Below are 57,671 nucleotides of genomic sequence, written 5' to 3'. Positions count from 1 at the left end.
GATATGAGCCTTTGAGCAAACGCAGCTTAAGGTCAGCGATAGTGGCATCAAGCGGTGAAAAGACAGGGGAAAAAAGAAGGCTATCTAATGCGGCAGGGGGAAGCGGTCTGAAGTGGGGCGGCAGAAGGTGGTGCTCAAGGGCTGTTTGCAGGAAAATTTTGCCCATTAGTTGGTAACCGTGCACGGTGGGATGCAAGTGGTCGCACATTAAAGAATTGCCAACGATGCCAAAAGGTGAGGCACGCTCAAAACCTTGCTGAATTTCAGCTACCGTGGCGTGGTGCTTGATTGCTAAGTTGCGGATAATTTCATTCATCGCCTCAGGAGCACGAAATCGCAGAGCATCTAAGTCCTTTGCTTGGAGAAAAAGTGATTTTGCGGAAAGTGAATCACCAGCCTGAAGTGCAGCACGTGCCTGCTGAAAAAGCATTTGCGCATTCGGTGATTCATCAAGCGACACAAAGGGCGGCTGGTCACGGTAATTGGAAACCAGTGTGCCGACAAGCGTCGGCACACCCGCCTTCTCAAGTTGTCCAAGCATTTCGTCCAGATGAGCTTCAAACTGTTCCAGACCCTTACGGTAAGTATCTGAGTTGTAGGCAATCGCACTTTCACCAATTACTCTTGCCATCAAAGTGCCTGAGTCTTCACTGGAGCGAGAAGAAAGGGCGCGGGCTGCGCTGGAAAAAAGATTTTGAAGAAGCTGATAGAGCCGCAAGTCTCTGAGAGCCAACCTCAGGTTGGTCAGCCAGCGAGAACTGCCAAGACGCATTGAAGAGCCAACGCCTAAGACGCCGTAATATTCATTGTGCCCGTTGTAGAAGATGACAAGGTCAGGTTGGTGCTCCAGCACCGCCGGTAGAAAGTCTTTAAGAGTGTAGGTGCAGATAGCGGCAATGCCTAAGTTTATCACTTCAATTTTGCGCTCAGGGTAAAGTGCCTGCAGAGCGCGTCGAAGCGTGCTTGAGAAGGCAACGGCCGGCGGATAAGGCCAGCCAGCCGCACTGCTTTCGCCCAAGATAAACACACGTAGGGCATTCGGCGCTTTAACCTTATCGAATACGTCAAGAATGGTAGAGGGCGTAACAGCTGACTTGCCAAAATACTTTTCGGGAATACGAGGATTTAGCCGCAATTGACTTGGGTTATGCTCAAAGGGCACGAAAATCGGATAAGAATCACCGTAGCCGAAGAGCCGCAAGCCACCTTCGAGTGCAGCAAAGAACAAAATCGGCAGAAGCCATAGCACGCCGTAGAACCAAACAGGATAGCTTTTTCTTTTCGAAGAAAGCGATGAACTCGCAGAGAGCACCTTGGATTTTGCCATACTGCCTACTGGTAAATTTCTGCAAAGCCGTTTATACTTACAGAACTTCAGAGCTTGAGAATTTACTGTGAAAATACTCGGAATTTCTGCGTTTTATCACGACTCGGCGGCAGCACTGATTAAAGATGGTGAGATTGTAGCAGCCGCTCAAGAAGAGCGTTTTACAAGAAAGAAAAACGATGCGGCGTTCCCAGCTAACGCAGTGAGGTTCTGCTTAGACTATGCAGGCACAACGCTAAGTGAGCTGGATGCAATTGTTTTTTACGATAAACCGCTGCTGAAATTTGAACGCTTGCTTGAAACCTACTACGCCTTTGCCCCTAAGGGAGTGCGCTCCTTCATTGCAGCAATGCCAGTGTGGCTGCGTGAAAAGCTGTTTCTCAAAAGACTTTTGCGAGAAGAGCTGCAGAAAATAAACGGCGACGATACTCAAAGTGTAAAGCTCCTTTTTTCAGAGCATCATCTCTCGCATGCAGCAAGTGCATTTTACCCATCACGATTTGAGCGCGCCGCAATTCTCACGATTGACGGCGTAGGAGAGTGGGCAACGGCCTCTATCGCACTGGGAGAGGGCAGTCAGATTACCGTGTTAAGGGAACTGCATTTTCCGCATTCACTCGGACTGCTTTACTCTGCTTTCACCTACTTTTTAGGCTTTAAGGTAAATTCGGGTGAGTATAAGCTAATGGGGTTAGCGCCTTATGGTCAGCCAAATTCTGCGGAGGTCAAGCGGTTTATTGAGCTTATCAAAACGCATTTGGTGAGAATCTATGACGATGGCTCGATCTGGCTAAACCAGAAGTATTTCAAGTATGCCACAGGGCTTGAGATGATTGATGAGAAAAAGTGGGAGCGGCTCTTCGGTGTGTCCAAACGCAAGCCCGAAGATGAGCCAACTCAAGCGCAGTGCAACCTTGCGATGGCAATTCAGTGTGTAACGGAAGAGATTGTCCTGAAAATGGCAGCCGAAGCAAAGCGTCTCACGAAAGCAGAGTATCTATGCTTGGCGGGTGGCGTGGCTCTCAACTGTGTAGCGAATGGAAAAGTGCTAAACACGGGCTGGTTTCGTGATGTGTTCATTCAGCCAGCAGCAGGCGATGCAGGTGGGGCACTGGGTGCAGCCCTTGCCGCCTACTACCTTTATTTTGAACAAGCGCGAGTGTTGCCCGCAAGCCGTGATGCAATGAAGGGAGCGTTTTTGGGACCTGAATTTTCTGACTTGGACATAGAGCGCATGATACGCAAATACGAGGCATCGGCACGCTACTACGATGACTTTGAGGCCCTGTGTCAAGATGTGGCAAAGTGGCTGGATGAGGGCAAAGTTATCGGCTGGGTGCAAGGCCGAATGGAATTTGGTCCGAGAGCCTTGGGAGCACGCAGCATTTTAGCCGATGCACGCAGCCCTGACATGCAGAAGAAACTAAATCTCAAAATTAAGTATCGGGAGGGATTTCGGCCGTTTGCACCATCGGTGCGGGCAGAGCGTGCCAGCGATTACTTTGAGCTGCAGCACGATTCACCGTATATGCTTTTGGTGCAAGCTGTGCGCACGCATCTTCGGAAAACTTTGCCTGAAAACTATCACGACTTGCCGCTGAAAGAAAAGCTCTACACAGTACGCTCTGTACTCCCTGCAATTACGCACATTGATTTTTCCGCACGCATTCAAACCGTGCATCGTGATACTAACCCACGATACTGGCAACTGCTGAAAACCTTTGAAGACCTGACGGGCTGTGGAGTGGTGGTCAACACAAGCTTTAATGTGCGAGGTGAGCCAATCATCTGCACACCAGACGATGCTTATCGCTGCTTTATGCGCACCGAGATGGACTGTTTGGTGATAGGCAATTATGTGTTTGAAAAAGCGGCTCAGCGTCAAGTCCAAGCCAAAGCTCGCTTCGAGGAAACTTTTGCACCAGATTGAGGCACGCCCAATCAGGCTTTCCTACTTGATTTCCACAATGATGCCTTCGCTGTGACTGCTAAATTCAGGCGCATACATTGATTGAATGCTCGCAACGCCGTTCTGGAACTTGCCACGATGCGTAGCGCGTAGCGCATACTCGAACACATAAACGCCCTTTCGCACATAATCCATAAAGAAATGCGTTGCCACATCGCGCGTGGATTCGTAGTAGCCTAAGCCGTCTTGAAACTTGTAGCCTGAAATCACGTTTAGTGGCTCAAAGCCAGCAGCCCGCATATCTTTGAGATGAAGAAACTCCATGTCTCTATCCACACGCAGTTCGAGGCGAACTTTCACCACGTCGCCAACTTTAATTGGTGTTTTCTCTGTGATAGGCTCGAGCACTTTGCCTTTGTCGGTCGAGCGTTCAATGAAAAGTTGTTTCCTAAGTTTCAGGGGTGTTTCTGCCGCCGTGATGTTATCCATTCGCTCAAAGTATTGCCAATAGAGCGCGCCCCATGCTACGACATCATTCGGATTCTTCACCGTAACCTTGCCGTATTCAGGTTTCACCGCCTCTTTTGTCCACGCCGTCTTGAAGTAACCCGTGCCTGCTTCCATTTTCACGTCAGGCATCGCTTTTGGGTTAAGGGCAAGCGACCCTAAGGTGATTTCCGCAAGTTTATCGCTTGCGAGCAAATCCGCGCCGCGCAGAAGCAAAGCATAACATGCTTCGGCAGTGGCTTTCGTGGTGCGCCAATTATGGGTTTGCTTGTGCTTCAAGAGCCATGTCTTCATTGCCTCAATCGATGCTCTATCGTCCAGAATTTCGTCAAAGCACTCTATCAGCAAGGCCTGCGTTTCAATCGGGGCTTGGTGCCAATAGTAACCGCCCGTATTTTCTTTCCAATACATTCCAAGTTCATCGGACGTGAGCGCATATTCCTTGATAGAATGCATGATTTTCTTGGAAAGGGCTTTTGCCTCAGGCGCGCCAAAGCGGTGAAACGCCAGCGCAAGCATTCCTTTGAGCATCACGTGGCGCGTTGTCCAATATTTTTCGGCTTGGCGTTTCCAGTAGTCTAACGCTTTGAGTTGACGCTCGCCGCCGTCAATGGGAATGTCAGGGAAGTAACTCCGCGCATAGAGGTAATGGATCGCAAGGTAACTGAGGTGGTCGTCTTCGGGCTTCTGCGCATGTTTCATAATCCATTCGTATTCGCGCGTCATTTCTTCGTCCAGATATTCGATGGCACGATTCATTGCAGTGCCCAGCGATGCGGGCAGCGCGCTAATCAGTTGCACACTTTTGGGACGCTTGTAAATGCCGAGTTTATCCAAATGCCCAACGCCCGCAACGATGTGCTGCGTAACCCAGCGGCTTTCAGACATTCCAGAAAACCAAGGGAATCCGCCGCTTGGAAGTTGCATCGCCACAAGTTTCTGCTCCGTTTGTTTTAGCTGCTGCGCAAGCAAGTTAAGTTCAAAGAGCAACGCGATGCGACGCTTGCGCTCCGATTCGCTCTTGCCGTCCAAAACCCATGGCGTTTCTTCCAGCAACGCTTGCTTCAATTCTTCATTTTTCTCCAAGTTGGAAAGAAGCGCAGAAGGCTCTGCGTTTTTCCACTGCTCAAAGACCTGCCGAATCTTCGGCGAAGAATTTGCCACAAACGACGCGATGCTATTGGCATAGTAGCGTGAGAACAGTTGCTCAGCACACTCATATGGAAATTCCATTAGATACGGCAAGGCTTGCACGGCATACCACGCAGGGTTTGAAGTAAATTCCAGTGTAAGTCGCTCATGGCGCAGCGTGTTGGAACTTTGCGATTGGAGAAGTTTCGTCAGCTCAAACGACCGCGTTTGCTTGGCGCGCACAGGTAACGGCAGGGTTTCGGTAACGAGCATTTTGTCCGTGAGCGTGGGCAGCACGTTTTCTTCGCCGTCTGAAAAATTGCCCGCTTTGGCAACGGCCCGATACATCATTGCCGAGATGCCTTCGGGAATTTTGACACGCCAGAAAAGTGCCACGTTGCTGCCCGCCTTTACGCTAAAAGGCTTCTCGCCTAAGCCTGTTAGGGGAAGCGGTTTCATCGTGGTGGCGTCAAGCAGTGAGAGCATTGCTACGCCGCTCTGGTCTTTGTCGGAAAGGTTGGTGATTTTGACGGGGAATTCAATCTCGTCGTTTTCGCGCAGGAAGCGTGGTGGATTGGGCTGCACCATCACATCTTTTTGCGTGATGCTCTCAGCCGAAATCTGACCGATGCGTGCATCCTTCGTATGTGCAAGACCTAAGAATTTCCATCTGGTCAAGGCTTCAGGGACTTTGAAGCGAAAGATGATGTCACCGTTTTCGTTGGTCGTAAGCGTCGGGAAAAAGAATGCAGTTTCGCTAAGATTCCTTCTCACCTTCACACTCTGGAAATCCGTTGCAGGCTTTTGTGCAGCGCTGGGTGCAGATTTTGTCTCAGTGCCAATCGCTACAACTTCACTTGTAGCTGCAGCTTGCTTGGCAGGGGCAGCCATTAGAGCTTCGGTGCTTTCCTCACCGTTCATTACCCCATTGCGCGTCCGATTGCGGGCGGTTGCACGCAGTGCCGCACTGCCAAGACCGCCAGCTCTGGCATCGCCCAAACCAGTGCGCCCAGTGCCAACGAAGCCCATACCGCCGAACTCGGATACAGCGAAAAACAGTCCGTAATCTTTCAGCGCATCGTAATTCTGGTAGTAAGGCTGTTCGTAGCGATTCCAGTTTGATTCTGCGCTTTCGGCTTGAACAGCGCGAAATGCATTGCCTGCGCTTACATGGCCTTGTGTAGAAAAATAAGGATAGAGCGAAAGCGACCAACTATGTGGCAAGAATGCATCAAGCGAGGCATCGTAGAGCGCCGCGACCATTTCTGCTGATACTTTCTCACCCTTCAAGCCAGAGAGTTTCAGTGACCATTCTTCCTCTGCACCGGGCAGCAGTTTATTGCGGAACGATGACCACTCCACTCGTAACTCTTTGTTCGTCCAAGGCACTACAATAGTATGCTGCACCTGATAGAAGCGATAGCGATGCACAAAATAGATGCGAAACGAAAGATTGCCGCGATGCTCTTCCTTGATGGGGATGTCATAGACTTTTTGCGAGTTGCTGACTTTGAGGATTTCTGACCGAATGATTTTGCCCTGATGCTCGATTTCGTAATAAGCCTCCACATCAGGATAGGCAGAACCCCAAATGAATCGGAAAGTTTCGCCCGGCTCATAATTTCTTGCTTCGGGAATTACAAAAAATGAAGGCAGAGTGGCAGCAGGCTTTGCGTCGCTGGGCGAGTAGAGCGTAAGTCGCCGTTCAAGTTTGATGGGCTTGCCGAAGCGGTCTTTGGTCTCCACGACGGCAAGGTATCTGCCCGATTCCATTGAGGCAAATGGAATTTCAATCAGTTCAGCCGCCGCGCGGTTATTGAACGAAAAGCTGCGTGGTGTTGTGCCGACCGTTTCGCTGGTGAGGCGGTCTTCGTCAGCGTAGTAATCGTCGGGGAAAAGTGCGCCGTATTCGGCTTTTGTCAGAGTAAATTGGTCGGGCGCTTGCCAGAGCCGCTCACGCAAGGGACGCGAAGGCTCAGGAATCTTATAAAGTTTCAGTGTGCCTTGCGCAGGTTCAAACGTGCCGCTGAGATTCTCCGTCTGCACGCTCGCTTTGATGGGCTTGGTTTTATCAATCATCTCAGGAAGATTGAGCGAAACACGCAGTGCAAGGTAGCCCACTTGCACCGAAGTTTGCCCCGTGCGCGTCTCGCCGCTAAGGTCTGTTACATCGGCATAGACCGTGTAGGTAAATTCAGGCGCGTCGCTTTCTGGAATGCTCCTATCGGGCAAGGCGGGGAACTCAAGCACAAATTCGCCATGGGCATCAGTTGTGAGCGTGCCATGCGCAATTTCGCGGTCAGGCACGGTGGGACGCGGAATCCACCAACGCCACCACATCGGAAATGCGGTATTGCGCACCACACGGAATTTGACCATTGCGTCTGTAACAGCCGCGCCTGCGTAAGACTTTGCAACACCCGTAACTTTCACCGTCTCGCCTAAGCGATAAGCACCTTGAATCGGTTTGAACGAGACCTCAAACTTTGGGCGCTTGTATTCCTCGACTTGCACAAACGCGCGACCCGTGCCTTTGCTTTTGGCTTCAATCTGCATTCTGCCAGTCAGCACGCCAGTTGGCGCGGCGAAACTGCCGTGAAAGGTGCCGTATTCGTTTGTGCGCAATGAAAGCGTAGAGACGACTTGATAATTCACATCGTAGAAAGTAACCTTTACAGGCTCATTCGGCACGACATCATACTTTGTGCGGTTGGAATTGTGGTGCAAGAGAATCCCTTTGAAGTAAATCGTTTGCGAGGGACGATAAAGGCTGCGGTCGGTGAAAAGCGCAACGAAGTAAGGCTCACGTTCAGGTTGGTCGTAACGACGCGAAACATAGAATTGGTCAGGCACAATAAAGCGGTCATCTTGATGACGCAAGTCAATTTGGAACGCATATTTCGTCTCACGCACGGTGAATTTGCCCGCCTTGTCACTTATATATTTGCCGATTTTGACCGTGCGGTAGCGCTGGCTCTTGTAGTCATACTCTTCACGGAAAAGTTCAGCGGTTGCCCCCGCAATCGGCTTGCCTGTTTGTGCATCAAGCACAAGGAAAGTCTTTGTCGCATCTTCATCGCTTGACTGACTGATGGTAACGAGCGAAAGCGAAGTCGACCAGAACTCGAGCAATTCAAGAATATTCGCTTCGCGCTTGAAGTCTTTGCGGGCGCTCATCAGCAGCGCATAATGCCCTGTGGGTAAGCCATCGACTTTAAACTCAGCAGAGTGTTCCAGCAAATCATTTGGCAAAGGAAATTCTTGCACAAACTCACGAATCGGGTTTAGCTGTAAGGCTTGCGATAGTCGGTCAGTGCGATAGGCATAGCGCCACTCATCTGTATCAGGCAGGCGCACGATTCGGAAGTATGCCTTGTTAAAGTTTTGATACTGCGCCAGCGCGCGAAAAGGTTGATTTGGCGCAACGCATTGCTCACCTGTGAGACGGAATTGCTTCTGGAGAATCTGGCTTTTGAGACTTCTGCAATTAATCGCCCCACGCGAATTGGGCGCGCGCTGAAGCGCTTCCTCGCAGAGTTTCAAGGCGCGCTGACGTCCGTTTAGTCCCTCCTTGTCTTTTGCCGCGCCCAGCGTGAAGTAGTAATTCGCAAGCTCATAAAGCACATCGGTCGAAGCGGCTCGATGGCGATACTGTGCATCAAGTTGCTTTAAGGCTTGCTCGAAAGCCGCATCTTTCTCCTCGTGAAAGGTAATCTGGCGCACATATGCTAAGCGTGCAAGGTCAATGTCAATCAGAGCGTCGGGTTCTTTGTCGTCAAGGTGAAACTTGATGAGGTCTTGATAGAGCCGCAGCGCGCGATATTTGAGCGACGAGGTATCTTGCGTCTCGAACCGGAGGCGCGCAAAGGCTTTTGCAGGCTTAAAGCCATCGAGCGACGTGAGTTCAAATTCGTAGGTCGGCTTGGGTAGCGACGATTCTTCATTTTTGTAGAACATCAGCGCTTGATGCGCAAGAAAGTCAAAGAGCGTGGGGCGATACTTCTTGGAATCTTTAGCAGTGTCGAGAATGGAATCGTAAAGCGAGAGCGGCGTTTTTTGCAGCGCAGTTTGGTTTGAGAGCGCAAGTTCGTGCGTTGCGATGACGCGCTCGAGGAGTCTCTGCAAATCCCATGTGCGAATGTCGCTATCAAGTATTTGTGCCGTTGCAGTGCGGTTAAGAAAGCGGTAGCGATTTTGCTGGTAGTATTGCCAGTAGAAATCAGCAAGGAGCGAGTAGAGCACTGGCTGAACAGGAAAAAGTGCACCTTTTGCTTCCGCTTCAAAGAGTAGAATTGCCTTGACCAAGCCCTCCTCTTCTACTTGTGCTGTGTATTTGGCAAGATGAATCAAAGCTTTGACTTGTTCAGGTGCATTGCGCTCGGCTTTGGCTCTCTGATAGATTTTCGCTACGAGTTCGAGTGCAGATTTCGGCAGGCCCTCGCGTTCCTTTTTCTCGACGGCTTCCCACTCTTTTTGGTAGCCGTCTTTCGGTTTGGGTTTTGGCACCGGTTGCGCAGAAAGCGATTGAGTTAGAAGAGAGAGAAGCAAAAGAAGCAAGATAATGCGAGGCATAGTGCAAGCAAATTTGGTCGTTTCGGCATTTCTTCGCTAAATGCCGCTCAAAAGATACACCAGAGTAGTGATATAAGGCAGAAGAGTTGTAGCCAGAGAAATCGGTTCGCGCGTCTTTTGCACTAAGCAAAAAGAGGGCACGAAAGCATGGCAAAGTGCGCAGAGGATACCGACGGCTTCTTAGGTTTCAGTAGCTTGTAAGTAGATGGCGCACCTGAAAGGAAATGCGTAGGGGGTGGCTACGACTCTTTCTGAGGTAAGTCAAGTTTAATGTGTAGCTCACGAAGCTGTTTTTCTGAAACTTCTGACGGAGCGCCGGTCATCAGGTCTTGAGCTTTCTGGTTCATCGGGAAGGCAATCACTTCACGGATGTTGTGCTCGTCGCGGTAGAGCATAACGATGCGGTCAATGCCGGGCGCAATACCGCCGTGCGGGGGTGCACCGTGCTGGAAGGCACGAATCATGTGACCGAAGCGCCTATCGACCTCTTCCTTTGTGTAGCCTGCAATTTCAAATGCCTTATACATAATCTCTGGCTTGTGATTGCGAATTGCGCCGCTGGAAAGTTCAATGCCATTGCACACAATGTCGTATTGGTAAGCAAGCACTTCGAGGGGGTCTTTGGTCAGAAGAGCGTCTAAGCCGCCTTGTGGCATTGAGAACGGATTATGCGAGAAGTCGATCTTCTTTTGCTCCTCGTTATACTCAAACATCGGAAAATCAACAATCCAGCAGTAGGCTAAAAGGTCTTTATCAAGCGGGTAGTGCTTCCCAAAGTAGTTTCGCATAGCGCCCATGGCTTTGCAAGTTTTTTCCCATGTGCCAGCAGCAAAGAAAACGACATCACCAGTTTCAATGCCGAGCCGCTCGACAAGACGTTCTTTTTCCGTGTCGGAGAGAAACTTGTAAATCGGGCTTTGCACTTCGCTGTCGCGGTAGCGAATGTAAGCAAGTCCAGGCAAGCCTAGTTCGGTTTTGGCGTAGTCTTCAGCTTTGTCGTAAAAAAGGCGAGGCTCATTAGCTTTTCCTTTAAGCACGAGTGCCTTAACACAGCGCCCTTTGCCCGTGTTTTGCGAAAAGACTTTAAACGATGAGCCAACGAAAATGTCCGTAACGTCTTCAATGACCAGTGGATTGCGTAGGTCAGGCTTATCAGAGCCATATCGGTTCATTGCTTCGTGATAAGTGAGACGGGGGAAGGGCAACTTCCAAATGCGCTTGTGAGAAAGCGTTTTGGTCAGATGTGCAAAAAGTCCTTCCAGCACTTCAAACAACTCATCTTGGGTGATAAATGCCATCTCCATATCAAGCTGATAGAACTCGCCGGGGCTACGGTCAGCACGGGCATCTTCATCGCGAAAGCAAGGAGCGATTTGAAAGTATTTGTCAAAGCCAGCGACCATCAAGAGCTGCTTAAATTGTTGCGGTGCTTGCGGCAAAGCATAAAATTTTCCGGGGTGCAGGCGACTGGGCACAAGGTAGTCTCGAGCGCCCTCTGGTGAGCTGCAGGTCAAAATCGGCGTCTGGATTTCGTTAAAGCCCAGCCCAACAAGATACTTCCGAATCTCAAAAATCAGCTTTGAACGAAAGAGGATATTTTGATGCAGGTGCTCACGGCGTAAGTCAAGAAAGCGATACTTCAAACGAAGGTCCTCAGAGGTTGGCACTTCATCGGCGATAGGGAAAGGCATCGGTTCAGCAGCATTTTCCACTGAAAGCGCATGCACACGCACTTCAATTTCGCCAGTCGGCAAGTTAGCGTTGATGGTGTCTTCTGAACGCAGAACAACGGTGCCTTGCACCACAATCACCGATTCTACGCGCAAATGTTCAACTTGATGAAAAATCTCGCCGCTTTGAGGTTCAAAGACAAGCTGGCAAATCCCTGTGTGGTCGCGCATATCCACGAAGATAAGACCGCCATGGTCGCGCTTGCGGTGAATCCAGCCAGCTAATTTGACGCTCTGGGAAAGATGCTCTCGGCGAAGTTCGCCGCAGAAGTGCGTGCGGTATTTCATTTGGTCGTTCTAACGCTTTGAAAAAATAGAACTGCGAATATAGCCAATTTGAAATGCTGAAAAAATGATGGGATTGCTTTTTAGGGCGCTTTACGCAAGCGTTTGGATTGCAGAGTAAAGTCCCGTAACTTGCCGTAACCCACGCAAATTCCAATTAACTTAAACAAAGGAGAAAGCGATATGGCAAAGAAAATCTTGATGCTGGTCGGCGACTATGTCGAGGACTATGAGGTGATGGTGCCCTTCCAGACCCTCTTAACCGTCGGGCACCAAGTTCACGCCGTTTGCCCCGACAAAAAAGCAGGTGATGTGGTGCGCACATCTATCCACGATTTCGAGGGAGACCAAACCTACAGCGAAAAACGCGGGCATAACTTTAAACTCAACGCCACATTTGCTGATGTCAAGCCAGAAGATTACGACGGGCTGTTCATTTGTGGCGGACGAGCGCCCGAATATATTCGCCTCAACTCGAAAGTGATTGAAATTGTCCAACACTTCGCAAAGCACAACAAGCCAATTGCCTCCATTTGCCACGGTGTGCAAGTCCTGACAGCTGCAAATGTCATTGCAGGAAAGAAAATCTCGGCGTATCCAGCTTGTGCGCCAGAAGTCAATATGGCAGGCGGACACTATGAGCAAATTCCAATGGATGAAGCTATTGTCGATGGCAACATTGTTTCATCACCAGCTTGGCCGTCGCACCCCGCTCTACTTTCCAAGTTCCTTGAGCTTTTAGGCACAAAGATTCTGCACGAAGAAAGCGCTGTAGCCTAAGCGCAGAGGAAATAGACTTGATGCGAGCAGCCAAGAAAAGGTTGCTCGCATTTTTTTATGCTTGTTTGGAAGGCTGCGAATCCAAATAGGCTTGCAAAAGCAAGGCGGCAGCCGCTTGGTCAATGCGACCCTTCACTTGACGGGCTTTTCGGCGCACACCACTTTCAATGAGCACCTTCATGGCTGCTTTAGAAGAGCCAAATTCATCAACACGCTCTATGGGCACCAAAGGAAAACGCGTTTTCAGACGCTCAATGAAAGCATCAACCACCGTCTTCATTGGGTGAGGTGAGCCATCGTGATGAGTGGGGTAGCCAACAAGAATTTTCTCAATGCCGTCTTGTGCAAGGAAAGTGTGAAGAGTGTGATAGAGTTCAGGTTCGCTAAATGTGCCAACAGGTTGTGCAAAAAGCCAGAAGGGGTCACTTTTGGCTAAGCCAATGCGACGCGTGCCATAGTCAATTGCCAGAATGCGCTTCTTGATGGTCGTCATCAGGTTTGCGTATGATGGAAATGTCTTTCTGAAAAAATCGTTTAATGAGCTTACTTGGGCGGAAGTGCACTTTACGCCGCCGACCAGAGTAAGAGACGCTCTCTCCTGTGCGTGGGTCGCGCACGGCAGCGGCAGGTTTCATATACTTTACTTCAAAGACGCCTAAGCCCCGCAGCTCAATACGAATTTCTGGATTTGCGCTACGAATCAGCTTCGAAAGAGAATCTAAGGTGGCATCAACGATTTCCGATACTTCCGATTCAGGGCGGCGAGTGCGGCGAGCCACATCAGCCACTAAGTCACGGCGGGTGAGCGTGTGCTCAATCTTGCGGGCGTTAGACGGCTTGCTTTGCTGACTCATCAGGATTGCACAAGGGAATTAAAAGTCACTGCAAATCTCGCACAAAGATAGCAAAACAAAATGAAAACCGCCTGAATTTTCTCGGGAATCGCTGCTGCTGCCCCAGCGACTCAACCTATCAAAACCCAGGCGGTAACTGTCAAAACTGGCGTGATGACCACTTGCAAACAGCTTGCATCACAACCGTCTAAACGCAAGATGCACGGAAAGGTTAATTAGAGGCGTGATGAATATCACAGGTAGTGAGATATGCCAATGAGGGGGAAGGCTTAGGCGCGCTCCCCAAAGAGCGTAGCAGACGTTGCACCTAAGATTTTCACGCTAACAAAATCGCCAATTGACTCATTGCGCTTTGGAAATACCACCACACGGTTGGTATCCGTGCGCCCCATCCAGTGCGCTGAAGAACGTTTGCTATCGCCTTCAATCAGCACTTCATAGACTTGACCCACAGAGGCTTGATAAAGTTCCAGAGAAATTTGGCGCTGCACATCGAGGATTTCTGCTAAGCGGCGCTGCTTGACTTCGAGCGGCACATCATCGACCATTTTCTTGGCAGCAGGCGTATTAGGGCGCTCTGAGTAAATGAAGGTAAAGGCATAGTCGTAGCGCACTTCCTTTAAGAGTGAGAGCGTTTCTTGATGCTCCGCTTCAGTTTCGCCGCAAAAGCCCGTGATGATGTCAGTCGAAAGAGAGCACTCTGGAAGATGGCGGCGAATCATCTCAATTTTTCTAAGGTAATCCTCGCGGGTATGGTTGCGGTTCATTCTGGCAAGGACAGTCGTTGCGCCAGATTGAACAGGCAAGTGAATGAACTTGCAGAGATTAGGTCGCTCTGCCATGACGTGCACCAGCTCTTCTGAAATATCCTTTGGGTGGGACGTGGTAAAACGAATGCGCATGTTGGGGTTGATGAGACTGGCGCGATACATTAGCTCAGCAAAATTGACGCCGCTTTGCTCGTCACGATAGGAATTGACATTCTGACCTAAAAGCGTAACTTCCTTGAAGCCTTCGTCAGAGAGCTGCTTGATTTCATCCAAGATAGACTGCACAGGGCGACTGCGTTCACGCCCGCGCGTGAAAGGCACAACGCAAAACGAGCACATATTGTCGCACCCACGCATAATGGAGACAAAAGCACTGATGCCCGCACGGCGCACGGGTGTAATGTCGGCGTAGGTTTCCTCAAGTGACAGAAAAACATTTGCGGCTTTTTGCCCTGTCTCAGCCAGCTCAATGAGCTGCGGCAGCGAGCGATATGCGTCAGGACCAGCAATCAAGTCAACGATTTTCTCTTCCTCAAAGAGCTTGGCTTTCATTCGCTCAGCCATACAGCCCAAAACCCCAATGACCAGCTTTGGCTTACGGCGCTTGTAAGGTTTTAGCGATTCTAAACGGTGGTGAATTTTAAGCTCCGCATGTTCGCGGATTGCGCAGGTGTTAAGAAGAATCACATCGGCTTCTTCGGGACGGTCGGTAGTGCTGTAGCCGTCTTTATGCAAAATAGACGCTACAATTTCCGAGTCGGAGACATTCATCTGGCAGCCATATGTCTCAATGTAAACCTTGCCTTTTGCGCCTTCAGTGGCAGCGCAGGTGGAAACAGCCGCAAAGGTTTCTTGTCCGTCAGCCGATACTTCACGCGAGCCTTCAAGAATCTGAATCGTTGGCAGTTCTAATTGAGCCATAGAGAAAGTTCCCCGAAAATTGAGTTAGAGCGCAAAAATACGATGCAAAGCGCCTTTTTCAAGCCTAAACCAGCCGCTTTTTGGTAACTGTACCAGTAGCCTGTTGCCAGAGCTATGCTGCATTTTGGCTTTGCTGAACGCGCAGTACCCAGACATTTTGAACAAAGACAGCAACAATAATAATTGCACCGCCAATGAAAGCATACATTGAAGGCACTTCTCCTACGATGAGAAATGCCCAGACTGGGTTTAGGACTGGCTCTAACATTCCAATAAGGGCAGCGTCTACGGCGCGCAGTGCACGAATGCCACGCGTGAAAAGAAGGTATGGAATGCCAATCTGAAAAATGCCCAAGAAGGCAACAATAATACTGTCGGCAGTGGAGATAGCAAAGCCAAGATACACATCAGGGTGAAGCGCTCCTTTGGGGTGCGAAAGCGATTGCGTGATGAGAATAAAGGCGGTAATAAGCACAATCCAGAGATTGCCCAGAAAAATAGATTGAGTGGGGTCGGCGTGACGCTGTTTGCGAAGCATCACGGTCATTACGGCAAAAGCAACGCCAGAGAGCGCCGCAAAGATATTGCCCAAGTAACCCTGTGGTGAAAGCTGGTCAAGGAAGAAGATCGCCATGCCAATCACGCAGAAAAAGACGGTAATGACCTGTGCTCGGTTCATTGACTCTTTGAGCAAAAAGTGCGCAAGCAAAAGAATGTAAATCGGAGCAGCGTATTGCAAGAGAATGGCATTGGCAGCAGTGGTCAGTTTTGTGCCTGCAACGAAGAACATGAGCGTGGCAGAGTAAGCAAGCGAGGTGAGCAGCGTGTCGGTATTGAGCGTAAGGTGTCGGGGTTTCGTGATAGCTGCAATCGTGAGGGTAGCAAAAAGTGAGCGCCAGAACGAAGTTTGAAAGGCGTCAAGCTCAACTGACTTGATGAATGCCCCACCTGTGCTCCAAAGAAGTGCAGCAAGCGCCACGTAGAAAATGCCTCGCAGCCTATCTTCATCGCTGGCGTAAATCGTGCAGCGGCTCATAGCGTAAAAAGGTAATTTGCAAAGCCCAAATCTACGAAATGCATAGGGAAAGGAGAGTTTTTAGCGGCAAAAATAAAAGTGGGCTACCCCCCTAACTAGGCAGCCCACTGCGGCTGGAGAGAAGCTGTAAGAAGGAACACTGCAAATAAAACGCACAAATACCGTGCCAAGAAAGCGCGGAAACAGAAAAAAGCAAGCCGAAGCGTAAAAATGAGCGATTTTTGAAGAAACTGGTCGCTGAAAGCCAGTCGCAGTGGGGAAGAAAGCGGAAAAATCGTAATGCTGGGTGCAGATTTTTTTACGCCTGATGTGTGTATTTTTCTTGATGAAAAATTTTGAACAACACTTTTCAATTTTGAACTGTGTCGAGCAAAAAAACATCCAAACCTGCGTTTGTTAGAACCATTCACAATCGAAAGGCGCGCTTTGAGTATGATGTGCTTGAGACATTTGAAGCAGGAATTGCGCTCAAAGGCACGGAGGTAAAGTCTATTCGGCAAGGCAAAGCCAGCTTGGACGATAGTTTTGCCCTTGTGCGCAATGACGAACTCACGCTTGAAAATATGCAAATTACTCCATATGAACTGGGCACGACAGAAAACCACGACCCAAAGCGCAGTCGCAAACTGCTGATGCACAAGGAGGAGATTTTGAGACTCAAGCAAAAGGTTGCAGAAAAAGGATTGACGCTGGTGCCACTGAAACTGTATTTCAACGAGAGAGGCAAAGCTAAATTAGAGCTGGCGCTTGCACGCGGTAAAAAGCTGCACGACAAGCGTGAAGCAATTAAGCAACGCGACTTGGAGCGAGAAATGCGGCGTGGAGAGTAAAAACACCATGTATCAAGAGATGCAAAAAAACATATCAACTATGACAACAAGTGTCAAGCACTTTCCTCCGAAGAACGAGCAACTGGACTGGATTTTGCGCAACACAGTCGAGGTGATTCCAGTGGAAGACTTGGAACGCAAAATTGAGCGCAGTTTGCAAACGGGTGAGCCCTTGAAAGTCAAACTGGGTGCCGACCCATCACGCCCAGATTTGCACTTGGGGCATGCCGTTGTGCTGCGCAAGCTGCGTGATTTTCAAGACCTTGGACATCTGGCGATTCTCATCATCGGTGATTTTACCGCAATGATTGGTGATCCATCAGGCAGAAACAAAACACGCCCACAGCTCAGCCGAGAAGAAACTGTGCGAAACGGACAAACTTACCTTGAACAAGCCACGAAAATTTTGGACAAAGACAAAACCACTATCCGATACAACTCTGAGTGGCTCGGCAAAATGTCGTTTGAAGATGTCATTCGCCTTGCCAGCCGATATACCGTCGCACGTATGCTGGAGCGAGACGATTTTGCCAACCGCTACAGAGCAGGTGAGCCAATTGCCATTCACGAGCTGCTCTATCCACTGGCTCAAGCAATGGATTCCGTTGAACTAAGAAACGATGTAGAGCTGGGGGGCACAGATCAAAAGTTTAACTTGCTGGTCGGGCGCGATATGCAGCGTGAATACGGCATTGCAGAGCCGCAAGTCTGCATCACATTGCCACTTCTGGAAGGCACAGACGGCGTGCAAAAAATGTCTAAATCGCTAGACAATTACATTGGCTTTAACGATCCACCACGAGAGATGTATCAAAAACTGCTCAATGTGCCAGATAGCCTTGTGATGAAGTATGCACAATACACAGGGATTCTCAGCCAAGATGACCTCCACACGCTCGAGCGCCTAATGCAAGAAAACCAAAGAGAAGCCAAACACTTTTTCAGCGAAAAAACCGTTTCATTTTTCCATAACCCCGAAGCAGGGCGGCGTGAAAGAGAGGCAGCCGAGCGCATTGCAAAAGGCGAAGCGCCCGAGGATATTGAGGAGGTGATCGTGTCCACAAGTGAAATTGGCTTGCTTGATGCATTAGTGGTTGCAAAAGCAGCATCTTCAAAAAGCGAAGCGCGCCGATTGGTCGAGCAAGGAGGGGTCATGGTCGATAGCATGCGAGCCAGTGATGCAAAGCAGATGCTCTCGCTGGAAACGGAAAAAATTATCAAGGTGGGAAAGCGAAAGTTTTTCCGCTTGCGGAAAGCAGAGGCATAAGACAAAGGCGGCTACACACCTAAAATCGCTTGCCCAATGCGGCATTCTAAGCAGCGCAAAGCATTGCAGTATTCTTGTTTCAGCTCCAAAAGCCCTTGCTCAAAGGCTGCAGATTTAACTTGGTAGCTGTCGCCCAGCAGTTCTTGCATAGTCTTCTCTGAAAGTCGATTGGTCAGCCCTTTCGGATAAGATGCATAAAGCGAGGAGACAGTATCCGCAAGCGAGTGATTGTGAGTGCGAGTTGCATAAAGCGACAGTACGGGCAAAAGTGTATTGATGACGATTTCTGAGGCGCGGTGTTTCCCGACCAGTGTGCGGATAACGACCTGACTGCGTTCCCCAAAGCGATAGTGATGCTGCCAGTAACCTGATGCATCGGCAATGAAAAGATGCTCGAGCTGAGTGATTTTTCGGCGCAACGGCAAAGCGCTTTGAGCAATCTCAAGAGCCTTGTGGAGAAAACCGCTACTCAGGTTTTTGGAAAGAATCTCTGCAAGCGCCGCCAAACGAAGCGTAGGAAAGTTTGAGGGACGCAGGCGAAAGAAAATCCAATCAGTGAGACTGAGCGGTGGCAGGTGCACAAACGGTGTCGTCTGGAAGGTCTGTCGCAAGATGTCCGTATACGCCTGCGTTTCAGGGGTGCTGGATTGTTCAGGCAACAGTCCAGAGAGTGAAAAGAAGATGGCTTCAAGCGTGATGCGCCGTTCTGAAAAGCTTAGCGATACAAGAAACTGCAAATCTTGAAAGCGAACCAAAGCCGCTAGCTGCTCAAAGCCTGTGATGTTTTCGCTGTAACCTAGCGCACGCATCAGACCTTGATAGATGAGCTCATCATAGTTATCGGCGGTCAGTCGCTCAGCAAAGCGCTGCACTTTGCGCGTAAAGCGAGCTTCCGAGAGCTGCTGGAGCCAATTGAGCTTGAGATCATCGGCTACGGACAGCACGGCCGGTGAGCAAGGCAGCGCATATCTTGCGGAGAGTGCCGCTTCATCACGAATGCACTGAGCCAGTGTGCAATGAAGGTCGTTATGAAGAAACGGGCGAAGTTCCAAGACGGGTGCAGAACTGCTCTCAGGTGCATCGTGCTCGAAGACGACGTGCAGGATAACTGAATCATAGCGCGGGTTGCGATGGTGCTGGTGCCGCAGCCAGTCCGAAGAACGCGAATGAATCTCGACATTGCCTGTGTGTAGCACTCCGTCAATCAGAAGCCGAGCGTTTAGAAAGTCTGCACCTTCGTTGGGGTTCAGCGTGCCGGTGGAGAGCACTTGCAGCGACCGACCATCGCAAAGTGTTAGTTCATTGAGCCGAAGGTAAAGATTCTTCCAAATGTGGCGCACATACCGCTCAGGGATTCGCATATCAAAGATGAAAAGGTTGACAGAGCCACTTCCCAGAAAGAAGGAACAGGGGGACAGGGTAGCGTGTATGGGATTCGAACCCATGATTTCCGCCTTGAGAGGGCGGCGTCCTAGGCCTCTAGACGAACACGCCAACTGTAGCACAAAATTACATCACTCTATCTTCTTACGCAAGTGAAGGAAAATGGCAACTGCTCTGCGGGAGTATACAGAAACTGCATCAGGTGGCAAACGTAGCAAGTACCTGCGCAGCTTAAAGACGCACCGCAATCCCACGATGTTGCAAATACCGCTTGGCTTCAATAATGGAGTATTGACGATAGTGAAAAATTGAGGCAGCAAGCACTGCATCAGCTTGACCACTGGAGAAAGCCTCGTAGAGGTGCATAAGATTGCCTGCCCCGCCTGAAGCGATAACAGGGATTGGAACAGAAGTGGAAACTTGGCGCAAAAGCTCAAGGTCGTAGCCTTGCTGCGTGCCATCACGGTCCATACTGGTAAGCAAGATTTCACCTGCGCCCAGCGTAGCCACTTTGGCAGCCCATTCAATGGCGTCAAGTCCTGTCGGAGTGCGACCAGAGTGCGTAAAAACTTCCCAGTGCGAGCCGACTTTCTTTGCGTCAATAGCAACCACTACAGCTTGTGAGCCGTAACGCTCAGCAAGCTCTGAAATGAGAGATGGATTCTGAACGGCAGCGGTGTTGAGCGAGATTTTATCTGCACCGTGAAGAAAAGCTTCACGAGCGGTCTCCATAGAGCGAATGCCGCCACCCACCGTAAGTGGAATGAAAACTTGCTCTGAGACCTTACGCACCTCTTCGAGTGTGGTTTTGCGCGACTCTACGGAAGCAGAAATGTCTAAGAAAACAATCTCATCGGCAAGTTCGGAATTGTAGAACTTCGATTGCTCGACGATGGAGCCCGCATCGCGCAGAGCTTGAAACTGGACACCTTTGACCACACGTCCGTCTTTGACGTCTAAACACGGAATGATTCGCTTGGCTAACATCGCTATTGCAGGGCTATGATTCAATCGGGTCGGTCAAAAAAGCTGGCAAATGCGCGGGTATTGTATCGGTTGGGTTCATACTGACCGCGCAAAACTTTAAGGTGAGCAAGCATAGCAATCATGGCTGCATTGTCGGTTGAAAAAATTGGTTTAGGAATGTGGAGCGAAAGACCTCTTTGGGCGCATTCTGCCTTGAATTTTGCACGCAAGGCAGAGTTGGCACTGACGCCACCAGCGATGCTGAGGGTGCGAATGCCAAAAGTTTCGGCGGCTGCCAGTGTTTTTTCAACCAGCACATCAACAATTGCCGCTTGAATGGAGGCGCAAATGTCAGCAAGGTGTGTCTGCAGAAACTCTGTGCTTTTGCTACGCAGAAAAGTTTGCACCGATGTTTTGAGACCAGAGAAACTAAAGTGAAAGTTTTCAAGCTGCGATTTATTGCTGGGGAGCTTGGTCATCATTGCGCGCGGAAAGCGATGAAAGTGCGGGTCGCCTTGCTGAGCCAGTTTGTCCATTGCAGCGCCAGCAGGGTAACCCAGTCCCAGCATTTTGCCTGTTTTGTCGAAGGCTTCTCCAGCTGCATCGTCAATGGTGTGCCCAACCACTTCGTAGCTAAGGTCTTCTTGCACAATGGCAAGCAGTGTGTGCCCGCCAGAGACGATAAGCGAAAGAAATGGAAAATGTGGGGGTGAGAAGTCTGGCGTGCCATCGTCAATAAAGGTGGAGAAGATATGAGCTTCAATGTGATTGATAGGCACAAAAGGTTTTCTTAGTGCAAAGGCAAGGGCTTGCGCAAAATTTAGGCCGACCATCACAGCGCCAATTAAGCCAGGGCCAGCTGTGGCAGCTATGAAATCGAGCTCAGACTTCTGTATATTTGCTGCTTCAAGCGCTTGCTGCGTGATTGGGACAATCAGGCGCTCGTGCTCACGTGAAGCCAGCTCAGGCACAACCCCACCAAAGAGCTGATGCAGCGCTTGCGAACTAATGAGGTTCGATACCACCTTGCCGCCAATGAGCACTGCGGCAGAGGTTTCGTCGCAACTGGTTTCGAGACCAAGAATTTTCATCAATCAAACATTTTTTTTGCAGTATGGAAAAGCCGCGCAAAGATAAAAAGAAGACTTATTCAATGGTGCGCTTTTCACGAATGTTTTTGTTTCTGTTCGGCGCCAGCTTGATTTTTCTTTTTTTACCGCGCATCGGGCAAATTCATTTGGTCTATCATGTCAATCCACTGCTGTCGTTTTTTCTCACCATTGCAGGCCTTGTGATTTGCATTTATGCCTTCATCGGCGGCGAAGGGCTTTATTACTACTACAGCAGTGAAAAATCCTCTGAGGCTGGCTCAGAGAAATCAAATGAACCGCCGCAGCCATCATCGTAGTATTAAAAAACCACTTACACCTCTATGCTTGCAGCCGCATCAATTGAAGAACTGAATGCAAAAATTCGGCAAGAATCGGAATTCGTGCATCGCTTGCGTGCCGAAATTGCCAAAGTCGTCGTTGGGCAGAACTATGTGATTAATCGTTTGCTGATTGGCTTGCTAACCAATGGGCATATCTTGTTAGAGGGAGTGCCTGGGCTGGCAAAAACTCTGACGGTTAGCTCCTTAGCTAAAGCGCTCAACTTGAAGTTTCAGCGCATTCAATTTACGCCTGACCTCCTGCCAGCAGACCTCATCGGCACAATGATTTACAACCAGAAAGATATGCGCTTTTACACCAAAAAAGGCCCAATTTTTGCCAACATCATTTTAGCCGATGAAATCAATCGCTCACCTGCAAAGGTGCAATCAGCGTTGCTGGAAGCGATGCAAGAGAGGCAAGTTACAATTGGCGAGGAGACTTACAAGCTGGATTCACCGTTTCTCGTCTTGGCAACCCAGAACCCTGTCGAGCAAGAAGGCACTTACCCTCTACCAGAAGCACAGGTCGATCGCTTTATGATGAAACTCAAAGTGGGCTATCCGACGCGCGACGAAGAGTTGGAAATTATGCGTCGAATGGCACGCACCGAGCCGCCAGAGCCAATTCAACCGGTCGTGATGCCCGATGACATTCTAAGGGCACGCAAGGTAGTAAATGAAGTCTATATTGACCCAAAAGTGGAGCAGTATATCGTAGATGTGGTCTTTGCTACCCGTGAGCCTGAAAAAGTAGGACTAAGTGATTTGAAAAATTTGATTGCCTACGGTGCATCACCACGAGCCACGATTTATCTGAATCTGGCGGCACGTGCGCACGCTTTTCTCAATCAGCGCGGATACACAACGCCAGAAGATGTCAAAACCGTTGCCTACGATGTGATGCGGCATCGAATTATTCTCACATATGAGGCTGAAGCGGAGGAAATTCAGCCTGAGGAGATTATCCGAAAGGTGCTGAACGCTGTGCCTGTGCCATAACATTTCCAACTGTAGCGTGTGCCAAAAAAGCAAGACGCAGCAAAGCAGAAAAAATCCGACACACTTCGCTCTGAGCAAGGACTGACGCGCGTCGATAGCCACGATACGCACGGCTGGATAATGCGCCTCTATCATCAAGGCACGACTTACAGTAAACTCTTCAGTGATGGTGTCTATGGCAGTGCCAAAAAAGCACTGAAAGCGGCGCGAAAATATCGCAAGCAACTTGCCAAAAAGTTAGGTATTGAATCACTGGCGGCACGTCGGCGCACTCGGCGCATCAGTAGCAAGCGCATAGAAACAGGCGTTGTAGGCGTCTATCGTGGCGTAAGCAAGACCAAAGATGGTAAAGAACGACACTATTACGCCGCAAGTTGGAACCCAGAACCGAATGTGATTCGCACAAAGTCGTTCTCAATTGCCAAATATGGCGAAGCCATGGCGTTTCAGCTAGCCGTACGCTACCGCCAAAAGATGCTAAAAAAAATTTTGGGATACGTGCCCAGTGAGACGCCAGAGCTGGAAGCAGAAAACCGACGCTATGTGCCAGCTGATGCGGTAATGAGTAAGAGCGGCAAGAAGAAGTCAGTCAAGAAGGTGTCCAAGAAAGAAGGTAAGAAAGTCAAGAAATCCGAGAAAAAGAAGAAAAAGCGTAAGAAGAATTAGAGAGGACTGCGCAGGCGAAAAGTGCCACAGCGCTGTAAAAAAGCAGAGTTTGAAGTGGTGAAAATGCTGTCTATGAAGGAGAAAATAAAACGCTATGCACTCTCTTTGGGATTTTCAGCAGTTGGAATTAGCAAAGCAGAGGAGCTAAGCGAAGAAGCTCGGCGACTGGAAAGCTGGCTCGAGAAGGGAATGCACGGCGAGATGCACTATATGGAGGAGAACTTCGACAAGCGAATCGACCCAAGAAAAATCTTGCCGAATTGCCAAACTGTTATTTCTGTTATTGCAAATTATTTTACCCCGCAAAATGAAATGAAGGGCGAAGTGGTTAGGGAAGACGAGGCAGTGGAATTGGAAAATTTAAGGGGGAAAATTTCCATTTATGCGCAGCGGAAAGATTACCACCAAGTCATAAAGGAAAAGCTGTATCAGCTGTTTGAGTTTGTATGCGAATGCGTCGGTGAAGTGAACGGGCGTGCGTTTGTAGATTCTGCGCCAATGCTAGACAAGGCGTGGGCGGCGCGTGCAGGACTAGGTTGGATGGGCAAGCACTCTAACCTAATTAACCGCTCAATAGGTTCATACTTTTTCATTGGAAATCTGCTCTTAGATTGCAGGCTGGAGCCCGATGCTCCGCTACTGAAGGACTACTGCGGCACTTGCACGGCCTGCATAGATAGCTGCCCGACCAAAGCAATCATTGCACCCTATCAAGTCGATGCGCGTCGGTGCATTTCATACCTGACCATTGAGCTGAAGCGAGAGTTCACAGATGAGGAAAAAGCAATGCTTGGCGAGTGGCTCTTTGGGTGCGATATTTGCCAAGAGGTATGTCCTTGGACACGCTTCTCAAAGCCAACTGTGCTGTTAGAGTTTGCGCCAAAACCAGAAGTGGAGCATATCACAGAGAAAGAAATTTTGGAAATGACCAAGTCAAGCTTTAAGCGCATCTTTGGCGACACGCCTGTATTTCGCACAGGACTACGGCGGCTGAAGCGGAATGCAAAAGCCGTACAAGAAAATTTGAACAGCGAGTTGATGGCAAAGAACACAGTGCAAGGAGCAGAACATGCTGAGTGAGTGGAATACGAAACTCTTTTTCTTCATCAATAGTGACCTCAAGCACCCCATAAATGACCTTTGGCTGGGCTACTCTACGCACTTGGGCAATGCCGCCGTGCTTTTCCCAATAGCTGTATTAGTGCTCTTGCTGTATGACCGCAAGGCTTTCTGGCGCAACTTTGGCTACCTTGCGCTGGCAGGCCTCTTGGGAGGCATTGTAGTTACGGAAGCAAAGCTTTTCTTCAATGCACCGCGTCCGCTGGCTCTATTTCAAGAAGCGATTGCGAGTGGAAATGTGGTCGTAAATGTGATGTTTGAGCCGCTGTATGCTCATTCGTTTCCGTCAGGGCATTCACAGGTGGCTTTTACGGTGGCGCATTCGCTGGCTTACCTCTGTGTGCGCTGGCACAGAGCCGCAAAAGGCGCGCTCTACGCTATGGCGACGGTAATTGCACTCTCGCGTGTCTATGTGGGAGCGCACTTTCCAGCCGATGTTCTGGCAGGCGCGTGCTTGGGAGTGGCAACGGCAAGCGGTGCATTTTGGCTGCTGAATAAAGTGCAGGCTTGGCATGCGGCAAGAGCGCTGCACACCGTTGAAACAGTTTCCGAAAACTCGCTTCACTTGTAGAAACAATGTTGGCTCGGATTCAGACGCTTTACCTACTTTTAGCAACACTTTGTGCGGTGATGAACTTTGGCATTGTGCCGTTTTGGCAATACAGTTTTCCAGACAACCCAGCGGCAGCGCAAATGACGCTCTATGGCTTCGGCAGTTTTGGTAAAGGACTGTCAATGGGCATTTTTTTCTGGCTGTTTAATGCAGCGATTTTACTTTCTGCGGCGCTGCCTTTCATCACGATTTTTCTTTTTAGCAAGCGACTATTACAGGCAAAGTTAGCGTTGGCGTCAGCAAGTGCCGAAATCTTAGCTGTGCTGTTTGGCACACTGTCGGCAATAGCCTTACAGGCAAAGCTGGGTTCAGGAAGTGTGGTGCACACGCCACAGCTGGGGTTTGTGCTTCTACTGATTGCACCAGTTTTCTCATTTCTTGCACGGCGCGGTATCCTGAAAGACGAGGAAATTGCAACAGCTTACAAGCGGCTCTAACAGTATGCGCATTCTTTGGACGCACGGCGATGCCAACGGCATTGGTCCGGAGATTCTTCTCAAAGCGTTTAAGGCACGGCGTCAAAGTGAGCATTGCTACATTGTGGTTGGCTCTTACTGTGTGATGAAGTTCTATGCAAAAGAGCTGGGCTTTCAAGTGCCGATTGAAGAAATCCATTCGCTGGATGGGCTGCCGCTCTCCAATGAACGGCTTTATGTGCTAAGTCTGTCGTGCCCTATCAAGATGAAAGTGGGCACGGTGCAAGCGGATGCAGGCGCGCTGTCCATGCAAGCAATCGAAACTGCTGCAAAGCTCTGTCTTGCAGGCAAGGCCGATGCGATGGTCACTGCACCGATTCACAAAGAGGCAATTCAGGCGGCTGGATATGCGTTTCAAGGGCATACGGACTTTCTGGAATTTCTTTGCAGAAAAGAAGGCTACAATGCCAAAGCACAGATGATACTGGCTGATAGGCACACAAAACTGCGAGTTGCGCTGGCAACGGTGCATGTGCCACTTAGAGAGGTCTCCGAAACGCTGAGAGCCTCAGGAGGATTGCGACCACATATCGCTTCACTGGTGCAAGCCTTACGACGTGACTTTGGCATTCGGTCGCCAAAGATTGCCGTCTTGGGACTCAATCCTCATTCATCGGATAACGGCGTAATTGGGCGAGAAGAAGTTGAGTGGATTCAGCCTGAGCTGGATGCGTTGAAGAAAGAGTTTGAAGTCAGTGGAGTCTTTGCGGCTGATGGTTTCTTTGGGGCGAAGCACTACAAGCACTTCGATGCCGTGCTAGCGCTGTATCACGACCAAGGCTTAATTCCTTTCAAAATGCTGGCATTTGAAACCGGCGTCAATGTAACAGCAGGACTGCCGATTGTGCGCACCTCGCCTGACCATGGCACGGCATTCGACATTGCAGGCAAAGGCATTGCAAATCCAAAGAGTGTGATTGAAGCCACGTATTTGGCAGAGGAAATCGCAGAAGCGCGTCGGCAAATGCTCACGCAATCCCACTCCTATTGTGAAGCGGGTCAGCATTCACGATGAAGGGTAAGACCCTTTAGCTGAACGCTGGCATTGAAGAGCAATGTGGTAGCTCTTAAAGTGCGCAAATAATCCTTGTGAAAGCTCTGCAGAAAGACCTATCGTGCTATGCGGTGGTAGGTAACAAGCTGAAGGGTATCGGTTTGGGTAAGGACAAGGTGGTGAATGCTTTGGAGCGGAATGATGTATTCGAAAATCCCAGTTTTGTCTTCTGACCACTGCAAGGCAATGTAATCCTCTTGGACAGCTTTGAGTTTGAAGACACTATTGCGCAATCCGGCGCCGTCCCACATCACCCACTTACCTTGATGCGAAAGAAGCAAGGAGTGGAAGGTATGAGGTCTTTGGCTACTTTGTGCCCGCAGTTCAGCAGGTAGGAGTAAAAGCCAAGCAAGCAAAATATACAGCCAAATCCGCAGCACAACTGGTGGACGGTTTAGGCAAAATAGCGCGCTATTAAGCGTCATAGCAAAGTAGGTTTAGGTGACCTTGTGTCCGCTTTTCGACTAAAAATTTGTAATCAGGCTTTGAGACAAACAGGTTATCTTCCACAGCATCAAGTTTTCGAGTAATTGCCTTAATTGCTGCATCGGATTGGTCAATGCCAATCCATTTCCGCCCATTAATTTGGGCGGCTTTCAAAGTTGTGCCTGAGCCAGCAAAGCAGTCTAATACAATGCTATTTTCGTTAGAGGAAGTGCGTACAATTAAGTTAAGCAAGTCAAAATTCTTTTCAGTTGGGTAGGTGGGGTACTGTGGGTCTTTGAACTCCCAGATATCTTGCACGCGCTTTCCATCTTGCTCATCAAGGTAAATTTTTTTTCGCGGAGTGCCGCTCTCGCTCCATTCGATCAGGCCTGCTTTGTCCCATTGTTCCAAAGTCTGTATGTCGCTACGCCAATGTCGGCCAGATGGCGGTAAAATACCCTTGAAGGCTTGTGCAGTTTTCCCGTTTTGGGTTTCTCCAGGCGCGTGAAGTGGAATTGTCGTGTATCGCCGACCGTCTTTATCAACTTTGGGAAAAAGCTTGACCTTGTCTGCTTCGGTGTATGGAAGTTTGGGTTCATTCCAAATTAAATTGTCTGACTTTGAGTAGAACAAGATGAGGTCTTTGATGTTTCCATAGCCCTTTCGGGCAAAGTTTTTAGGATTGCATTTGATTCTAGTAATGTCGTTTCTGAAATTTTCAATGCCGAAAATTTCGTCCATTGCGACTTTTACATAATGCCCAATTTTGTAGTCAGTATGCAGGTAGATTGAGCCTCTGTCAGACAGCAGAATTTTCAGCAGCACAAGTCGCTCACGAAGAAACTCAATAAATTCAGCGCCTTTGAGATGGTCGGTATATGCAACGGCGCCGGCAGAACTATTGCTAATTGTGTTGGCGCGGCTGCCTGTTATTTTGAAAACATTGCTGGTTGCAAACGGTGGGTCTATGTAAATCAAATCAATTTTTCCAGCAAGGTTATGCTTCGTAATGAGACATTTTAGCGCAACTAAGTTCTCAGAGTGAATGAGCAGGTTCGGACTGCTGCTTTCGTTTACTTGCTCAAGCTCAATGTCAGGAATGCTGTCGAAGATTTCCTGTTCAGTCTTTTTGTTTGGGTAAGAAAGCTGCATAGTCATAAGTGGTATAGAAATTCACGAAGCACGAGGCTACTCATAATGTTCAAATTCTTGTATTCAGTAGTAATCTGCTTATACATTTTGGTCTTTCCCCTAATGTAAAGCACGCCATCAAGAATAGCAATTTTTATAGCCTTTACATTTCTAACCTTTAAGACGCTAATTGCATCATTAAACTGTGCATTTTGATGACCACCAAAATCAGTTAGGAACTTGGCTTCTCCAATCACATACTTGCCGTTAAAGCGACCAATAAAATCAAGACCTTTATGATGTTTATAGTTTAACTCTTGATGAGCAAAATCCATTAGTTGCTTGTCACTTCCGTCTAAGATAGCGTCTTTCTTGCTCTTTGTGAATTCATCGAGTGTTACAGGTGTGATACCTAACGCTTTAGAGTTGAGCCAGCGTCGGAAAAACGGACCAATTTGACGATTGGTTTCCTTTGGCTGATTAACGGTCGTAGGATTACGCTCAATTGCAGAAAGATCACGCTTAAGATAAGCAATGTAACTGTCTTTTGAAGTTACAAGAGTTCTCGAATAAAGCATTATTATTTTTATGCTTGAACGCTTTTTCTACCTTGTCCCACTGTTCTGGACTGATATCTCTAATGCCCTCTGGGATTGTCGGATAAACTTGGAAAAGATCATCAAGATAAGAGCGCTGATTGGCATACTCTATGCTTAGCGCTAGCCAGTGGTTCATTTTAAGGCGTTTTATTCACTTAGTTTTAGCCGATGAAATCAAGTTGGGCAACCTCACCCCCCAGCCCCTCTCCTTTGTAAGGAGAGGGGAGGAAAGGTGACTTCACCCCTGACCTCTCGTGGAGAGGGGAGCTGACCGTTCCCCTTTGTAAGAGGAGAGAAAATTCTGTTATTGCAAAAGAAACATATTAAAATCAAGCTGCAAAATGTCGCTGAGCGAAACGCGTTCGGTTGCAAAGCCTTTCCTCTTGATATACTTGTGCCAATGTGCCAACGCTTGTTTTTGTAATCGTAAATGAAGGCTTCACGGATGCCGTAGAAATTGCTTGCTACCAGCTCCTTCACTTTGATTTGGTCGGATTTGACACCCGTGCCGTGCGCAATTTCAATGATAATAGGCGTTTCATCGCGCTCGTTATCAAATAGCATAATATCAGTCACAGGACTGGTTTGTCCCTCGTTGAGCATCGTTTCGGGAAGTGGCTCTAACTGGATTTTCCCTGAGCGATATAGATTGCCAAGCGCAATGATAAGCGTTGCAATCAAACGCTGATACTCTTTCGGCGCGTGGATGCCTATTCGCTTGATTTCGTCTACCGTGAGCATAAGGTTTCCTCATTTCCTTTCATTTTTATGCTCCCGTCAGAGCCCGCAAGTTATAAAAGCAAGGCGTTTCAGCTCTAAAATGCTTTTGGGCATAAGAATAAGGCTGGTTAGTCGTTGAACTCAACATGGTTTTAGCCGATGAAATCAAGTTGGGCTGACCTCACCCCGGCTCCTCTCCTTTGTAAGGAGAGGGGAGGCGACCTGCTAAGGTTATGCTTACTGTAACCCGTAGGTCTCTCTCCTTTGCAAGGAGAGAGGAATTGACTCACCCACCTATTCCTCTCTTTTTTGTAAGGAGAGGAGGTGTGTTTAAGGCACGGTTAGCGTATCGGGAGCACGCTCTTGCGAATCACATTTTCCTTAGGCATTGGTGATGAGATTTTCGGTTGAAACACGGGGGAACGGTAGGGTTTGACAGCGTTGTGTATCGGCGTAAATTTCGCAAAAACAGTCAAGTCAGAGTGGCCGGGTGTGTGCAAAAAGTGAGTAGCTGCATTCCGCTAAATGTTTCCGAATAAGCCGCAGTAATAAGAAAGCGTTGTGTTAAAAGGGTCGAGATTTTGATAAGCCTTTGCAGCGTGTTAACTTTGCGGAGCAAAACAGTTCTTTCAAAAGCTGGTTCGGTGCCCCAAAGAAGGGGAGAATAGGGAATCCCGTGAAGTCGCTATGGTGAGCGATGTAGTCGGGAACTGTGCCCGCAACTGTAACTCGCATCAGAGCGAAGCGGTCACTGGAAGCGCCCCAAAACGCTTTTGGGAAGACGGCTTCACAAAGCACGCGAGAAGTCAGGAGACCTGCCGAACCATACTTGCCAGTACAACGACGGGACCATCGTTGGGCAACGTATCTCAGTGAAAACCTGTCTGCAAAAGCTTTCGTGGGCAATCCGTGAGCAAAGAAGTAGCTGATTTCGCTTGAAAGAGTATTCCCGAAGCGCCTTTGCGACGACTCACATCACGAAGGGAAAAAAGCGTTAGAAATAGCTGAGCGACCAGACTCAGATTGCACCCAAGCGAGAAGAAAGATAGCCGCCTGCTCTAAGCCGTCCTGCGAAGGCAAAGCAGAAAAAACCCAGTGGTGAAAATGCATGTCTTACCTAAAAAGCCATTCGTGGCAGGGGTAACTGTGGGTCTATTATCGCTTGTCTTAGCGACTTGCCGACCTATGCCGACTGAACCTGCGCCGTCTGCACCTGCCATCACACGCGGCATCTATGTGCTGAATGAAGGACTCTTCCAACGCAATAATTCCACGCTCACGTTTTACTCACTGGATTCTAACAAAGCGACCACCGACTTTTTTGAGCTAATTAATCGCCGCACGCTGGGTGACACGGGCAACGACCTTCTTATGCTGCGCGATAAGCTCTATGTGCTGGTGAATGTCTCCAGCAAGATTGAAGTCTTAGATGCACGCAGCGGTCGCGCCCTTGCAACAATTCCACTCTTCAATAGCAATGTAGCCCGTCAGCCCCGTGAAATGCTGCTGGTTGGCGGAAGGCTCTTTGTAACATGCTTTGATGGCACGGTTTGTGTGATTGACACCGCGCGGCTTGTGGTAACCAGTGTGATTCGCGTAGGGCGGCACCCCGAAGGTCTTGCGTTTCAAAATGGCAAAATCTATGTCGCCAACTCAGGGGGCTTGGATTTTCCAAATTACGACAGCACAGTTTCCGTCATTGACCCAATTTCGCTACGAGAAATAAAGCGTATTCCGTTGCGTATCAATCCGGGCGCAGTGGTCGCCGATAAAGAAGGCGATGTGTATGTGATTTCACGTGGCAACTACCAAGATGTGCCCTCCCGCCTAATGATTATTGATAGTCGCACAGACCAAGTCAAAGCAACCTTACCCTTTGAAATTGACCGCATCTGTCTCAAAGGCGATACAGCCTACATTGCGCGGCGCAATACGATTTCGCTCTTCGACACACGCTTAGAGCGCATTGTTCGGGAAAACTTCATAGATGCATCCAACTTCCGCCTGCTCTATGCGATTGAAGTCGACGAGAGCACAGGCGACCTCTACGGCTGCGATGCGATTAACTACGTCGTGCGTGGCGAAGTCATCTGCTTTGACCGTGAAGGGCGGCGCAAGTTTTCATTTCAAGCAGGGATTAACCCATCAAGCATCGCGTTTTTGCGATGAAACACTGAACCAATCAAAAGGAGGACAAAATGAACAAACGAGTAATGCTCACGCTGCTGCTCATCGTCACCTTAGTCAGCCATCTTTGGGCACAGGCACAACCGCAGCGGCTACTTTTTGCGATTCGTGGCTTTGGTAGCTCAACAAGTCCGCAGCCTACGCAAGCGCTTACGTTGATTAACCTCACGACAGGTGTCGTGCGCGATAGCATTGCAGCTATCGGTCCAATTGCAAATGTGATTAGGGTGCGCAACAATCGGCTCTACATTGTCAACTCTGGCGCAAACTTCAACGGCACAGCAAACTCCATTCAAATCATCAACATTCCAGACATCATCAACAATGTTACGCCGCTGCCAATCACAACGGTACGAATTCCAGACGGTCGCAACCCATATGACCTTGTATTTCTGAACGATAGCAAAGCTTACATCACCAACTTTTTAGATAGTGCTGTAACTATTTTCAACGCAGCAAACAATACGCTCAGTGGTTTAATACGAATTATTCCCGGGCAGCAAAATGCGTTCATTGTTGGAAGTAAGCTCTATGTGGCGCGCTCAGTAGACTCACGCACCTTTGCGCCTGATAGCACGGTGTTTGTCATCAATACGGTGGCAGATACGGTGTTAGGGCGGATTCGTGTGCGTCCTAATCCGCAAGGCATCACGCCCGATAGACTGGGGCGCTTGCACGTGGTGTGCACAGGCTTTTTTGGGGCACGCAGCCCTGATAGTCTGGGCTTTGTAACCGTCATTAATCCAGCAAACGACCAAGTGGTCGGCACACTGGCAGTGGGTGGAAATCCCAGCAGCGTGGTGATTAACTCTGAAAATGTGGGCATTTTAAGTACGGGCACGCTGTACAATGCTTCGCTTCTCTCCACGCTAACACGCACCGCACCGGCGGGCACACTGGGCTTTGGCGATACGCTGTTTGTCGTAAGAACCACCCCGGGCGGAAACCGCAGGCTGGTGCTTTTTAATGCGCGCACCTTAGATAGCCTCACGCAATTTACCTTAGGTTCAACGCAACCGTATCTCTCGCTGACGCCTGTAACGCTTCGACCAGATGGCGTGGCTTCAGCGGACCGCAATGCAGCGCGCCCAATGAAGTTTGAGCTTTTCCAGAACTATCCAAACCCATTTAACCCAACGACAATGATTGGCTACAGCCTGCCTGTGGCAAGTGAGGTCAGTCTCAAGGTCTATGATATGTTAGGCAGAGAAGTGGCCACACTGGTCAGTGGTCGGCAAGCTGCAGGGGAGTATCAAGTGTCCTTCACGGCGACAGGTCTCTCAAGCGGCATCTACTTCTACCGCTTGCAAGCAGGCAACTTTGTGGAGACAAAGAAGATGATGCTAGTGAAATAAGGACAACCTTATTCGCAACCCCCTCTCCTTTTCAAAGGAGAGGGGAGCAATGATGAGGGTACACAGGGCGTTTTTTACCGTTATTGCAATAAACCAATGAAAGGCATAGCAAAAACCATAGTCGCCTTGGGGCTTGCAAGTCTTTGGCTGGTAAATGTGGCAGTAGGACAGTTTGCTGATAGTGTGGTGTCGGTGCGGTTTGGACCAAATTTCAATGCGGGGTTCGGCCCAGACAATCCGCATTTTCCACGATGCGTGCTTGGGCGGCCAGATTCTACTGCAAGACCCTGCGCCCCAACCGCAGACCCACGCGAGTTGCTGTCTCTGGGCGATGGCGGCGAGATTACGCTGTTTTTCCGCCGACCGATTGTCAATCGTGAAGGACCTGATTTCACCGTGTTTGAAAATGCGTTTTATGTTGGCTGCGATACGAATCGGGTCTTTGCGGAAACTGCCATCGTCAGCGTGAGCCGCGATGGGGTGAATTTTGTGGAGTTTCCGTTCAGCGTGGTGGATACCTTGCCGATTAATTCGCCACGCCGATATCGAGGCTTAGCGGGCGTAACGCCAACCAACGGCGCTGCAAGTCCATTCCGCCCGGGACCGCCGCTCGTTTCGGGGCAACTTTCACCTTTCAGCGGCGGTGATTCGTTTGATTTGTCGGTGGTGGGGCTGGATACCGTCCACTTTGTGCGCATTACTGACGCAGGCAGTCGCGTAAATGATGGCGGCATTTTGGCGCAATCCTTTGACCTTGATGCGGTGGTTGCCATTCACCAAGCGGGAGCAAGTTCAGTAGCAGAACGAGTGGCACAAGTAAAGTCGTTTGAATTGTTCCAGAACTATCCGAATCCGTTCAATCCGACAACGACGATTGCCTATCAGTTGCCTGTGGCAAGCGAAGTGAGTTTGAAGGTGTTTGACGCATTGGGCAGAGAAGTGGCGACGCTGGCGAGCGGTCGGCAAGAGGCAGGGCGGTATGCGGTTGCGTTCAACGCCAGCGGATTGGCATCAGGACTTTACTTCTACCGTTTGCAAGCAGGCAGGTTTGTAGAGACCAAGAAAATGACGCTGGTGAAGTAAGAATTGAGAGGCAAGAAGCGAGAATTGGGAAGTAAATAGAGGAAGGGGTAGGCAGAAACTTGCCCTTCATTTTTCGGAGTTACGAGCGAAAGACCTCTTCCACATTGATTTCAATACCAGTGGCATTGTCTCTGATGATGCCTTTCGTATAGGCTTCAATTTTCGCATTCGGCTTCAGCACAAAAATCGTTTGCGTCGAGGGCACCACGACCCAAGCAGCCTTCGTGCCCGCTGCCAGATAGGCTTCTGCACGACGGATAAGCTCATCAATGGTTTGACTTTGGGAAATAATTTCAATAGAAAGCAGAGGGGGTTCGGTCATTGGGCCTTCTTCGGCTGTCCAATTCACTGTGCGTTTTGGATAGACGCAGATATCGGGCACAAAGGGCTTGCCATTTAGCTCAAGATCCAATTCTGGCAAGATGCTATAACGGTCTCTATGCGAAGAGAGCGCGGCGATTAAGTTACCTTGAACGAGCGCGTGTTTGAAGCGTGGCACAGGTTTTCCTCTTTCCAATTCATATTGCGAAATCGTTTGCGTCTCCATAAGCCAGCGTTTGTTTAGTGAGCAGCGCAAGATACACTGCACTCGTTTGCATTTCAAAAAGGCAGCTAACTCAGTTCAGCCAAAGCCTGTGAGGAAAATACTTGGACAAAGCAGGTCTTTCAGCTCTTTGTCCGGCGCAGTTAGGCGTCTCTTGTGCCTCAGAGATAGTGGTAGCAAACACACCCATTTCAAGCACAAGGCACTTTGTGCAGCGCTTGCAACATTTGAAGCGCACTGTGAAAGCTATGTGATGGCATCAATTTGTGCAGCGAGCTTAAAGTCCTTTTCCGTTAGTCCCCCAGAGTCATGTGTGGTAAGTTGCACAGTTACGGCTGGATAGGTGAGCGTAATGTCAGGGTGATGGTCTGCTGCTTCGGCAAGCGCAGCAATGCGCTCCACTAAGAGTAAGCCTTTCATAAATGGGCTAAGCTCACCCTTTTGATAGGGAAAGGAAAATTTCTTTTCAAGCACTTTTCCATTGACCGTCCAGCCTTTGAGCGTAGCAAGACGTGCTTGAATTTCGGCGTCCGAGAGAAGTGGCGTTTTCATCGGTTGTGGTTGTTTGCGATTTGGGAAAAAGTGGCTGCAACACTGTAAAGATACACGCTCTGCTCAAAACTTTTAGATGGCGCAAGCGATGGGCGCTGCAATCATAAAATTCTGTTATTGCAAGTTGACGCATAAAACAAGAAACGAAGAATGGTGCAGATGGCGCAAGCGTTTTGTGAAACTTTTTTTGAAGAAAGGAAATTTTATGCGCTGAAAGTGAAGTTTGCATCATAAATTCGCAAACGAAAACAAACGCTCATAATGGACGCACAGCTCTCAGAGTTTGGAAAGGTGTTCCTCTTCCTTCTGGTTGGGGTAGTCTTTGTGGTCTTGGGCTTCTTTACCTCTCGCCTAATTCGCCCACACCGACCAAATCCCGAGAAACTGACTTCCTACGAGTGTGGCGAAGAGCCAGTAGGAACGGCGTGGGTGCAGTTTAACATTCGTTTCTACGTAGTGGCGCTCATCTTTATCATCTTTGATGTAGAGCTGCTGTTTCTCTTCCCGTGGGCGACAGTTTTCAAGAATATCGGGGCCTTAGCGCTGATTGAAGCTTTGATTTTCGTGGGAGTATTGGCAATAGGCTTAGCCTTTGCATGGGCTAAAGGCGACCTTGAATGGGTGGTACCAAAGCCTTACACGCCCGAGATGCCAAAGAAGAAGTTCGAGATGCCACCCAAAAAAGCTACGCCGAAAGCCGAAGCTGAAACGGTTTAACTGTCACAACCTTACACCAATCCGAAAGGAGCGAAAGATGGGTCTCTTAGATGCGAAGTTTGAAAAAGGAGGCGTCGTGATTAGCAAGGTAGAAGACTTGCTCAATTGGTCGCGCCTCTCATCCATGTGGCCGATGTCATTTGGTTTAGCGTGCTGTGCAATTGAGATGATGGCAACCAATGCGTCGAACTATGACCTTGAGCGGTTTGGCATCTTTCCACGCTCATCGCCACGGCAGTCCGATGTGATGATTGTGGCTGGAACGGTTACCTTCAAGATGGCAGAGCGTGTCAAGCGACTCTATGAGCAGATGACTGAGCCACGCTATGTGCTTTCAATGGGCAGTTGCGCCAACTGCGGCGGTCCATACTGGGAGCATGGCTACCATGTCGTAAAGGGAGTCGATCGCATCATTCCAGTCGATGTGTATGTGCCTGGCTGCCCGCCTCGCCCAGAAGCCTTGATTGGTGGGCTGATGAAAATTCAAGAGCTGATTCGTGAGGAGGAATTCGGCGGCAAGCGTGAAGATGCAAAGAAGCGCCTTGCTGCAAAGTCAGCACCTGCTGAAGAGGTGATTATGATGCAGCACCCCTACTTAGCAGGCTCAGCAGGGCAAGCAAAGAAAGAAAAAGAGGTGGAAGAAGCCGAGACAGCCGCGTAGCTGGGCATGTGGGGTGCGTAGCCTGCAAAGACAAGAAAAATGACCAGAACGAAAAGCGTGTGAAAGAGCACTATGCAACCAAAACCCTTGACGATAGACGAGATTGCAGCCATCGTGCGTGACAAGTTTGGCGATGTCATCTCCGACCCCGTCAAAACACCGACAGCTGAATTTTTCACTATCACGGACCTCGAATACCTGCAAGCCGTAATGTATTTCCTCCGAGAAGACGATCGCCTAAAATTTAACTACCTATACTGCCTCTCAGGCGTGGATAATGCAGATGGCACGCTCTCTGTTGTCTATCATCTTGAATCGTTGGGTATTCACGGGCACCGTCTTGAAGTGAAAGCCCACTGCACTGTTGAGAAGCCAGAGATTCCATCGGTATCTGAAATCTGGCGCACAGCAGATTGGCATGAGCGAGAAGCCTACGACCTTTTAGGCATTAAATTCATTGGGCACAACGATCTGCGTCGCATTCTTTGCCCAGAGGATTGGGAAGGGCATCCACTGCGCAAAGACTACAAGGTTGCAGAGTACTATCACGGCATTCGAGTGCCTTACTAAGTCCCCATGAATGCTGCTTGCTGCAAGGTTGGAGTGAAAAACTGCTCAGAGTAGGAAGCAAGCAACGGAGACCCAAAGCAGTTCTAAGTAGTTTCAAAGGTAGTTCAAGTAGTAGAATCTGTGCTGCGAGGTAAAATGCATTGCGGTGCAGAGTGCAAGGGAATTTTATTTCAATAACTTAATGCTAAATGCAGAGCTATGGCAGAAGTCATTGAGCCAAAAAGTGCGGAGTTAAAAAAGCTGAGCAGCTACGCCGAAGTCGGTGCAACGCAGTATGTATTGGAGCGAGGGCTTGACACAGATGTAATGGTGCTGAATATGGGGCCGCAGCATCCCTCAACGCACGGCGTGTTGCGCGTAGAGTTGATTACCGACGGTGAGATTGTCGTTAAAGCCACGCCCTACATCGGGTATCTGCATCGCTGCTTTGAAAAACACGCTGAAGCACTGGAATACCAAATGACCATACCTTACACCGACCGAATGGACTACCTGTCGGCGATGAATAACGAGTGGGTGTATTGTATGGCAGTGGAAAAGCTCCTCAAAATTGAGGTGCCACGCCGCATTGAATTTATGCGCGTAATCGTAGCTGAGCTCAATCGAATCGCCTCACATATCGTTGCTATTGGCACCTACGGATTGGACATCGGCGCCTTTACGCCCTTCCTACATACCTTCCATGACCGAGAGCACATTATGAACCTTTTGGAATGGCTCTGCGGTGCACGGATGCTCTATAACTACATCTGGATTGGAGGAGTGTCGCATGACTTTCCACCAAAGTTCAAAGAGCGAGTGGCTGAATTTCTCAAATACTACAAGCCACGCGTCGATGAGATGAATAAGCTCCTGACGGAAAACGAGCTGTTTGTGCAACGCACACGCGGCATTGGTGTGTTGCCAGCAGATGTAGCGATTAACTACGGTTGCTCCGGCCCGATGCTACGTGGCTCGGGCGTCAAGTGGGACTTGCGTAAAAATGTGCCTTACTCGATTTACCCAGAGCTGGAGTTTGATGTAGTGGTGCCAAAGGGTGACCGAAGCGTCATCGGCGACTGCCTCTCACGTCACCTTGTGCGCTGCTATGAAATTTATGAGAGTATCAAAATTATTGAGCAGTGCCTTGATATGATGCCTGAAGAGCCGGGCTTCGACCCTCACAAGGCTGTGCCGAAGCGCATTAAACCACCAGCGGGCGAAGTCATTGCACGTGGAGAAAACCCACGCGGAGAGCTGGCTTACTACATCATCTCCGATGGCAAGGGCGTCAAGCCTTTCCGTGTCAAGGTGCGTGCCCCATCATTCAGTAACCTTTCCGTGCTGCCTGAGCTGGCGAAGGGAAACCTGATTTCTGATGTGGTAGCCATCTTGGGAAGTATTGACATTGTGCTTGGAGATGTGGATCGATAAAAAATCAATTGATTGCAAACCAATACCTTATCTATGCTAAGCTTTCTTATTGCTTCGTCAAATCTGATAGCAGAGCCTGCAGTGGCGGCATCGCCTCCAGTAGCATCGGTGGAGTTGAACCAGTGGAGCAACGCTTTAGCTGAACTGGGATTGCCGGGCTTGCTGCTCATTCCCGCAATTCCACTGGTTTTCATTGCTGTCTATGCGCTGTATGCGGGCGTGTATGGCGAGCGGAAAGTGTCAGCGTTTATTCAAGACCGTATCGGCCCCAATGAGACAGGCAAGTGGGGACTGCTGCAGACGATTGCCGATATCTTGAAGCTAATCCAGAAAGAAGATGTGGTGCCGGCTGCAGCCGACAAAGTGCTGTATGTGCTGGGGCCAATCATTGTCTTCGTAGGGGCATTTGCTGCCTATGCGGTGCTACCATTTGGACCTGCATTTATTGGTGCAGATTTGAATGTCGGTGTGTTTTATGCAGTGTCCATAGTCTCTGTAGAAGCGGTTGGAATCCTGATGTGTGGTTGGGGCTCTAACAACAAGTGGTCGCTGTTCGGAGCAGTGCGCAGCGTAGCGCAAATTGTAAGCTATGAAATCCCAGCAGGACTAGCCATCCTTACGGGCGTGATGATGGCTGGCACGCTCTCTATGCACGGCATCACGCTGGCACAAAGCGGCATTCAGCCTGACGGCACAAACAACGGCTTGGGCTTCTTAAACTTCTTCATTTTCCAATCGCCAGTAGCGTGGATTGCGTTCATTGTGTATTTCATTGCGTCGCTGGCAGAATGTAACCGCGCCCCCTTTGACATTCCTGAAGCTGAATCAGAGCTGGTCTCCGGCTACTTTACCGAATATGGGGGAATGAAATTCGCAATGATTTTCCTTGCCGAATACGCCAGTATGTTTATGGTCAGCGTGATTATCTCCACGCTCTTTCTGGGCGGCTGGAATTCACCGCTGCCAAACATCGGCCCTGTGTTGCTCAATGAGTGGACAAATGGACCGATTTGGGGTGTCTTTTGGATTATGCTCAAGGGCTTGTTCTTCATCTTCGTGCAGATGTGGGTGCGTTGGACGCTACCACGCTTCCGAGTTGACCAACTGATGTATCTCTGCTGGAAAGTGCTCACGCCATTTGCCATGGCAGCGCTCGTCATTACAGCGTTCTGGGAGATGTATGTGCGTAACCCTGTAAAGTTCTAAGAAGGCTGAAAAGTGACTGTGTGCGGAATTTGGGTGGGCTTCAGGTGTGGATAGGAGGACAAGTGTATTTCTGCAATTTCAATCTTTAACCGACTATGAGCAGTTACTTCGGAACGATAAAACGCGGGGCAGAAACAGTTTTAGGAGGGCTCAAAATTACGATTGAGCACTTTGCACGCGCAACGAAGCGTCGCGACCGCCTGTCGGCGCAAGACGACAACTACTTCAAGCAGCCACTGGGTCTTGTGACGATTCAGTATCCTAGCGAGGCAATTCCAACGCCACCGTTCTCACGCTATCGCTTGCACAACGACTCAGCAGATTGCATCGCTTGCGACCAGTGCGCCCGTGCTTGCCCTGTGCAATGTATTACTATCAAATCGTTCAAAGCGACGCCAGACGACCTTGAAGAGTTGGGCACGACGTCGGACGGGAGCAAAAAAAAGCTCTGGCTGGAGCAATTTGACATTGATATGGCAAAGTGTATGTATTGTGGCTACTGCACTTACCCGTGCCCAACAGAGTGCCTCACCATGACACCTGTGCACGACTTCTCAGAATTTGACCGCAGCAACTTCATCTACCACTTCGGGGTGCTGACCAAAGCCAAAGCTGCAGAAAAGCGTGCAAAGCTGGCAAAGTATGAAGAAGAGGAGAAGGCGAAGAAAGCCGCTGCGCCGAAAGCAGCGGGAGCAAGTGCCGCCAGAACACCGCTGGCTGCTAGAGCTGCTGCAGCAAAAGCAGAGTCGGGCACTGAAAGCGCAGCGCCAGCAGCAGAAACACCAGCAGCCGACGCACCAAAGCCTGCACCGAAACTTTCACCAATGATGGCTGCCAAATTAGCGGCAAAGAAAGCCGAAGCAGGTGAAACTGCAGCACCAGCTGCCCCTGAAGCAAAAGCAGCCGAGAGCGCAACTTCGCCTGCACCGGATGCGCCGAAACCAGCACCAAAGCTGTCGCCAATGATGCAGAAAAAATTGGCAGAAGCTGAGGCGAAGCGCAAAGCAAGTGAAGGTGGCGAAAGCAATGCGCAGTAAAACTTGTGCTTGGCATCTCTCTCAGCAAAGAGATGCCAAGCAGTTGGCAAGAAGCGAACACAAGTGAAAGAAAAACTTTACCTCTGTCAACGCATAAAACTGGAAGACGATGCAAGACTTAACCTATCAAGTGATTTTTTACCTCTTTGCGACAATCATAGTGGTATCAGGTGTGTTTGTAGTGTTCTCAAAAAATATCATTTACTCAGCGTTTTCCTTGCTCTTTACACTCTTTGGCGTAGCGGCGATGTATGTGTTTCTGAATGCGGATTTCATTGCTGTTACGCAAGTGGTGGTGTATGTGGGCGGCATTTTGGTGCTACTGCTCTTTGGCGTGATGCTGACAAATAAAATCACGCAGGAGAAGTTGCGTACTGATGTGCTCAACTTTGTGCCCGGGCTGGTGGTCATGCTCAGCATCTTGGCAGCGATTCTTTATGCCTTTCTCTATCGTGCAAAATGGGTGGAAACCACACCGCGTACAGGTTCAGTCGTCGAGCTAATTGGCTACGAGACAATGTCAAACTATGTCTTGCCCTTTGAAATTGTCTCTATTCTTTTGCTAGTGGCACTAATGGGAGCAGCCTACATTGCGCGTCCCGACCGCACAAAGATTACCGAAATGATCCGTCGTTTGGAAAATTAACTTGAAACCCAATCTGCACTATAAGATGCCTGAAATTGGACTCAGTCACTATCTCGTGCTCTCGGCGATTCTGTTTTCACTGGGACTATTCGGCGTAATGACACGCAAGAATGCAGTGGTCGCCTTGATGGGCGTGGAGCTGATTTTAAACGCTGCAAACTTGAATCTCATCGCTTTCTCTAAATACACTGGCACGATGAATGGCATTATGTTCAGCATTTTTGTCATCGTGCTGGCAGCGGCGGAAGCTGCAATTGCGCTCGCAATTGTGCTGAATATCTATGCAACCTTCCGCACTGTGGATTTAAGTGAAATTGACACAATGCGCGAGTAGGAGTTGAAGGGAAACAGAGGGAAAACCTAACACCAAATCTTGAACGCAATGGATCCGCTGATTCAACTTTGCATTTACATCTTGCTTTTGCCGCTCCTTTCATTTGCGGTGCAGATTTTCTTTTCGGGTAGGTTGCCACGTCAGGGTGATTTCATAGCCTCTGGCGTGGTAGGTCTGTCACTGGTGCTGTCGCTGTATGTGGCAGCACAGGTCATCGGACAATGGAATCCGAACTATCGCCTCGAGTGGCACTTTACTTGGGTGGATTTCGGCAATGTGCCCGGCTTAGGCGAACTGAAATTCAAACTGGGCATCTTGCTCGATAACCTCACCGCAATTATGCTGGTGGTCGTTACGGGCATTAGCTTCCTTGTCCATGTCTTTTCCATGGGTTATATGGAAGGTGAGCCACGCTACGGGCGATACTTCGGCTATCTGGGCATCTTTACCTTCTCAATGCTGGGCATTGTGCTGGTCGATAACTTCTATGCGATTTACTGTTTCTGGGAACTGGTTGGACTCTCGTCATACCTGCTAATTGGCTTTTATTTTGAGCGCGATTCGGCGACGAATGCACAGAATAAAGCCTTCTTTCTCAACCGCGTAGGGGACATTGGTTTCTGGCTCGGAATTCTGATTCTCTACTCGCAGTTTAAGACATTCAATTACACTGAGATTTACAGTGCCGTAGAGGCAGGGAAGTGGACACTCTCAGAAGGCTGGCTGACCGCCGCAGGGATACTGCTCTTTATGGGCTGTGTAGGCAAGTCCGCGCAGTTTCCACTGCACACATGGCTGCCAGATGCGATGGAAGGTCCGACACCTGTTTCAGCTCTCATTCATGCTGCAACAATGGTGGCTGCAGGCGTTTATCTACTGGCGCGTGTCTTTGTCATTCTCACTGTGGATGCGCTCCATGTTATTGCGATTATCGGTGCGGTCACGGCGTTCTTTGCTGCCACAATTGCCATCACACAAAATGACATTAAGCGCGTGCTAGCCTACTCAACACTCTCGCAGCTTGGCTACATGGTGATGGGAATGGGCGTAGGGGCATTTGCAGCGGCCTTTTTCCACCTCGTTACGCACGCTTTCTTCAAGGCAGGTCTCTTTCTTGGGTCAGGCTCTGTGATTCATGCTGCACATCATGAACAAGATATGCGCTATATGGGAGGCTTGCGGCAAAAAATGCCAATTACATTTGCAACCTTTACAATTTGCCTCTTTGCGCTTTCTGGTATTCCCCTTTTCACTGGCTTTCTGAGCAAAGATGCAATCTTGGCAGGCGCGCTAGGCTTTGCAAGTGTGGAAGGCGGAGCCTGGGCAATTGTGCCGATTTTGGGGTTCGGTGCTGCTCTGTTGACTCCATTTTACATGGGGCGTCAGTGGTTTATGGTCTTTTTCGGTGAAAATCGTGCACATAAGAAGCCCGCTTCGGCGCACGATGAGCATCACCATGGACATAGCGAGCATCAGGGCGAAATTCATGAGTCCTCTTGGGTGATGACTGCGCCGCTGGTGGTGCTAGCGTTGTTTTCACTCTGGTTTGTCTTCTCACCGAATCCTTTTTCTGCCGAAAATGGCTGGTTTTTGAGCCTCATTAAGACGCCAGAGACGCTAGTTAAGTTCGAGAAAACCACTCAGCCAGAAGCACAGCGAGTAAGTGAGTCAGTCTTCAAGGCAGTTAGCTTCAATGAAGGCACGCCGCAGCAAAGTGCTGACCATTCAGAGTCGCATAAGGCTGCGCACGGTGAGTCGCGTCAGGCGAAGCTCGAGCACGCTGCGCACGAGGCACACAGCACAGCGGTAACGCTCTCCATTTCACTGGCTCTCATCGGCTTGCTGCTGGCAACGCTGGTCTATCACAAAGGGATGGAGGCAGTTGGCGCGCCATTTGAGTTCCTAAGCAAAGCTATGACATGGTTCAACAACCTAGTGCCCGAAGGTGTGATTGTAAGCGGTGGTGCCAGTTTCGGCAAGTCATTCTCCAACTTGAATGGATTGCTGGATAAGAATGTGGTGGATGGTATAGTGAATCTTGCAGGAATGATGGTGCAGATCTTCGGTATCGTGCTGCGCAAACTGCAAACTGGAAGAGTGCAGACCTACATCGTAATTGCTTTGCTGGCAATGATGACCTATTTCGTCTTTGCACTAAGGCAGTAAACGAAGTTCAGAAACGCCATAAACGCATTCAGAAGATATGGAACTGACGCTCATTACCTTTTTGCCAATGGTGGCGGCGACAATTATCCTCTTTCTGCCCGCCACGCAAAAACAGCTCATTCGCATTATTACGCTGGTTGCGGCACTGGGGCAGGTTGCGCTGTCGCTCTGGATTTGGAAAAATTACGATTACTCCAAAGCAGGCATCAACGACCCGCAGGCATTCCAGTTTGTCGAGAAAGTGAAGTGGATTGACCTGCAACTTGGCAATTTCTCATTCCATGTGGATTATTTCTTGGGTGTCGATGGGCTTTCCATCACGATGGTGATTTTGACCGTAGTGGTCTCAGCTATTGGCGTCATTTCAAGCTGGACGATAGAGAAATCCGTCAAAGGCTACTTTCTGCTCTACAATGTGCTGTCAACGGCGATGGTGGGCAGCTTTGTGGCGCTGGATTTCTTTCTCTTCTACATCTTCTGGGAGATGCTGCTGGTGCCAATGTATTTCCTCATTGGCATCTGGGGCGGACCAAATCGTGAATATGCGGCTATTAAATTCTTCCTCTACACGCTCTTTGGCTCGGTCTTTATGCTGCTTGTCGGAATTGGGCTTTACTTTAGTGTGATTGACCCTGAGACAGGCAAGCATACCTTTAACATGGTTGCTATGTCTAACCCAAACAACTTCCTCCCAGATAGCATCTTTGGTGGCAGCGGCACAACGATGCGATATCTGGCGTTTATTGGTCTATTTCTGGCGTTTGCGATAAAAGTGCCGGTGTTCCCATTCCATACATGGCTACCTGATGCACACGTGGAGGCACCTACACCGATGTCAGTCATTCTGGGTGGAATTTTGCTGAAACTGGGCGGCTACGGTTTTCTGCGTGTTAACTTTCCCATCTTCCCTGAAATCTTTGGAGCATTGGCGTATTCAATCGCCGTGCTGGGGGCAATTAACATCATCTATGGGGCACTGTGTGCGATTGCGCAGAAGGACTTAAAGAAAATGGTGGCGTATTCATCCGTGTCGCACATGGGCTTTGTGCTTTTGGGTATTGCATCAGTCACCACAGAAGGAATGACGGGGGCAATGATGCAGATGTTTAGTCACGGCATTCTGACACCGCTCCTGTTCTTGCTGGTAGGCGTGATTTACGACCGTGCACACACACGCGATATTGATCGCTTTGGTGGACTGGCAAGCTATATGCCTGTCTACACTGGTTTTGTGATTACGACGTTTATGGCGTCGCTAGGTATGCCGGGACTGTCAGGGTTTATTGCTGAATCGTTTGTCTTCTTGGGCGCGTTCCGTGCGGAGCTAACGCGCCCAGTGGCGGTGGTCTCGACGCTGGGTATTTTGCTTAGTGCAGGTTATCTACTCTGGGCGCTGCAGCGTGTCTATTTCGGTAAGCGCAAGCCTGATGCTGCCTACGAAGTAAAAGGGGAGCATGGACATGAACACGCCCATTTCCACGACTGGGCAGGGAAAGTGGATTTAGACGGTAGGGAAGTGGCAATGATGGCGCCACTGACTGCTATTGTGGTCATCTTGGGGGTTTATCCCTCGCTGCTGACTGACCTAATGATGCCGAGTATGAATAAAATTGTGGAGATTTTAGCACCGACCGTGCAGAGCGTGGGCACTGCGCTATTGAAGTAGTGTAGGGTGTGAGGAGCAGTTTGCTAAAAGTGAAATTCAAACTTTAACGCAACCAAAATATGTCGTTTGACATCAAGACCATATCCGAAGCACTGCAAGCAAGCGTATCGGCTTTTGTGCCTGAGCTTGTACTCTCAATTCTCTTTCTTTTGCTGGTGCTGGTAGATGTGATAACCAAAGGCAATCGCTTGTTGATTCCAGCTCTGGCTATAGCAGGAATGCTCATTACGGGATTCTTCGTCTATCAGCAGCAGGCTTTTCCAGCAGAGCAAAAGTTCTTCGGAATGATTGCAATTGACCCATTTGCGATTTTCTTTAAGTATCTCTTCTTAGGTGCAGGCATTTTAGCCGTGCTCATCTCAATGGACTCTGAAGAACTCAATGAGCCAAAAACACGAAGCTTAGGCGAATACTACGCGATTTTGGTCGCAATGGTGTTGGGAATGTTCCTGATGGCGTCAGCCACTGATATGCTGATGATGTTCCTGTCGCTGGAATTGGTCAGCATTTCTTCCTACATTCTGACAGGCTACCTCAAAGGACAAGTGCGCTCCTCAGAAGCCTCGCTGAAATACATCATCTACGGTGCGGTGTCGTCAGGCGTAATGATTTATGGTATTTCAATTCTCTACGGCTTAACGGGGCATACGAACATTTTCAAAATCAACGAGTTCTTGGTGAACAATCCTGTCGACGGTGTCACGCTGCTGCTGGCGGCGCTGCTAATTATGGCGGGCTTTGGCTACAAAATCGGTGCAGTGCCGTTCCACTTCTGGTCACCTGATGTGTATGAAGGAGCGCCGACGCCCGTAACCGCATTTCTCTCCGTCGGTTCGAAGGCAGCTGGCTTTGCGATGCTGATTCGCTTTTTCCGCGTAACCGTACCAACTGGGACAGGGGAGGGCATGATTGGCATAGATTGGGTCACCATGCTCTCCATCTTTGCGCTGGTCTCAATGATTCTGGGAAATGTGGTTGCAATCTGGCAAACCAGCGTGAAACGGCTACTGGCGTATTCCTCCGTAGCGCACGCAGGTTACCTGCTACTGGGGGTCTTGGTCGCTGACGACCTTGGCACGCAAGCCGTAATGTTCTACCTTGTTGCTTACACGGTGATGAATGTCGGCGCGTTTTTTGTAACGGTGCTTATCTCAAACAAAATTGGGAGTGACGATGTCAATGACTACAAAGGGCTGGCGAAGCGAATGCCACTGGCAGCAGCGGCACTGACCATTTTCCTCGTCTCGCTGACGGGATTGCCGCCAACTGTGGGGTTTGTAGGGAAGTTTATGATTTTTGCTGCGCTCTTGGAAAAGGGGACGCTTTATTTGGGCTTGGCACTGGTTGGCATTTTGACTAGCGTGATTTCGCTCTATTACTACTTCAAGATTCCGCTCAATATGTACTTGCGCGAGTCAGAGAGCGGCAATACATCGGAGTTAAGCGTAGGGGCGTGGTCAAATGCAATGGTCGCCCTGCTGGCAGTCTTGACCGTAGTACTGGGGCTTTTCTTTACGCCGCTTGCAAACTTGGCGAAAAACTCAGTCGGTATTTTGGGAGCAATGCTACTGCGCTAATAGGAAGTGCCGAAAAGGTAGAACGCAAGGCGGACCTCAGTCCGCCTTCTTTTTTGGGCTTATTCTAATTTCACAAACGCAAAGTTCGGTTACTAAATTCTGTTATTGCAATTTAAATACCAAAAAAAATGAAACTACTACTCACAGCAACTCTTTCACTTCTTATCACCTACCCTGCATTCGCACAAGCTGAGAAGCCGAAATCGAAGGGAAAGCCACCAAAGAAGAGCAGGCTCATTGACGCACCGATGACTGCTACTGCGCAGGATGGGCGCATCGTGATTTTGTATCCGAATGGTCGCTGGGAGTTTTCGGCAAATCCGCCTACTCCAAAGCGTGACTCTATTGTGCCGCCAAAGAAGCTACCAGAAAGCGTGCTTATAGCAATGAAAGAGCTGCGCAAAATGCAAGCGGCAACTGAGGTCGGAATCACCTTTCAGGCATACAGCACGCGTATGATTGACTTGAAAGCAAGTGTAGACGAGGCATTGCGTCAAGACATTAGCTCAGAGCTGAAGCGCGAGCTGCAATTTGCAGTAGAAGCCTACGCTGATGCTTTAGATCTTTGGAATCGCCAAATGCATACGAAGTATCCGTCTAAGGACAAGGAAGAAATGCTTCGTGAGGAAGCTAAAGACATCTGCGAAAAGTATGGTATCAAGGAGTTTTCACCCTCCACTAGTGGTGCCGAAATCTTAAACAGCAGAAAAGCCATAGCGTTCATCTGGACATTTGCTAAAGCTGCTATTGAAAAAGCAGAGCTGATGGTGTCAAGGTTTTAAAGCCCCTTTTGCTTCCGCTGGTGACTGGACTTACAGGCGTAAGCTTCCCCCTGTCTTAGGGCATAGTGCCTAAGAAACGCTTACTGATTTTTCGTCAGAGTTCATATTTTCCCCTTACTCAAAGCTTAACACAGGAGGCAAATTAAATATGAGTCGAATTACTTTTCCTGCACTTCTCTTGTGGCTGGGTATCGCCGCAAGTAGCTGGGGACAACAGGCAACACAGACGCAGCCTGCACCAAGCACTTGGTCGGTCGAGCTGCAGATGAAAGTAAAAGCAGTTAGCTCACCGCAAGTCTCACCTGACGGCAAGCTTGTAGTTTATACCGTCACCGATGCCGTCATGACGTCAGACAAAAGTGAATACCTTACGCAAATTTGGCTGTCCACCAGCGATGGCAAAGAGGTACGGCAACTGACGTTTAGCGATAAGTCTTCTACTAATCCAAAGTGGTCACCTGACGGGAAAGCGATTGCTTTTCTCTCAAACCGAAAGGATAACAAAAACAACCTTTACCTCTTACGCCTGAGCGGCGGGGAAGCCGAGCCTCTCACCGATGTCAAGGGAAGCATTGCTGACTTCGAGTGGTCACCAGACGGTCGCTACATTGCCTTCACGATGCCAGACCCCAAGACCGAAGAGGAGGAGAAGAATGAGAAAGGCAAAAATGACTACCGCTGGGTTGACGAGAATGTCAAGCTCTCACGGCTTTATCTCCTGCCGGTTCAGCCCGATGCAAGTGGCAAGCGAGAGCCTAAGAAACTCACCACAGAAGAGCGCTCGGTGAGCGGCTTCGACTGGTCGCCTGATAGCAAGCGAATTGTCTTCTCGCACACCAAGTCGCCAAGTCCCAACGACTGGGTGACAGCTGACTTGTCTGTGGTGGAAATCGAAACAGGCAAGGTTACTGTATTTGCCAACACGCCTGCTGCGGAAACTGCCCCTTTGTTCTCGCCCGATGGTCGTTCAGTTGCCTTCTTAGCCAGTGATGTGCCGCCTCGCTGGGCGCAAGACCGCACAATTCTCATCGCCCCTGCTACTGGCGGTGAACCCAAGCGCATGCCAGCCTCATTTGATGGGCAGCCGAATCTGATTGGTTGGTCAGCCGACAGCAAGCGGCTCTACTTTAGCGAAGCCAAAGGTACGCTCTCACAGGTGTATGCGGTCGACGTCAGTGCAAGCAAAATTGAAGAAGTTAAGCTGCCAGCAGCAGTTTACACCTCGCCAAGCATCGGCGCAGCTGGCAAGATGATAGCACTGGTGCGCCAGACTTCTGATGCGCCGCAGGAAGTGTGGGTGGCTTCCTTGAGTTCACCCGCTAACGGGCAGCAAGTTTCTCGGGCAAATGCCGACCTGAAACTGCCATCAGTGGGCAAAACTGAGCTAATTCGCTGGAAGAGCAGCGACGGTAAAGAAATTGAGGGCTTGCTGACCTACCCAGTTGGTTACACACCAGGCAAGAAAGTGCCGCTCATTCTTAACATTCATGGGGGTCCCGCTGGTGTGTTCCAGCAGACTTTTAACGGCAGCCGAAGCATCTACCCGATTGCAACGTTCTCGGCGAAAGGTTATGCGATTCTCCGTCCCAACCCACGCGGTTCGTCAGGATACGGGGTAGCGTTCCGACGTGCGAATTTCAAGGACTGGGGCGGAATGGATTACCAAGATTTGATGGCTGGCGTTGACAAGGTCATTGAGATGGGTGTTGCTGATCCCAATCGGCTGGGCGTAATGGGGTGGAGTTATGGTGGCTATATGACCTCATGGGTGGTAACGCAGACCAATCGCTTCAAGGCAGCTTCTGCTGGTGCCCCCGTTACGAACTTAGTCAGTATGATGACCACCAACGACATCCCTGACTTTATCCCTGACTACTTTGGTGGTGCGTTTTGGGAGCAGCCTGAGGTGTACTACAAGCACTCGCCAATTACGCACGTGAAGAACGTTACAACACCCACAATGATTCAGCACGGCACAGCAGATGTACGCGTGCCGATTTCGCAAGGAATGGAGTTTTATCGTGCCCTCAAGATGCGTGGCGTTCCAACGCGAATGCTGGAGCTACCCCGCCAGCCGCACGGTCCAAACGAACCGAAAATGATGCAGATTGTGATGCAGTCCAACGTAGAGTGGTTTGAGAAGTATCTTGGCGAAACTGCTGCTGCCAAGCAGGGAAGCGCGCCGTAGAGCAGGGAGCAAGAGAATAGGAAAAGCCCGCTCTGAGGCGGGCTTTTCTACTTCTTCGTGGCGGGGATAGGACTTGAACCTATAACCTTCGGGTTATGAGCCCGACGAGCTACCAATTGCTCCACCCCGCGGTATCTCGTTCAGAATGGAACGCAAATATAAGGGTTTTGTTTCACATCTGCAAGAGCAGACAGTAAAATTTTTTTTCGCTGCATCGCTGTTCAATTATACAGTGTTCCGAAGATTAGGTTGATAGAGATGCCATGAAAAAGTGAGACGCGTGAGCCGCGCAGCAGCTCAACGCCTGCGGGCAAGTAGTTTGCGATGTAGCGCACAGTGAGACCTTGCAGAGAAAGAAAGTTTGCACCGAAGTATGCGCCTGCGCCGACATATCCATTTACCCCAAGCGTAATACCGCGTGGGTTGAAGATCGTGCCTGAGAATTCATAATTCTGCGGAATGTCTGCCAGACCATCTGGCAAGCGAGAAATCATGTGGATGTAGCCGATTGTTGGACCTGCGCCCACTTCTACGAAAGGCCTGAACGAGCTTGTAATGTCACGGCGGAAAAGCCTCTGTTGCAGCCCGAAAGAAGAAGTAAGCATCACTAAGCCTGATTTCTTAGGAAAGCCATCTGGACCAAAGGTGAAGGTCTGGCCGTAGAGGGGGTCAAACCGATCAATCTCAGCTGGATCGCGTCCTGTCGTGATACCAATGCTAATAAGGCTGATAAGGTCAGGCGTGTGCTGATGCACGAAGTTGAAAGACGCAACAAAGCTGTTGGTGGTCAGCCCAATGACGCCTGCGATGCCCGGTCGTGGACGGAAAGCGCCACCGTAAAATGCCATTTCTTCATCTTCCGTGTCATCATACACTTTGGTCTTGCTTGCCGTGTCTGACAGTGCGTATGCCAGCGCGTTATGAGTGGTAGCCAATGCGCCGATGAGCATCAAGTACCCTGCAAGCAGTGCCAGCAACCGCCGCCAAATCTGATGCGCGAAAGACAAGTAGCAGAGTGTAGGCGTACCTACTTGTTCAGCATTCTGTGTCATATCTCTTACCTTTCAGTTAGTGCTGCAGGCGAAACCTAAGTAACCTAAGCGTAAATTCCAACTTATCGTTCCTCTGCAGAGAGCCGTCACTTAGATTCGATGAGTGTCAGGGCAGCTCAGTTTAAATAAAGCAAGACATTTTCGTGCAGGTGAATCTGTTGTATAATGAAAATTATGTAAAGTAAAATATGCAAAATGCGAAAGTATAAAGTATGCAAGCCGGCTATTCAAAGAGGCTGTAACACTTACTCTGTCAGAGTCGCTTTGTCTCCAGCACTCTTGTCCGTCGCGGCTTGCAAGCTCTCTCTGCCAGAGGCGTGTTCAGCAAGTGGTGCGACAGAATCTAACTTTGGGTGCCAAGGGTGACCGAAGGTTTCCGCAAAGCAAAATTGTGACACGTCTTTGCGTTGCGTGCTCGTCCAGTCAATTACAGGGCGCTTAGCGTCTGGGTTGATGTAGCCAAGCCTAAAAAGTGCAATGAGCTCGTAATCGGGGGGCGGCGCGACCATTTCAATGCACTTTTGCCAATACTCACCGCCTGCTTCCATTGGAAGCGAAATAAACTGCACTCCAATTCCCAGGGCAGTAGCCGCAAGCCAGATGTTCTCAATGGCCATACCAAGTGCTAAAAGGCAATACATTCCTGACTTTTCTTCGGGCTTATACTCGTCCTTAGACAGCAAGACCCCCAAAATTAGCGGTGAGCTGGAAACCAGTTTCTTAGAGTCGATTGCCAAAATCCATGGCACACGGAGCTTATTCATCATTTCACTACCCTTCTCAGAGAAAAGGTAGCGAATGAAGGGACGCAGCGGCGCGGGCATATTGTCAATGTAGATACCATCGCCTGTTTTCTCGATTTCCTCTTTGCTAAAACGAAAGTACCGCAAGTATCGCCGCCAGAAGTCTCCTTTTTCCATTACGACGCGCATAGATTGCCCAGCAATTCTACCGAGCTCCTTACGCCGCTTCTCGTCACGGATAAGCACGAAGCGCCAAGGCTGCGAATTAAAATGGCTTGGCGCAAAACTGGCTGCCTCCAACATCATCTTGATATGCTCATCGCTAAGCGGACGGTCAAGAAAATACCCGTTGGTTGTTCGCCGTTGCCGAATAACCTCAAAAATATCCCTGGGAAGGTTCATCTTGTCTACTCTGTTTGAACAGTTGTGAAAGTATACCCTTTAAGCCCTTTTCTTTCAAAAGCTTAATGCTTTTGAGAGAGATTACTGTGAAAACCTGTAGAAGTAATACCCTGCCACTGCCAAATACATCACCAAGCACAACACGGCATATCGCCAGTGCCAGCTCGACTTGCCACTGAACCGTGTCATTCCAAGCAGCGCTACAACCATCACTAAGAGCGGGACCGGCACCCCCCTTTCGTAAATCTCTAAGCTCACTGCCGCAACCAAAGACGCCATCACGAAAAAATACATCACATGGTGCACGACTTTGAAGCGCGCTGCATCTACAACACGGAGTTTTGCCAAAATGCCGTAGAGGAAGTTCACGAGGAAGCAGCTGAATGCAATAGTAATGTGCATCTTTGTTTTGGATGTGTTTACTTTGCAATAACAGAATTTTGTTTTCCCTTTGCCGATGGCATTGCTTTCAGTGCCTCTTCTTCGGCTGCAATGCGCACTCTTAGCATAAAAAAGTTTAGCACAGAAAAAAGAACTGCTGTACCAAGCAGGTTAAAGATCATTGGCGCTACAAAGAGTTCTATCCGCACTATCCAGTAGTTAGGGTGCCGCACATAGCGGTAGATGCCTCGCTCCACTTTTGGTGCATTCGGCAAAATGAAAACGCGTGTATTCCAAAACTTGCCGAGCGTTGCAATGACGGTGTAGCGTCCGACTTGCGCCAGCAAGAATAGTGTTAGCCACACCCACCAGTGCGTGGGCAACGCTGGCCGACGCCATACATACTCCCCTACCATTGAGAGAAACCAGCCAATATGCAACAAGACCATCCATTTGTAATGTCCTGCTCCCACCTCGTAACCTCCCTGCGAGCGTATCCACTCGGCGTTACGCTTGGCTATCCAGAGTTCGCTTAGGCGCTGCAGAGCTAAAAAGGCAATTAGCGCACCAAAATACAGCCACTCCATTCTAATCCCAATGCAAGAGCACAAGTTCAGCTGAAAAACCGGGTCCTAAGGCCGTAACGACGCCAAACGCTGCATGCTCGTCTTTTAGCTCCTCCAAGAACCGTTCAAGAATAAATAGCACGGTTGCAGCAGACATATTGCCACACTTGCGCAACACGTCCCACGCATAGTGCAGTTTACACGGCGGAATACCGATCGCTTGATAGGCTTCTAACACTTTTGCGCCACCTGGATGAGTAATAAAATGCTTGATATCTGAAAGAGATAAACGCCTTCTATTTAAGAAACTTACCAACACTGATCTCAAGAACGTACGAACTACTTCAGGCACATCTTTTGACAACTTCACATTGAAGCCAAGTTCTGAAAAATGCCAGCCCATTATATCCAGTGAATTTGGCATTGTCTCTGTCGCTGCCGCCAGAAGACAAGGCGCATGAGTTTGAACAGGCACTTTTGCTTTATCACCCGTTATAAGCACAGCTGCTGCCCCATCGGCGAAGAGGGCACTGGATATCACGGCGGCTTTGGAGAGGTCATTGCGAATAAATGTGAGTCCGCACAGCTCTGTGACGACCGCAAGAATTTTTTGCTCTGGCTCTGCTTTCGCTAACCGCATTGCCCACGAAAGCGCCATTGCTCCTCCTGCACACCCTACTCCCCAGATTGGCAGTCGCTGCACGTTCTTTCGAAACGGCAGACGGTCAATCAAGCGTGCATCCATTGTCGGCGTCGACAGGCCTGTGCTAGAGACAAACATCAGACAATCAATACTGTCGTAGTCCAGCCCTGTTTTTTCCAGCACTTCCGCAATCGCTTTCTCCGACAACTTTAAACCTTCTTCAATGTAAAGATTGTTCTTTTCTTCGAAAGACTTTGGTGATGCAAACCATTCAGGGGGCACGCAAAAGTGCCGCGTATTGATTGCTGTATTATCAAAAATCGCAAGCAATCGGCTTAGGTCACCCCGATACACCTCACCGTACAGGCTTAGTGCAAACGCCTTGCTTTCATCTCGGGTCACCTTGTAGGGTGGCAGCGCTGTTCCAACCGCTTGAATTCTGGGCATACCGTTTGCTTAAAAGTTCCTACCCCTAATAAAGCCAAAAGCACAGCTAACAGTTTCTTTGCGACCTCACCGCACTTGTCTAGCTTAGAGCTATGCACAATTTTTTAGCAGAACGCTTTTTTTCTATATTCACCCTTGCATAGTAACTCTCCCCCGTAACTAAACAGTTAATTAACTATATGGCAAAAGTTGATATCGTAATGCCGAAAATGGGCGAAAGCCTCATGGAAGGCACAATTTTGGAGTGGTATAAGAAAGTGGGTGACCCTATCCAGAAGGACGAAAACCTGCTTCGCATTAGCACGGACAAGATTGACACCGATGTACCCTCCTCTGCAAGTGGCATCGTTGCCGAAATTCTCTTTGCCGAAGGAACCGTTGTGCCAATTGGCACAACGGTTGCGCGCATTGAAACAGACGTCAGCGCCGCTATGTCGCCTACTCCCCCTACGCCCGCCTCTGCGACTGCACCCGCTGCTTTCTCTCCTGCCTCACCACATTCAAATGGCAACCGGCCTGCCACTGCCGATACACCTGTCGGCAACCGTTTTTACTCGCCTGTTGTGATGCGTATCGCTCAAGAGGAAGGTATTTCAATGCAGGAGTTAAACCGAATTCCCGGCACTGGTATCGGGGGACGAGTTACAAAAAATGATGTGCTCAATTACCTCAAGTCTGGTCGCACGCTCCCGACCGCTCCGGCTGCTCCGTCTGTGCCTTCTGCTGCACCTGCTCCTGTTACCGCATCCGCCGCGGCAAGGGTCGAAACTCGCCCAGCTCCCACGCCTCCTGCACCTGAGCCTGCAAAGCCGACTCCGCCTCCTGCACCAGTCGTCTATGATGCTAACCGCGCTGAGGTCATTCAGATGGATCACATGCGCAAGCTGATTGCCGAGCATATGGTGCGCTCCAAGCAAACCTCAGCGCATGTTACCTCAGTCTCCGAAGCCGATGTAACGGGTCTCGTCCGCCTTGTCAGAGCGAAGAAAGCGACCTTCGAGGCTACAAATGGCATCAAGCTTACCTACACGCCCTTCTTTGTTGATGCAGTGGTCAAGAGTTTGAAAGAATTCCCTATGCTCAATGCTTCGGTCGAAGGCGACAAGATTATTATCAAGAAGTATATCAACATCGGTATTGCAGTGGCGCTAGGTGAGCGTGGCGAAGGTGGGCTGATTGTGCCTGTTATCAAAGGTGCAGACGAGAAGAATCTGGTAGGCTTGGCGCGCGCCGTGCAAGACCTTGCCGCGCGGGCTCGCAGCAAAAAGCTTTTGCCTGATGAAATCCAAGGTGGCACATTTACCATCACCAACTATGGCACAACTGGCAATCTTTTCGGTGCCCCGATTATCAATCAGCCGCAAGTAGCGATTCTGGGCACGGGTGCAATTGTCAAGCGCCCTGTAGTGAAAACACTGGACGATGACACCGACGTGATTGCCATCCGCTCAATGATGTATCTTTCGCTTTCATATGACCACCGCATCATTGACGGAGCTTTAGCGGGATACTTCTTGCAGTTCCTTGTTCGCACTCTGGAATCTTACAACGAGCACACACCACTTTAATCGCAAATCAAAAACTATGGGCATCTGGGGGTCCGACATCTTTGATAACGACGCCGCTGCTGCCGCAAAAGCGATTTTTGAGGATGCAATTGCCGAAGGCCTCTCCGTCCCTGCGGCCACTGAGCGCGTTCTAACTGAACTTGGCGAAATTGCCAAAAATGAAGACGTATTAGCCGTCATTCAACTGGCACTGGCTGCTCTGCAGCTTGAGCATAAGGCACTTGACCCAAAACTGCGCGACGAGGTCTTGCATATTATTCGTTCTGGTAAAAGCCTTGGTCCCTGGGCTGACTTGGGGGAGACTAATCTTGCGCAGCGCAAGCAAGCCCTGAGCGTGCTCGGTGCGGCACTTTCTGCGTAAGCAGCGTGTTTTTAGCTTACAATGCGTTTTCAGTCTTTTTAATCTTCACATCTTGAAATGATTACTACACCCGACCTAAACATTTTGCAGCCTTCGCCACCTGCTAAGCCTACCTCTCGTCCAGACTGGCTACGTGTCCGCATGCCCTCAGGCGAGGGCTACGCCAAACTAAAAGCCCTTATTGACTCTTATCGCCTCCATACAGTTTGCGAAGAAGCACGCTGCCCCAACATCGCAGAGTGCTGGGGAGCTGGGACTGCCACGATTATGATTCTGGGCGAGACTTGCACGCGCTCATGTGGCTTCTGCGCCGTTAAGACTGGTCGCCCTACGGAACTTGACCTTGCTGAGCCAAAGCGCGTCGCCGAAGCTGTCCGCCTGATGAATTTGCGCCACACCGTGATCACCAGTGTCAACCGTGATGAATTAGACGACGGCGGTGCCAGCATCTGGGCTGAGACCATTCGCGAAATCCGTAAAGCTCACCCTGCTACGCACATTGAAGTCTTAATTCCTGACTTTCAAGGCGACACGGCTGCGTGGGATACCGTTATGCGCGAGCGCCCCGAAATCCTAAACCACAACATTGAAACCGTGCCCCGACTCTACCGCCTCGTGCGCCCACAAGCCAAGTATCAACGCTCACTGGACTTGCTCAAATACGCCAAAGAGACTTACCAACTGGTTACCAAATCCGGTCTGATGGTCGGCATTGGCGAACAGCCTGAGGAAGTGCTCGCCGTGATGCAAGACCTGCGCACCCACAAGGTTGATATTCTTACAATTGGGCAATACCTGCAGCCCACCAAAGCGCACCTACCCGTGCATCGCTTCGTACCGCTGGAAGAATTCGAGATGTATAAACGTGTGGGCTTAGAGATGGGCTTTCGCCACGTAGAGTCCGGCCCACTGGTGCGCAGCTCCTATCATGCAGCTGAGCAGGCAGAGTCGTCCGCTTAGCCAGTGCCTTTCACCTAGAAGGATAGAACCAGTGTTGCAACTTTCCTGAAGAGCAAAGCTGTGAGCCATGCGTAATGGGTGCCTGAGTTAGCCAACGAGAGAGCACCTTTTCAGTGATGCGCACCGAAAGAAGCAAGGAGAACACTATGCTGCACCTTACGATGGATAGACCACTCATCCAAAACGGCAAAGTCATTGACCTTACTAACGAGCGTTTTTCAAAAATAGAGGGCACCATGGGGCTGGTATATGCTGATATTGAACTGTTTAACGCTGATTACATCGGGATGGCAGCGCGTGGCTTTATCAAGCCTGAAGAGGTGCTGAGTGTAAAGGTGCGTGCATTGGCAGATAGCGGTGC

The 57,671-nt window shown here is 49.6% G+C and carries 51 protein-coding genes, 2 tRNA genes, 1 pseudogene and 1 riboswitch (1 of these 55 running past the window's edge); of the genes and pseudogenes, 31 read left to right on the top strand and 23 right to left on the bottom strand.

Features of this window, described 5'->3' with window-relative positions; translation table 11 throughout:
- Positions 1-1,327, bottom strand: partial view of a tetratricopeptide repeat protein gene (locus NZM05_06355; GenBank protein ID MCS7013235.1) — the 5' portion only. The gene continues 560 nt to the left of window position 1, outside the view; only the first 1,327 of its 1,887 coding nucleotides appear in the window; its start codon is at positions 1,325-1,327; the stop codon falls past the left edge of the window.
- A 67-nt stretch (positions 1,328-1,394) separates the two neighbouring features.
- Here NZM05_06355 and NZM05_06350 point away from each other — a divergent pair, with 67 nt between their 5' ends.
- Positions 1,395-3,257, top strand: coding sequence for a carbamoyltransferase (locus NZM05_06350; protein ID MCS7013234.1), 1,863 nt, complete (start codon positions 1,395-1,397; stop codon positions 3,255-3,257).
- Between the two features lie 21 nt (positions 3,258-3,278).
- Here NZM05_06350 and NZM05_06345 read toward each other — a convergent pair whose 3' ends face one another.
- Together NZM05_06345 and aspS are read right to left on the bottom strand one after the other, a co-directional pair.
- Entirely contained in the window at positions 3,279-9,446 is a 6,168-nt protein-coding gene (locus NZM05_06345) for an MG2 domain-containing protein (protein ID MCS7013233.1), read from the bottom strand.
- 239 nt (positions 9,447-9,685) lie between these two features.
- Complete coding sequence (gene aspS, locus NZM05_06340) at positions 9,686-11,464, bottom strand: aspartate--tRNA ligase (protein MCS7013232.1); 1,779 nt, start codon at positions 11,462-11,464, stop codon at positions 9,686-9,688.
- A gap of 180 nt (positions 11,465-11,644) precedes the next feature.
- Between aspS and NZM05_06335 the strand changes: the two genes are divergently transcribed.
- Positions 11,645-12,241 carry a DJ-1/PfpI family protein gene (locus NZM05_06335; GenBank protein MCS7013231.1) on the top strand — a complete coding sequence of 199 codons (597 nt, stop codon included), beginning with the start codon at positions 11,645-11,647 and terminating at the stop codon, positions 12,239-12,241.
- Between the two features lie 55 nt (positions 12,242-12,296).
- Here the strand turns inward: NZM05_06335 and ruvX are convergent, their stop codons facing one another.
- The 4 genes from ruvX to NZM05_06315 all read right to left on the bottom strand — a co-directional run bounded on the left by ruvX (position 12,297) and on the right by NZM05_06315 (position 15,822).
- Positions 12,297-12,734: a Holliday junction resolvase RuvX gene (gene ruvX, locus NZM05_06330; GenBank protein ID MCS7013230.1), complete on the bottom strand. Its 438-nt coding sequence runs from the start codon at positions 12,732-12,734 to the stop codon at positions 12,297-12,299.
- A complete protein-coding gene (locus NZM05_06325; protein MCS7013229.1) occupies positions 12,700-13,095 on the bottom strand; it encodes an HU family DNA-binding protein in 396 nt (131 codons plus the stop codon). The genes ruvX and NZM05_06325 overlap by 35 nt, the downstream gene beginning before the upstream one ends.
- Positions 13,096-13,364: 269 nt before the next feature.
- Entirely contained in the window at positions 13,365-14,786 is a 1,422-nt protein-coding gene (miaB, locus tag NZM05_06320; protein MCS7013228.1) for a tRNA (N6-isopentenyl adenosine(37)-C2)-methylthiotransferase MiaB, read from the bottom strand.
- A gap of 112 nt (positions 14,787-14,898) precedes the next feature.
- Complete coding sequence (locus tag NZM05_06315; protein ID MCS7013227.1) at positions 14,899-15,822, bottom strand: DMT family transporter; 924 nt, start codon at positions 15,820-15,822, stop codon at positions 14,899-14,901.
- A gap of 362 nt (positions 15,823-16,184) precedes the next feature.
- Between NZM05_06315 and smpB the strand changes: the two genes are divergently transcribed.
- Both smpB and tyrS read left to right on the top strand, forming a co-directional pair.
- Positions 16,185-16,652: an SsrA-binding protein SmpB gene (smpB, locus tag NZM05_06310; protein ID MCS7013226.1), complete on the top strand. Its 468-nt coding sequence runs from the start codon at positions 16,185-16,187 to the stop codon at positions 16,650-16,652.
- Between the two features lie 40 nt (positions 16,653-16,692).
- Positions 16,693-17,919 carry a tyrosine--tRNA ligase gene (tyrS, locus tag NZM05_06305; protein ID MCS7013225.1) on the top strand — a complete coding sequence of 409 codons (1,227 nt, stop codon included), beginning with the start codon at positions 16,693-16,695 and terminating at the stop codon, positions 17,917-17,919.
- Positions 17,920-17,930: 11 nt separating this feature from the next.
- Here tyrS and NZM05_06300 read toward each other — a convergent pair whose 3' ends face one another.
- From NZM05_06300 to tsaD, 4 genes are all read right to left on the bottom strand, one after another.
- Entirely contained in the window at positions 17,931-19,280 is a 1,350-nt protein-coding gene (locus tag NZM05_06300; protein ID MCS7013224.1) for a DUF2851 family protein, read from the bottom strand.
- 59 nt (positions 19,281-19,339) lie between these two features.
- Positions 19,340-19,413 (bottom strand) — tRNA-Glu (locus tag NZM05_06295).
- 120 nt (positions 19,414-19,533) lie between these two features.
- Positions 19,534-20,289 (bottom strand): imidazole glycerol phosphate synthase subunit HisF, encoded by a 756-nt coding sequence (gene hisF, locus NZM05_06290; GenBank protein MCS7013223.1) that lies wholly within the window; start codon positions 20,287-20,289, stop codon positions 19,534-19,536.
- A 20-nt stretch (positions 20,290-20,309) separates the two neighbouring features.
- Entirely contained in the window at positions 20,310-21,359 is a 1,050-nt protein-coding gene (gene tsaD / locus NZM05_06285; GenBank protein MCS7013222.1) for a tRNA (adenosine(37)-N6)-threonylcarbamoyltransferase complex transferase subunit TsaD, read from the bottom strand.
- A 23-nt stretch (positions 21,360-21,382) separates the two neighbouring features.
- On the opposite strand from tsaD, the gene NZM05_06280 reads away from it, so the two are divergent.
- The 7 genes from NZM05_06280 to pdxA all read left to right on the top strand — a co-directional run bounded on the left by NZM05_06280 (position 21,383) and on the right by pdxA (position 26,588).
- Positions 21,383-21,676, top strand: coding sequence for a hypothetical protein (locus tag NZM05_06280; GenBank protein MCS7013221.1), 294 nt, complete (start codon positions 21,383-21,385; stop codon positions 21,674-21,676).
- Between the two features lie 24 nt (positions 21,677-21,700).
- Positions 21,701-22,699, top strand: a complete 999-nt coding sequence (locus tag NZM05_06275) for a MoxR family ATPase (protein MCS7013220.1) — start codon at positions 21,701-21,703, stop codon at positions 22,697-22,699.
- Positions 22,700-22,717: 18 nt separating this feature from the next.
- Positions 22,718-23,365 (top strand): AP2 domain-containing protein, encoded by a 648-nt coding sequence (locus NZM05_06270; protein MCS7013219.1) that lies wholly within the window; start codon positions 22,718-22,720, stop codon positions 23,363-23,365.
- A 72-nt stretch (positions 23,366-23,437) separates the two neighbouring features.
- Entirely contained in the window at positions 23,438-24,445 is a 1,008-nt protein-coding gene (gene queG / locus NZM05_06265) for a tRNA epoxyqueuosine(34) reductase QueG (GenBank protein ID MCS7013218.1), read from the top strand.
- Positions 24,435-25,055 carry a phosphatase PAP2 family protein gene (locus NZM05_06260; protein ID MCS7013217.1) on the top strand — a complete coding sequence of 207 codons (621 nt, stop codon included), beginning with the start codon at positions 24,435-24,437 and terminating at the stop codon, positions 25,053-25,055. The genes queG and NZM05_06260 overlap by 11 nt, the downstream gene beginning before the upstream one ends.
- A 5-nt stretch (positions 25,056-25,060) precedes the next feature.
- Positions 25,061-25,534 carry a DUF4293 domain-containing protein gene (locus NZM05_06255; GenBank protein MCS7013216.1) on the top strand — a complete coding sequence of 158 codons (474 nt, stop codon included), beginning with the start codon at positions 25,061-25,063 and terminating at the stop codon, positions 25,532-25,534.
- Between the two features lie 4 nt (positions 25,535-25,538).
- Positions 25,539-26,588 carry a 4-hydroxythreonine-4-phosphate dehydrogenase PdxA gene (gene pdxA, locus NZM05_06250; protein ID MCS7013215.1) on the top strand — a complete coding sequence of 350 codons (1,050 nt, stop codon included), beginning with the start codon at positions 25,539-25,541 and terminating at the stop codon, positions 26,586-26,588.
- A 95-nt stretch (positions 26,589-26,683) separates the two neighbouring features.
- Here the strand turns inward: pdxA and NZM05_06245 are convergent, their stop codons facing one another.
- From NZM05_06245 to NZM05_06230, 4 genes and pseudogenes are all read right to left on the bottom strand, one after another.
- On the bottom strand, positions 26,684-27,052 hold the full coding sequence (locus NZM05_06245) for a hypothetical protein (protein ID MCS7013214.1): 369 nt from the start codon (positions 27,050-27,052) through the stop codon (positions 26,684-26,686).
- The gene (locus NZM05_06240) at positions 27,042-28,205 is read right to left on the bottom strand and encodes a site-specific DNA-methyltransferase (GenBank protein ID MCS7013213.1); all 1,164 of its coding nucleotides are present in this window, start codon (positions 28,203-28,205) and stop codon (positions 27,042-27,044) included. The genes NZM05_06245 and NZM05_06240 overlap by 11 nt, the downstream gene beginning before the upstream one ends.
- Positions 28,206-28,207: 2 nt before the next feature.
- Positions 28,208-28,919 (bottom strand): annotated as a pseudogene (locus NZM05_06235) (restriction endonuclease).
- A gap of 53 nt (positions 28,920-28,972) precedes the next feature.
- On the bottom strand, positions 28,973-29,524 hold the full coding sequence (locus tag NZM05_06230; GenBank protein MCS7013212.1) for a hypothetical protein: 552 nt from the start codon (positions 29,522-29,524) through the stop codon (positions 28,973-28,975).
- A gap of 604 nt (positions 29,525-30,128) precedes the next feature.
- A riboswitch (cobalamin riboswitch) is annotated at positions 30,129-30,341 on the top strand.
- Between the two features lie 266 nt (positions 30,342-30,607).
- Here NZM05_06230 and NZM05_06225 point away from each other — a divergent pair.
- From NZM05_06225 to NZM05_06215, 3 genes are all read left to right on the top strand, one after another.
- Positions 30,608-31,672 carry a YncE family protein gene (locus tag NZM05_06225; protein MCS7013211.1) on the top strand — a complete coding sequence of 355 codons (1,065 nt, stop codon included), beginning with the start codon at positions 30,608-30,610 and terminating at the stop codon, positions 31,670-31,672.
- 29 nt (positions 31,673-31,701) lie between these two features.
- The gene (locus NZM05_06220) at positions 31,702-33,045 is read left to right on the top strand and encodes a T9SS type A sorting domain-containing protein (GenBank protein ID MCS7013210.1); all 1,344 of its coding nucleotides are present in this window, start codon (positions 31,702-31,704) and stop codon (positions 33,043-33,045) included.
- Positions 33,046-33,141: 96 nt separating this feature from the next.
- Positions 33,142-34,128 carry a T9SS type A sorting domain-containing protein gene (locus NZM05_06215; GenBank protein ID MCS7013209.1) on the top strand — a complete coding sequence of 329 codons (987 nt, stop codon included), beginning with the start codon at positions 33,142-33,144 and terminating at the stop codon, positions 34,126-34,128.
- A 79-nt stretch (positions 34,129-34,207) separates the two neighbouring features.
- Here NZM05_06215 and NZM05_06210 read toward each other — a convergent pair whose 3' ends face one another.
- Both NZM05_06210 and NZM05_06205 read right to left on the bottom strand, forming a co-directional pair.
- A complete protein-coding gene (locus NZM05_06210; GenBank protein ID MCS7013208.1) occupies positions 34,208-34,675 on the bottom strand; it encodes a Uma2 family endonuclease in 468 nt (155 codons plus the stop codon).
- A gap of 243 nt (positions 34,676-34,918) precedes the next feature.
- On the bottom strand, positions 34,919-35,224 hold the full coding sequence (locus NZM05_06205; GenBank protein MCS7013207.1) for a 4a-hydroxytetrahydrobiopterin dehydratase: 306 nt from the start codon (positions 35,222-35,224) through the stop codon (positions 34,919-34,921).
- Positions 35,225-35,485: 261 nt separating this feature from the next.
- Between NZM05_06205 and NZM05_06200 the strand changes: the two genes are divergently transcribed.
- The 13 genes from NZM05_06200 to NZM05_06140 all read left to right on the top strand — a co-directional run bounded on the left by NZM05_06200 (position 35,486) and on the right by NZM05_06140 (position 50,187).
- Positions 35,486-35,941 carry an NADH-quinone oxidoreductase subunit A gene (locus NZM05_06200; GenBank protein MCS7013206.1) on the top strand — a complete coding sequence of 152 codons (456 nt, stop codon included), beginning with the start codon at positions 35,486-35,488 and terminating at the stop codon, positions 35,939-35,941.
- Positions 35,942-35,978: 37 nt separating this feature from the next.
- The gene (gene nuoB, locus NZM05_06195; protein ID MCS7013205.1) at positions 35,979-36,602 is read left to right on the top strand and encodes an NADH-quinone oxidoreductase subunit NuoB; all 624 of its coding nucleotides are present in this window, start codon (positions 35,979-35,981) and stop codon (positions 36,600-36,602) included.
- 72 nt (positions 36,603-36,674) lie between these two features.
- Complete coding sequence (locus NZM05_06190; GenBank protein MCS7013204.1) at positions 36,675-37,172, top strand: NADH-quinone oxidoreductase subunit C; 498 nt, start codon at positions 36,675-36,677, stop codon at positions 37,170-37,172.
- Positions 37,173-37,478: 306 nt separating this feature from the next.
- Complete coding sequence (locus NZM05_06185; protein ID MCS7013203.1) at positions 37,479-38,585, top strand: NADH-quinone oxidoreductase subunit D; 1,107 nt, start codon at positions 37,479-37,481, stop codon at positions 38,583-38,585.
- Positions 38,586-38,618: 33 nt separating this feature from the next.
- The gene (gene nuoH, locus NZM05_06180; GenBank protein MCS7013202.1) at positions 38,619-39,791 is read left to right on the top strand and encodes an NADH-quinone oxidoreductase subunit NuoH; all 1,173 of its coding nucleotides are present in this window, start codon (positions 38,619-38,621) and stop codon (positions 39,789-39,791) included.
- A 95-nt stretch (positions 39,792-39,886) separates the two neighbouring features.
- Positions 39,887-40,828 (top strand): NADH-quinone oxidoreductase subunit I, encoded by a 942-nt coding sequence (locus NZM05_06175; GenBank protein MCS7013201.1) that lies wholly within the window; start codon positions 39,887-39,889, stop codon positions 40,826-40,828.
- A 109-nt stretch (positions 40,829-40,937) separates the two neighbouring features.
- Positions 40,938-41,474, top strand: coding sequence for an NADH-quinone oxidoreductase subunit J (locus NZM05_06170; GenBank protein MCS7013200.1), 537 nt, complete (start codon positions 40,938-40,940; stop codon positions 41,472-41,474).
- 25 nt (positions 41,475-41,499) lie between these two features.
- Positions 41,500-41,808 carry an NADH-quinone oxidoreductase subunit NuoK gene (gene nuoK, locus NZM05_06165; protein MCS7013199.1) on the top strand — a complete coding sequence of 103 codons (309 nt, stop codon included), beginning with the start codon at positions 41,500-41,502 and terminating at the stop codon, positions 41,806-41,808.
- A gap of 48 nt (positions 41,809-41,856) precedes the next feature.
- Positions 41,857-43,974, top strand: coding sequence for an NADH-quinone oxidoreductase subunit L (nuoL, locus tag NZM05_06160; protein ID MCS7013198.1), 2,118 nt, complete (start codon positions 41,857-41,859; stop codon positions 43,972-43,974).
- A 37-nt stretch (positions 43,975-44,011) separates the two neighbouring features.
- On the top strand, positions 44,012-45,640 hold the full coding sequence (locus NZM05_06155; protein ID MCS7013197.1) for an NADH-quinone oxidoreductase subunit M: 1,629 nt from the start codon (positions 44,012-44,014) through the stop codon (positions 45,638-45,640).
- A 59-nt stretch (positions 45,641-45,699) separates the two neighbouring features.
- Entirely contained in the window at positions 45,700-47,217 is a 1,518-nt protein-coding gene (locus NZM05_06150) for an NADH-quinone oxidoreductase subunit N (GenBank protein MCS7013196.1), read from the top strand.
- A gap of 128 nt (positions 47,218-47,345) precedes the next feature.
- The gene (locus NZM05_06145; protein ID MCS7013195.1) at positions 47,346-47,999 is read left to right on the top strand and encodes a hypothetical protein; all 654 of its coding nucleotides are present in this window, start codon (positions 47,346-47,348) and stop codon (positions 47,997-47,999) included.
- Positions 48,000-48,147: 148 nt separating this feature from the next.
- On the top strand, positions 48,148-50,187 hold the full coding sequence (locus NZM05_06140) for a S9 family peptidase (protein MCS7013194.1): 2,040 nt from the start codon (positions 48,148-48,150) through the stop codon (positions 50,185-50,187).
- Between the two features lie 58 nt (positions 50,188-50,245).
- Here the strand turns inward: NZM05_06140 and NZM05_06135 are convergent.
- The 6 genes from NZM05_06135 to NZM05_06110 all read right to left on the bottom strand — a co-directional run bounded on the left by NZM05_06135 (position 50,246) and on the right by NZM05_06110 (position 54,421).
- Positions 50,246-50,318, bottom strand: a tRNA-Met gene (locus tag NZM05_06135).
- Positions 50,319-50,408: 90 nt separating this feature from the next.
- Positions 50,409-51,239, bottom strand: coding sequence for a hypothetical protein (locus NZM05_06130; GenBank protein ID MCS7013193.1), 831 nt, complete (start codon positions 51,237-51,239; stop codon positions 50,409-50,411).
- A gap of 245 nt (positions 51,240-51,484) precedes the next feature.
- Positions 51,485-52,384 (bottom strand): nitroreductase family protein, encoded by a 900-nt coding sequence (locus NZM05_06125; GenBank protein MCS7013192.1) that lies wholly within the window; start codon positions 52,382-52,384, stop codon positions 51,485-51,487.
- 81 nt (positions 52,385-52,465) lie between these two features.
- Positions 52,466-52,786: a hypothetical protein gene (locus tag NZM05_06120; protein MCS7013191.1), complete on the bottom strand. Its 321-nt coding sequence runs from the start codon at positions 52,784-52,786 to the stop codon at positions 52,466-52,468.
- A gap of 17 nt (positions 52,787-52,803) precedes the next feature.
- A complete protein-coding gene (locus tag NZM05_06115; GenBank protein ID MCS7013190.1) occupies positions 52,804-53,352 on the bottom strand; it encodes a hypothetical protein in 549 nt (182 codons plus the stop codon).
- A gap of 1 nt (position 53,353) precedes the next feature.
- Complete coding sequence (locus tag NZM05_06110) at positions 53,354-54,421, bottom strand: hypothetical protein (protein MCS7013189.1); 1,068 nt, start codon at positions 54,419-54,421, stop codon at positions 53,354-53,356.
- Between the two features lie 179 nt (positions 54,422-54,600).
- Between NZM05_06110 and NZM05_06105 the strand changes: the two genes are divergently transcribed.
- From NZM05_06105 to NZM05_06090, 4 genes are all read left to right on the top strand, one after another.
- Positions 54,601-55,989, top strand: a complete 1,389-nt coding sequence (locus NZM05_06105; GenBank protein MCS7013188.1) for a 2-oxo acid dehydrogenase subunit E2 — start codon at positions 54,601-54,603, stop codon at positions 55,987-55,989.
- Between the two features lie 16 nt (positions 55,990-56,005).
- Positions 56,006-56,350: a hypothetical protein gene (locus NZM05_06100; GenBank protein MCS7013187.1), complete on the top strand. Its 345-nt coding sequence runs from the start codon at positions 56,006-56,008 to the stop codon at positions 56,348-56,350.
- 57 nt (positions 56,351-56,407) lie between these two features.
- Complete coding sequence (gene lipA / locus NZM05_06095; GenBank protein ID MCS7013186.1) at positions 56,408-57,310, top strand: lipoyl synthase; 903 nt, start codon at positions 56,408-56,410, stop codon at positions 57,308-57,310.
- Between the two features lie 146 nt (positions 57,311-57,456).
- The coding region (locus tag NZM05_06090; protein MCS7013185.1) for a hypothetical protein at positions 57,457-57,671 on the top strand (215 nt) is incomplete at its 3' end.

The organism is Chloroherpetonaceae bacterium, assembly GCA_025056565.1.
GTDB lineage: Bacteria > Bacteroidota > Chlorobiia > Chlorobiales > Thermochlorobacteraceae > Thermochlorobacter.
Note: the sequence above shows the minus strand (reverse complement) of the source record. Positions and strands in the feature narration are given on the sequence as shown.

Coding starts and splice junctions, on each gene's coding strand:
- NZM05_06240 (MCS7013213.1), bottom strand. CDS start 28,205: ATGCAGCTTTCTTACCCAAACAAAAAGACTGAACAGGAAATCTTCGAC.
- NZM05_06205 (MCS7013207.1), bottom strand. CDS start 35,224: ATGAAAACGCCACTTCTCTCGGACGCCGAAATTCAAGCACGTCTTGCT.
- NZM05_06215 (MCS7013209.1), top strand. CDS start 33,142: ATGAAAGGCATAGCAAAAACCATAGTCGCCTTGGGGCTTGCAAGTCTT.
- queG (MCS7013218.1), top strand. CDS start 23,438: ATGAAGGAGAAAATAAAACGCTATGCACTCTCTTTGGGATTTTCAGCA.
- nuoB (MCS7013205.1), top strand. CDS start 35,979: ATGGGTCTCTTAGATGCGAAGTTTGAAAAAGGAGGCGTCGTGATTAGC.
- nuoL (MCS7013198.1), top strand. CDS start 41,857: ATGGATCCGCTGATTCAACTTTGCATTTACATCTTGCTTTTGCCGCTC.
- NZM05_06255 (MCS7013216.1), top strand. CDS start 25,061: ATGTTGGCTCGGATTCAGACGCTTTACCTACTTTTAGCAACACTTTGT.
- tsaD (MCS7013222.1), bottom strand. CDS start 21,359: ATGAAAATTCTTGGTCTCGAAACCAGTTGCGACGAAACCTCTGCCGCA.
- NZM05_06125 (MCS7013192.1), bottom strand. CDS start 52,384: ATGAACCTTCCCAGGGATATTTTTGAGGTTATTCGGCAACGGCGAACA.
- NZM05_06200 (MCS7013206.1), top strand. CDS start 35,486: ATGGACGCACAGCTCTCAGAGTTTGGAAAGGTGTTCCTCTTCCTTCTG.
- NZM05_06120 (MCS7013191.1), bottom strand. CDS start 52,786: ATGCACATTACTATTGCATTCAGCTGCTTCCTCGTGAACTTCCTCTAC.
- NZM05_06185 (MCS7013203.1), top strand. CDS start 37,479: ATGGTGCTGAATATGGGGCCGCAGCATCCCTCAACGCACGGCGTGTTG.
- NZM05_06105 (MCS7013188.1), top strand. CDS start 54,601: ATGGCAAAAGTTGATATCGTAATGCCGAAAATGGGCGAAAGCCTCATG.
- NZM05_06275 (MCS7013220.1), top strand. CDS start 21,701: ATGCTTGCAGCCGCATCAATTGAAGAACTGAATGCAAAAATTCGGCAA.
- NZM05_06170 (MCS7013200.1), top strand. CDS start 40,938: ATGCAAGACTTAACCTATCAAGTGATTTTTTACCTCTTTGCGACAATC.
- NZM05_06220 (MCS7013210.1), top strand. CDS start 31,702: ATGAACAAACGAGTAATGCTCACGCTGCTGCTCATCGTCACCTTAGTC.
- NZM05_06280 (MCS7013221.1), top strand. CDS start 21,383: ATGGAAAAGCCGCGCAAAGATAAAAAGAAGACTTATTCAATGGTGCGC.
- NZM05_06335 (MCS7013231.1), top strand. CDS start 11,645: ATGGCAAAGAAAATCTTGATGCTGGTCGGCGACTATGTCGAGGACTAT.
- ruvX (MCS7013230.1), bottom strand. CDS start 12,734: ATGACGACCATCAAGAAGCGCATTCTGGCAATTGACTATGGCACGCGT.
- NZM05_06115 (MCS7013190.1), bottom strand. CDS start 53,352: ATGGAGTGGCTGTATTTTGGTGCGCTAATTGCCTTTTTAGCTCTGCAG.
- NZM05_06130 (MCS7013193.1), bottom strand. CDS start 51,239: ATGACACAGAATGCTGAACAAGTAGGTACGCCTACACTCTGCTACTTG.
- NZM05_06100 (MCS7013187.1), top strand. CDS start 56,006: ATGGGCATCTGGGGGTCCGACATCTTTGATAACGACGCCGCTGCTGCC.
- NZM05_06210 (MCS7013208.1), bottom strand. CDS start 34,675: ATGGAGACGCAAACGATTTCGCAATATGAATTGGAAAGAGGAAAACCT.
- nuoH (MCS7013202.1), top strand. CDS start 38,619: ATGCTAAGCTTTCTTATTGCTTCGTCAAATCTGATAGCAGAGCCTGCA.
- miaB (MCS7013228.1), bottom strand. CDS start 14,786: ATGGCTCAATTAGAACTGCCAACGATTCAGATTCTTGAAGGCTCGCGT.
- pdxA (MCS7013215.1), top strand. CDS start 25,539: ATGCGCATTCTTTGGACGCACGGCGATGCCAACGGCATTGGTCCGGAG.
- NZM05_06155 (MCS7013197.1), top strand. CDS start 44,012: ATGGAACTGACGCTCATTACCTTTTTGCCAATGGTGGCGGCGACAATT.
- hisF (MCS7013223.1), bottom strand. CDS start 20,289: ATGTTAGCCAAGCGAATCATTCCGTGTTTAGACGTCAAAGACGGACGT.
- NZM05_06140 (MCS7013194.1), top strand. CDS start 48,148: ATGAGTCGAATTACTTTTCCTGCACTTCTCTTGTGGCTGGGTATCGCC.
- aspS (MCS7013232.1), bottom strand. CDS start 11,464: ATGAAATACCGCACGCACTTCTGCGGCGAACTTCGCCGAGAGCATCTT.
- lipA (MCS7013186.1), top strand. CDS start 56,408: ATGATTACTACACCCGACCTAAACATTTTGCAGCCTTCGCCACCTGCT.
- NZM05_06260 (MCS7013217.1), top strand. CDS start 24,435: ATGCTGAGTGAGTGGAATACGAAACTCTTTTTCTTCATCAATAGTGAC.
- NZM05_06110 (MCS7013189.1), bottom strand. CDS start 54,421: ATGCCCAGAATTCAAGCGGTTGGAACAGCGCTGCCACCCTACAAGGTG.
- tyrS (MCS7013225.1), top strand. CDS start 16,693: ATGACAACAAGTGTCAAGCACTTTCCTCCGAAGAACGAGCAACTGGAC.
- NZM05_06190 (MCS7013204.1), top strand. CDS start 36,675: ATGCAACCAAAACCCTTGACGATAGACGAGATTGCAGCCATCGTGCGT.
- NZM05_06150 (MCS7013196.1), top strand. CDS start 45,700: ATGTCGTTTGACATCAAGACCATATCCGAAGCACTGCAAGCAAGCGTA.
- NZM05_06345 (MCS7013233.1), bottom strand. CDS start 9,446: ATGCCTCGCATTATCTTGCTTCTTTTGCTTCTCTCTCTTCTAACTCAA.
- NZM05_06300 (MCS7013224.1), bottom strand. CDS start 19,280: ATGCGAATCCCTGAGCGGTATGTGCGCCACATTTGGAAGAATCTTTAC.
- NZM05_06175 (MCS7013201.1), top strand. CDS start 39,887: ATGAGCAGTTACTTCGGAACGATAAAACGCGGGGCAGAAACAGTTTTA.
- NZM05_06230 (MCS7013212.1), bottom strand. CDS start 29,524: ATGCTCACGGTAGACGAAATCAAGCGAATAGGCATCCACGCGCCGAAA.
- NZM05_06145 (MCS7013195.1), top strand. CDS start 47,346: ATGAAACTACTACTCACAGCAACTCTTTCACTTCTTATCACCTACCCT.
- nuoK (MCS7013199.1), top strand. CDS start 41,500: ATGCCTGAAATTGGACTCAGTCACTATCTCGTGCTCTCGGCGATTCTG.
- NZM05_06245 (MCS7013214.1), bottom strand. CDS start 27,052: ATGACGCTTAATAGCGCGCTATTTTGCCTAAACCGTCCACCAGTTGTG.
- NZM05_06315 (MCS7013227.1), bottom strand. CDS start 15,822: ATGAGCCGCTGCACGATTTACGCCAGCGATGAAGATAGGCTGCGAGGC.
- NZM05_06225 (MCS7013211.1), top strand. CDS start 30,608: ATGCATGTCTTACCTAAAAAGCCATTCGTGGCAGGGGTAACTGTGGGT.
- NZM05_06325 (MCS7013229.1), bottom strand. CDS start 13,095: ATGAGTCAGCAAAGCAAGCCGTCTAACGCCCGCAAGATTGAGCACACG.